The sequence below is a fragment of the Pseudomonas sp. MF6776 genome, assembly GCF_016613125.1.
Taxonomy (GTDB): Bacteria; Pseudomonadota; Gammaproteobacteria; order Pseudomonadales; family Pseudomonadaceae; genus Aquipseudomonas; species Aquipseudomonas iridis.
In genome coordinates, this window is record NZ_JAENSQ010000026.1 from 1 (window position 1) to 57,671 (window position 57,671).

The window sequence follows — 57,671 nt, forward strand, 5'->3', positions numbered from 1 at the left end:
TGAGTCAGCTGCCGGTAATGCGTAGTCATCTGCGCTTGAATCCTTCGGTGTGAGAGCCTGGATTCTACCGGTGGCTGGCTCTCTGCCTCTCGTTTCAAGCGTTGCGCTTATTCTATGAATTCAGGCCATCAAACGTGGGAATGGCAGTGAAGAGCACGGTATAACGGACGCAGCGGGTTTCACACATGCTGTGAGCTCGCATCTTGCGGAAACTATCGAACTGTTCGCGGAGTGATTGGAATTGGGAACGGATACCTCTACTGCGGATGGCGACAAGAAGAACCTTGGTTCACACACGCTAACCTGCCCAACAGACGAAGCAGTTAAACAGTTTAAATACATGCGGCGTGCTGCTGCGTTCTTCATCGGAGGAGCAGGCGATAAGGAAAGTTACTATGGTTTTGGGCCGAAGAACAATGTGGCTCGTGCGCAAAAGTCCTTTGATAACTCAGTCATTCAAGCCAATTATGCCCCTGGCGTGAAGTCTTACCATCTTGGATATAATCAAGTTATTGGTGAGGAAAATATTAAAACGAATGTGCTTCAAGAGCTTTGTAAAAGTGACGCTGTTTACATTGTTGGGCACAGTCTAGGAGGGTGGAACGGCGCCCACCTGTCAAACCATTTGAGTGGTTTGGGTTATTCCGTAAAGATGCTGATTACCCTCGATCCAGTCGGGGAGGGGGCCCTGGTTGGCGGTATTTCTAATATCTATTCCGATACGCCGCAGCCTCGGGCGGGATTGTGGATAAATATTCTGGCTCAATCTTCAGATTCCAATATGTCTGACTGGATCGCTGGGATCGGTGAACAATGGCGCCTTGAAAGTGGGCCGAACGTGAACAGTATCATGGACGTTAATCATGAAGCTGCAGGCGTCATGTATACCACGGCATTGGCGGATGGGAAATCAGCTTTGAGTTATATGATCAATTCGGTAAATCAGCATTTCAGGGGCGAAATGTGATGGTGTTCAGAATAGTCTTTTTGCTGCTTGTGATGGCGTCTGCAGGATGTACATTCAAACAAGCCAAGCCTCCCGCGAATCTTCAGTTCTCCAAGATTGAGCGTGTTGCGAATACTGCTCTGTATGAACTGCATTTTACTTCGGATGTCGATATTTTAGGGCCGTATAAATCGTTGATTGGAGTGGGTCTGCTTTGTGCGTTAGAAGATGATCCTGACTTTAGTGACGGTCATCAGATGAAGAAGTTTATGAGCGGTTCGGTTACTGATGATAAGTCTGGAACTCATCTTGATTTTGTGTCGCACGTCGTTTTCAGTGAATCGGTAGCCAATGGGAACAGTCAAAGAAATTTGTCTCCCGAAGAAATAAAAAAATTGTTGGCGAATAGAAAGTTTGTGGTTTGTAAGTTTTTTGCCAGTGCGACAATGATCGATACTTATTTTTCCAATGCTATGTATGTCCCAGTGGAAGAGATACTCAAGGCAGTGGATAAGCATTGAGCAACTAAACAAAAAAATAAATGTCTGGAGTTCGCTTGATTACAGGCAGGGTGTCATTGATAGATGCCATGCGCGTGTAAGCAAGGAGTTGTCAGTTGCGTGCATTATTCGCTGGGTTTTAGTCACTGTGTTGTTTTATTTTTGGAGTGGTAATGGCTAGGTTGCTATTAGTGGTTTTGTTCGCCTTGTGTTCCTCATGTATGCAGTTGAATGTGCCTTCACCAAGGATAGAATTCACTTCTATCGAATACGATTCGGGGCATTACAATCTGCGCTTTAGATCTGATAGAGATCTGGTCAATTTGTACGATGCGCATGGGATAAGCGGTCAAGTCGGTACGTGGCTAATATGTTCGCTTGATGGTGATAACGATTTTTCAATTCTGCATCATATTCGTTACACTGCAAAGGGTGTTGTTGATGAAGTTCGTACTGTTGAAGGTGATCGCCGTTATGAATTTAACGTGAACCTTAGATTCAAGGAGGACGTAAGTCACGGCTCTAGCTCCTTGTCCATTAGAAAGGAAGTGTTGCTTTCAATGCTGAAGGCACAAGATTACATACCTTGTCGGACTACCACTACCGCTACCTTCTATAAAGCCTATTATTCAAAGATTATGTATATTCCAACCTCTCGAATTATGAAAGAGGTGCAGCATCAAATTACAGCGCCGGAATATGTAATTTTGCCGCCTGGACTTCGCCCATTGTCATGGCTGACTTTTGAACAGATATGCATTACAGATAAGCGTTACCACGGCGGAGACATTATTGTTCATGGTGGAGTGTGCAGCAGTATGCCCTACAGCAGCATATTGAGTTCTTTTGCACCCCGGAATGGAAAATTCCGCATTTTCGATACCCGCACCCAACAGCCCAAGGCGGACGTCAGGTACATGATCAAACGCCTGGATGGTCGCGAAGAGGAAGGCCTGAGTGACGCTCGGGGCGATACTCATATGTTTGGCTCGAATCACCCTGAAAATTTTAAGCTGTTTTTGTTTGAGGATGGCTTGGGGGCGTCGGCGATACAATAATTCCCATAATATGGGATGTGAAATTACATATTGAGATTTTACTGCTGAGAGGTCTATAGTCCGTCGCACTCACTGCCAAAAACAAAACAGGTGAAGCGATGCTGGCGCAATTGATCGCGCTCGATTGGGGGACGACCTCATTACGTGCTTACAAACTCGCGGCGGGCGGTGTGGTGCTGGAGCAGCGCTCGCTGTCGTCCGGGATCATGCAACTGCCGAAGACCCCGCGAGTCATCAACGGTCGCGAATGTGCCGACGGTTTTGAACTGGCCTTTGGTGAGGCCTGTGGCGACTGGCTCGATGCGCAGCCGGATCTGCCGGTGATCGCTTGCGGCATGGTCGGCAGTGCGCAAGGCTGGCGCGAAGCCGCCTACTGCGACACGCCGGCGAACGTCGCCAATCTCGGAAACTCCCTACAAACAGTTATCAGTCTTCGCGGCGCGCGAGTGCATATCGTGCCGGGCGTGATTCAGCGTTCGCGACTACCGAACGTGATGCGCGGCGAAGAGACCCAAGTGCTGGGCGTTCTGCAGAACCTCCCGGTCGAGGCGGGCGGTGATCTGTTGATCGGCCTACCGGGCAGTCACTCGAAATGGGTCGAAGTGGTCGATGGCTGCATCACCCATTTCGATACCTTCATGACCGGCGAAGTGTTCGCGGTGCTCAGCGAACACAGCATCCTCGGCCGCACCCAACAGCAAGGCGCCGCTTTCGATGGCCAGGCATTTGACCGCGGTGTGCAGGTTGCGCTGTCGGCGGACGGTGAACTCGGCGTGCTCTCGACATTGTTCAGTGCCCGGACCCTGGGCCTGACTGGCGAACTCAGTCCGACGGCGCAAGCGGATTACTTGTCCGGCCTGATGATTGGTCATGAACTGGCGGCACTTGCCGCCGCTCAGCGCCGTCGCCGTGACAATCCAAATCTTCCCTCGATCATCCTCATCGGCAATGCGCAACTGTGCACACGTTATAGCCGTGCCCTCGACGCCTGTGGGTTCGCCAACGTGACGCTGGCCGAGCAGGCCACCGAGCGTGGCCTGTGGCAACTGGCGCTGGCCGCCGGACTGATCGATTCCTCATCCCGTTAACCCCGACTGGAGGCCTGACATGCTCAAGCAAGCATTGGCGCAAAACGGTCTGATCGCGATTCTGCGTGGCCTGCATCCGCAGGAAGCTGCTGCTGTGGGAGAAGTCCTGTATGCGGCCGGATTTCGCGTCATCGAAGTACCGCTCAATTCCCCTTCGCCGTACGAAAGTATCGCCATCCTGCGTAAGGCCTTGCCACCCGATTGCCTGATCGGTGCCGGTACGGTGTTGACCCCGGAACAGGTCGAATTGGTGAAGGAGGCCGGCGGCCAGGTCATCGTCATGCCCCACAGCGATGCCAAGGTCTTGCGTGCGGCAAAAGCGGCGGGGCTTTACCTGTCGCCAGGCGTTGCCACGCCGACCGAAGCCTTCGCGGCGCTGGAGGAGGGCGCGGACATTCTCAAGCTGTTTCCGGCCGAGCAGATGGGGCCGGCGGTCGTCAAAGCCTGGCTGGCGGTGTTGCCCATCGGGACGATTCTGGCGCCCGTCGGTGGCATCACCCCGGACAACATGCAGGTGTTCATCGATGCTGGCGTCAAGGGTTTCGGTCTCGGCTCGGGGCTGTTCAAACCGGGGATGAGCGTTGAGCAAGTAGCGGCGAATGCCAAGGCCTATGTGGCTGCCTGGAAAGCCCTTCGCTAAGACTTTTTGCGCTGCGAGCGCTACCTCTACAAGAGAGACAACAAGATGAAAATCACCAAACTCACCACCTTCATCGTTCCGCCGCGCTGGTGCTTCCTCAAGATCGAAACCGACGAAGGCGTGACCGGTTGGGGCGAGCCTGTGGTTGAAGGTCGCGCACACACGGTGGCGGCGGCTGTTGAGGAATTGTCCGACTACCTGATCGGCAAAGACCCACGCAACATCGAGGACATCTGGACGGTGTTGTATCGCGGCGGCTTCTACCGTGGCGGCGCGATCCACATGAGTGCGCTGGCCGGTATCGATCAAGCGCTGTGGGACATCAAAGGCAAGGCTCTTGGTGTGTCGGTCAGTGATCTGCTCGGTGGTCAGGTGCGCGACAAGATTCGCGTGTATTCGTGGGTCGGCGGCGACCGTCCGGCTGACACCGCGCGTGCAGCGAAAGAGGCCGTGAGCCGTGGATTCACCGCGGTAAAAATGAACGGCACGGAAGAGCTGCAGTTTCTCGATACCTTCGAAAAAGTCGATCTTGCCCTGGCCAACGTCGCCGCCGTGCGTGATGCGGTCGGGCCGAACGTCGGCATCGGTGTCGACTTCCATGGTCGGGTGCACAAGCCGATGGCCAAGGTGCTGATGAAGGAACTCGACCCCTACAAACTGATGTTCATCGAAGAGCCGGTGCTCAGCGAGAACTACGAAGCGCTGAAAGAACTGGCACCGCTGACCAGCACGCCAATTGCACTGGGCGAGCGGCTGTTCTCGCGTTGGGACTTTAAACGCGTGCTGAGCGAAGGCTACGTCGACATCATCCAGCCGGATGCCTCCCACGCCGGCGGCATTACCGAAACCCGCAAGATCGCCAACATGGCCGAAGCCTATGACGTGGCGCTGGCGCTGCATTGCCCGCTGGGGCCGATCGCGCTGGCGGCGTGTCTGCAACTGGATGCGGTTTGCTACAACGCGTTTATCCAGGAGCAAAGCCTGGGCATTCATTACAACGAGAGCAACGATTTGCTCGACTATGTAAAAGATCCGCGGGTGTTCGATTACGACAAAGGCTTCGTGAAGATTCCGAGCGGGCCGGGGTTGGGTATCGAGATCAACGAGGAATATGTGATCGAACGCGCGGCCGTCGGTCACCGCTGGCGCAACCCGATCTGGCGCCATGCCGATGGCAGTTTTGCCGAGTGGTGAGTCGCTGAATCACGTGTGCCCCCTGTGGGAGCGAGCCTGCTCGCGAATGCTATGTCACATCCGGCATCGATGTGACTGATCCGACGCCTTCGCGAGCAGGCTCGCTCCCACAGATTTGATCTCCATGGATGGGAGATTTGCATCATGACCTCAAATAAACATAAGAAGAGGCATCTCTCATGCAACCGCAAACCCTCACCGGGCAGGCGTCTTTAGTCGCGCCTAGCCGAAAGCGTTTTTTCATCATGGTGTTGCTGTTTATCACCGTGGTCATCAACTATCTCGACCGCAGCAACCTGTCGATTGCCGCCCCGGCCCTGACCAGCGAGCTGGGCATCGATCCGATTCACGTTGGCCTGATCTTCTCCGCATTCGGCTGGACCTACGCTGCGATGCAAATCCCCGGTGGCTGGCTGGTGGATCGCGTGCCGCCACGCATTCTTTACAGCGTCGCGTTGCTGTTGTGGTCGATCGCGACCGTGATGCTTGGTTTCGCCGCCAGTTTCATCGCGCTGTTCGTCCTGCGCATGGCAGTCGGCGCGCTGGAAGCCCCGGCCTATCCAATCAACAGTCGCGTGGTGACAACATGGTTTCCCGAGCGTGAACGCGCCACGGCGATTGGTTTTTACACGTCCGGACAATTTGTCGGGCTGGCCTTCCTCACGCCGGTTCTCGCGTGGCTGCAACACGAATTCGGCTGGCACATGGTGTTTGTCGCGACAGGTGCGGTGGGCATTATCTGGGCGGCAATCTGGTACGCGGTGTATCGCGAGCCACGGGATTTCAAAGGTGCCAACGATGCAGAAATCGAGCTGATCCGCGAGGGCGGCGGGCTGGTGGATATCCAGGCCGACAGCGCCAAGGTCAAAGCCAAATTCAGCTGGACCGATCTCGGCATTGTTCTCACTAAACGCAAACTGTGGGGCATCTACCTCGGCCAGTTCTGCCTGAACTCGACACTGTGGTTTTTCCTGACGTGGTTCCCGACCTACCTGGTGAAATATCGCGGAATGGACTTCATCAAGTCTGGCTTGCTGGCCTCGTTACCGTTTCTCGCCGCGTTCGTAGGCGTGTTGTGCTCGGGGTTCTTTTCCGACTTCTTGATCCGTCGCGGTTACACCATTGGTTTTGCGCGCAAGTTGCCGATCATAGGCGGACTACTGATTTCCACTTCGATCATCGGCGCCAACTTCGTCGAGTCGACGCCGCTGGTGATTGCCTTTCTGGCGCTGGCGTTTTTCGGCAATGGACTGGCCTCGATCACCTGGTCGCTGGTGTCGACACTGGCGCCGGCACGCCTGCTCGGCTTGACCGGTGGAGTGTTCAACTTCATCGGCAACCTGTCGGCGATTGCAACACCGATCGTGATCGGTTTCCTCGCCAGCGGGGATTCCTTCGCCCCGGCGATCACCTATATCGCGGTTCTGGCGTTGATCGGTGCATTGTCCTACGTGCTGCTGGTGGGCAAGGTTGAACGTATCGAGTTGTAGTGCTTAGCGTCGGGCGACCATAATGCCGCCCGTTCCCTCGCTCAACGGTAAAGGCTGGATATGCAGGAAGACGCCCCGGAAAAAATCAAGGACGCCGCACCCACCGGCACCCAGACGCTGCTTCGCGGACTGGGTGTGGTGCAGGCCGTGGCCAGTGGCGCGCGTGATCTCAAGGAGATTGCCCGGCTGATCGGCACCACGCGCAGCACCACCCATCGTCTGGCCAGTTGTCTGGTGGATGAGCGCTACCTGCGCGTGGTGCCGCAAGTCGGTTATCTGCTGGGACCGAAGCTGATCGAGCTGGGCTTTCAGGCACGTGAAGAGTTGCCGCTGGTGACGGTGGCCGGACCTTATCTGGATGAGCTGTCGGCACTGACCGGGGACACCGTTCACCTGGGGATTCGTGAAGGCGATGAAGTGCTGTATCTGCTGAAGAACCCCGGGCGCAACGGACCGGAAATGCGTTCGCGGGTAGGCCATCGTATGCCGCTGGCACGCACCGGGATCGGCAAGGCGTTGATGCTCGATGATTCGCCGCAGGATTGGCAGCGTCTGTACGACATCAGCCTGCCGGCGGGTGGGAAAAGTCAGTTCTGGCCGCAGCATCCCCAGCAGTCGTGGGAACAGCTTGAACAACGCATGACCGATTACGTGGCCGGTGGCTACGCGTTCGATCTGGAAGACAACGAACCGTCGATCCGCTGTGTGGCGGCGCCGATTCGGGATGCGAGCAAGGGCATTGTGGCGGCAATCAGCATCGCCAGCACCGTGCCCTATATGCCGCTGGAGAAAATGGCCGAGCTGATTCCCCTGATCAAAGGGGTCACAGCCCGGCTATCGGCGGAGCTGGGTTTAAAGGTGTGATTAAACCTTGAGCGTTGCCATGTCGATCACGAAACGGTACTTCACGTCGCCGGCGATCATGCGGGCGTAAGCCTCGTTGATCTGGCGGATGTCGAGCATTTCGATGTCGCAGGTGATGTTGTGCTCGGCGCAGAAATCCAGCACTTCCTGGGTTTCGGCAATGCCACCGATCAACGAGCCGGCGAGTACGCGGCGGCTCATTACCAGTTTGCCGGCGTGTACCGGTGGATCAATCGGCTCGATAAGGCCGACCAAAATGTGCACGCCGTCAAAGCGCAGGGTATCGAGGTACGGGTTGAGGTCGTGCTGCACCGGAATGGTGTCCAGCAGGAAGTCGAAGTAACCCGCGGCAGCCTTCATCTGCTCGGCGTCGGTGGAGACGATCACATGATCGGCGCCCTGACGACGACCTTCTTCAGCTTTGCTCGCCGAACGGGTGAACAGGGTTACTTCCGCGCCCATCGCCTTGGCAAACTTGATGCCCATGTGGCCCAGGCCACCCATGCCGAGAATCCCGACCTTGTCGCCAGCCTTGACGCCGTAATGCTTGAGCGGCGAGTAAGTGGTAATGCCGGCGCAGAGAATTGGCGCGGCGCTGGCCAGGGCGAGTTTTTCCGGGATGCGGACGACGAAGTGCTCGCTGACGACGATGCTGTCGGAGTAGCCGCCCATGGTGTTGCTGCCGTCGACCCGGTCCGGGGTGGCGTACGTCATGGTCGGGCCTTCGAGGCAATACTGCTCGAGGTTCGACTGGCAGGCTTCGCAACTGCGGCAGGAGTCGACCATGCAGCCAACGCCGACCAGATCGCCTACTTTGTGTTTGGTGACATTCGCACCGATTGCGGTGACTTTTCCGACGATCTCGTGGCCGGGCATCAACGGGTAAACAGCGATGCCCCATTCGTTGCGTGCCTGGTGGATGTCGGAGTGGCAGACGCCGCAGTAGAGAATTTCGATGGCGACGTCGTCGACGCGAGGGCTGCGGCGTTCGAATTTCATCGGGGCGAGGGGCGTGGTGGCCGATTGGGCGGCATAGCCGATAGCGGTATACATGTGAAACCTCGCAAAAGCAGTGACAAGTGAGGCGGCGCATTTTGGGCGCCGCGCGACTGTCCGGCCATGGCGATTCCTCCGGGTCTCATGCCTAATCCTCCGGCATGCGGGTTTGTTCAGTCGCATTGGCAAAAGGATCTGCGATGATGCTTTCATGCCTTTTTCCGTTACTTTTTTCTGAAGAACCTCGATGCAATTAACTCGTCACCTTGATGCCAATGCCACCCTGGTTTCGCTGATTGAACCGCTGGCACTGCGCGACGGTTATTCCCCTACCGGGCTGCCGGGCGTGCAGGTGCTGCGCGCCAGTTGCGATGTTGCCCGTGGCCCGCACATCTATGAACCGAGCCTGATGATCATCGCCCAGGGCAGCAAACTGGCGTTTCTCGGGCCGCGCACCATGGAATATGGCGCCGGGCATTATCTGATTCAGGCGCTGCCGGTGCCTTTCGAGTGTGAAACCTTTGCCTTGCCGGATGCGCCGCTGCTGGGTGTGTCGGTGGCGATCGACCGGGTTTTGCTCGGCGAGCTGGTGCTGGCGATGGGGCTGGCGCCGGGGCGGCATTTTCCGGCGCAGACACCGGAGTCGATGACGTCGGTGGTGCTCGACGATGACATGCGCGGCTGTGTCGAACGGTTGCTCCGTTGTCTGCACGATCCGCTGGAGTGTCAGATTCTGGGGCCGGCGCGCATTCGCGAATTGCTGTTCGTCGCGTTGCGCGGACCGCAGGCCGATGTGTTGCGCGCGCTGGTTGAGCAGCAGGGGCAGTTCGCCCGGGTGGCGGCGTCGATCAGTCATTTGCACGCGCATTACACCGAACCGTTGAATGTCGAAACATTGGCCAGTTGCGCGAACATGAGCGTGTCGACCTTTCATGAGCATTTCAAGCGCAGCACGTTGTTGTCACCGGTCCAGTATTTGAAACGCTTGCGGCTGCTCAAGGCGCAGACATTATTGGTGGCTGAGGGATTGGGTGTGGCGCAGGTGGCGCATCGGGTGGGGTATCAGAGTACTTCGCAGTTCAGTCGTGAATATAAGCGCTACTTTGAGCGCAGCCCCGGGGATGAACGCGCTGCCTGAGGATTTACACAAACCCTGTGGGAGCTGGCTTGCCAGCGATTGCGGTGGTTCAGGCTGCCAGGATGTTGTCTGACACGGCCCCATCGCTGGCAAGCCAGCTCCCACAGGGTTTGATGTGATGCACTGAATGGAGGGCAACAAAAAGGCCCCCGTTCGGGAGCCTTGTTGTTCAGCGGTTCGGCTTACATGTTCGGGTAAGTCGGGCCGCCAGCGCCTTCCGGCGTCACCCAGGTGATGTTCTGCGAAGGGTCCTTGATGTCACAGGTCTTGCAGTGCACGCAGTTCTGGGCGTTGATCTGGAAGCGTTTCTCGCCGTCTTCCTTGGTGATTACCTCGTACACGCCGGCCGGGCAGTAGCGCTGCGCCGGCTCGTCGTACAGCGGCAGGTTTTTGCTGATCGGAATGCTCGGGTCGGTCAGCTTCAAGTGGCAAGGCTGTTCTTCTTCATGGTTGGTACCGGAGATGAACACCGAGCTGAGTTTGTCGAAGCTGAGTTTGCCGTCGGGTTTCGGGTAGTCGATCTTCTTGCAGTCGGCCGCGAGCTTGAGGCAGGCGTAATCCGGCTTGTTATCGTGCAGGGTGAACGGCAGTTTGCCAGCGAAGATGTTCTGATCCAGCCAGTTGAAACCACCGCCGAGGATCGCACCGAACTTGTGGATCGCCGGGCCGAAGTTACGGCTGGCGAACAGTTCGTCGTAGAGCCAGCTCTTCTTGAAGGCGTCGACGTAAGTGGTCAGCTCTTCAGTGCCGTCCTTTTCAGCGAACAGCGCGTCAGCCACCGATTCAGCGGCGAGCATGCCGGATTTCATCGCGGTGTGGCTGCCTTTGATCTTGGCGAAGTTCAGGGTGCCGAGGTCGCAACCGATCAGCGCGCCGCCCTTGAAAACCATCTTCGGCAGCGAGTTCAGGCCACCTTTGCAGATTGCGCGGGCGCCGTAGCTGATGCGCTTGCCGCCTTCCAGATACTGAGCCAGCACCGGGTGATGTTTGAGGCGCTGGAACTCGTCGAACGGCGACAGGTAGGTGTTGCTGTACGACAGATCAACGATCAGGCCGACCACTACCTGATTGTTTTCCAGGTGATAGAGGAACGAGCCGCCGGTGTTCTCGGTGCCCATGATCTCCAGTGGCCAACCGGCGGTGTGAACCACCAGGCCTGGCTGGTGTTTGGCCGGATCGATTTCCCAGATTTCTTTCAGACCGATGCCGTAATGCTGGGCGTCGGCATCGCTGTCGAGGTTGAAACGCTTGATCAGTTGCTTGCCGATGTGGCCACGGCAACCTTCGGCGAACAGCGTGTATTTGCCACGCAACTCCATGCCCGGGGTATACAGGCCTTCTTTCGGATTGCCTTCGCGATCGACACCGAGGTCGCCGGTGATGATCCCGCGAACCACGCCTTGCTCGTCGATCAGCGCTTCCTGAGCAGCGAAGCCCGGGTAGATTTCCACGCCGAGGTTCTCTGCCTGCTGGGCGAGCCAGCGGCACAGGTTGCCCAGGGAGATAATGTAGTTGCCTTCGTTGTGCATGGTCTTGGGCACAAAGAAGTCAGGAATTTTCTGCGCGCTTTCGGCGTTTTTCAGCACGAAAATGTCGTCGCGGGTAACCGGCGTGTTCAGCGGGGCGCCGAGTTCTTTCCAGTCCGGGAACAGTTCGTTCAGTGCGCGGGGTTCGAATACGGCACCGGAAAGGATGTGTGCGCCGACTTCGGAGCCTTTTTCGACCACGCAGACGCTGATTTCCTTACCGGCTTCGGCGGCCTTCTGCTTCAAGCGGCAGGCGGCGGACAGGCCAGCGGGGCCGGCACCGACGATGACCACGTCGAATTCCATGTATTCGCGTTCCACAGGCTATCTCCTACTCAAGGCTCAACAGTTTTTTTTCTAATATGGAGGTTTGATGTCGCTTCCGCTACGCCTTTACGTTAACGTCAAGGGGATAAAGGAGAAGCCACCTTTCTCTCTAGGGGGCGCATTATATCTACACCACTCCTAGCGTCCAATACAAACGTTTGTTTGAATCGGCTCCAGGCCAGATAAATCAAAGAAGCGCGGCTTATGAATGGTCATTTTGCTGTATTGACCGGAATAGGCGTTCCGGTCAAGATACGGGCGGTTTTGCGCTCGCCGTAGGCAGACTGGCGGTTTCAAGAGCACCTCTAAAGACAGGGCGTAGGCAGTACAAGGTGATGCGCAGCGCAGGTGCGGCGCGCAGTTTACACACCGTGAAGAGGCATGACTCGTCGGTCACCACTGACGAACGGTCACAGCACTTCGCAGCGTGGAATCACCGCGTATACAGGCCGGCGTTTTTAGAGGTGCCCTTGTAGCCCGATGAGCATCAACCGCCAGGTTCGCCTAGGCGACTTTCTTTTCACCGGAGAGTAACGAGGAATCCATGAAGGTTCTTGTAGCTGTCAAACGCGTTGTGGATTACAACGTCAAGGTTCGCGTCAAGGCGGACAATTCCGGCGTAGACCTCGCCAACGTCAAGATGTCGATGAACCCGTTCTGCGAAATCGCAGTGGAAGAAGCCGTACGCCTGAAAGAGAAAGGTGTTGCGACTGAAATCGTCGTCGTCTCCATCGGCCCGACCACCGCTCAGGAGCAGCTGCGTACCGCACTGGCTCTGGGTGCCGACCGTGCCATCCTCGTCGAATCCGCTGAAGATCTGACCTCGCTCGCCGTGGCCAAGCTGCTCAAGGCTGTGGTCGACAAGGAACAGCCTCAGCTGGTGATCCTTGGCAAACAAGCCATCGACAGCGACAACAACCAGACCGGCCAGATGCTCGCTGCACTGAGCGGTTATGGTCAGGGCACGTTCGCCTCGAAAGTCGAAGTCTCCGGTGACAGCGTTGCCGTGACCCGCGAAATCGACGGCGGCGCGCAGACTGTTTCGCTGAAACTGCCGGCGATCGTCACCACCGACCTGCGTTTGAACGAGCCGCGCTACGCGTCCCTGCCAAACATCATGAAAGCCAAGAAGAAGCCTCTCGAAGTGCTGACTCCGGACGCTTTGGGCGTTTCCACCGCCTCCACCAACAAGACCCTGAAAGTCGAAGCGCCGGCTGCACGCAGCGCAGGCATCAAGGTCAAGTCGGTGGCTGAACTGGTCGAGAAACTGAAAAACGAAGCGAAGGTAATCTAATCATGACTATCTTGGTAATCGCCGAACACGACAACAAAGTGCTGGCTCCGGCCACACTGAACACCGTGGCTGCTGCTGCCAAAATCGGCGGCGACATCCACGTTCTGGTTGCTGGTCAAGGCGCTGGCGCCGTGGCTGAAGCCGCTGCGAAAATCGCTGGTGTGAGCAAAGTACTGAATGCTGATAACGCCGCTTACGCGCATCAGTTGCCGGAAAACGTTGCTCCGCTGGTCGCAGAACTGGGCGCTGGCTACAGCCACATCCTGGCTGCCGCCACCTCCAACGGCAAAAACATCCTGCCACGCGTTGCTGCGCAGCTGGACGTTGATCAGATCTCCGAAATCATCTCGGTAGAAAGCGCTGACACCTTCAAGCGTCCGATCTACGCCGGTAACGCCATCGCTACCGTGCAATCGACTGCTGCGATCAAAGTGATCACCGTGCGTGCCACCGGTTTCGATCCGGTTGCTGCTGAAGGTGGTTCGGCTGCTGTTGAAGCTGTTGGCGCTGCACACGACGCCGGTACTTCGAGCTTCGTGGGTGAAGAGCTGGCGAAGTCTGATCGTCCTGAGTTGACCGCTGCCAAGATCGTCGTTTCCGGCGGCCGCGGCATGCAGAACGGCGACAACTTCAAGCACCTGTACGCCCTGGCCGACAAGCTGGGCGCTGCTGTAGGTGCTTCGCGCGCCGCCGTCGACGCAGGTTTCGTACCGAACGACATGCAGGTCGGTCAGACCGGCAAAATCGTTGCGCCACAGCTGTACATCGCCGTCGGTATCTCCGGCGCGATCCAGCATCTGGCCGGTATGAAAGACTCCAAAGTGATCGTTGCGATCAACAAGGACGAAGAAGCGCCGATCTTTCAGGTAGCTGATTACGGTCTGGTAGCAGATCTGTTTGAAGCAATCCCTGAGCTGGAGAAGCTGGTCTAATCCAGCGGCTTCACTTATAAAGAGCCCGACCTTTTGGTCGGGCTTTTTTTTGTCTCGGGTTTGAGTGGGAGCGTTTGGCTATGGATCTGCGCTGCGGATTGTTGTTGGGATTGGCGCTGTTGCCAGGATTGGCCTTGGCCGCGGGCAAGTGCGAGCGCCTCATCGTCACCGGCAGCCCGGATGCTCCGCCGTATCTGTGGCAGGATCCGCAAAACCCCAAGCAGTTGATCGGTGCCAGCGCAGACCTGTTGCAGCAAGTGGCCAAGGACTTGGGCATCAAGGTCGAGTTGCTCTACGCCGGCAAGCGCTCGCAGGCCCTCGATGAGGTGCGCAGTGGGCGCATGGACATGCTGGCCGATGCGTCGCTGACGCTCAATGAGCTGGAGAACCTCGACTACATCCATCCGCCGCTGCTGGAAAACGACTATCTGGTGTGGACCCGCAAAGGCTCTACGCTGACCTACGGGGAAGCCAGCGACCTGCACGGTCATACCGGTGGCGTGTCGGAAAAGTCTCGAATGACCCAGGCATTCGGCACTTTCGCCGCTCAGCAATTGACCCTGACCCGGACAGCAAACCTCACCCAGGCCTTTCAGAAACTTCTGCTGGGTGAAGTGGAATATGTACTCGCCGGACGCTACTCGGGCATGGCCGCCGCGCAGGCGTTGGGCATGGCCGATGACCTGCTGGCGTTTGAACAACCAATCGACCGACCCGGTCTGTTCCTCGCGGTTTCCCACAACTCGGCGTGCAACGATCCGTGGTTGCGCGGACAGCTGGCCAAAAAGATGACAGAATTGCCCGCGTCCGGACTGACGGAAGCCGCGCTGCAACGCAATATCGAGCGCTGGAAGGCGCAGCAGCAACAGCCGCAACAGCCTGTCAGTGCCCCAAAACAGTAGGGATTCTTAGTGAGTATTCGACCTCTTTTCGCGGCTGTGGCCGTTCTGGCCATGGCCGGTTGCGCGACCGATCCGGCACCCATTGAACAAATGCGTTTGACCGAGCAGGCCATTGCCCAGGCCAAGGCCGTCGGTGCCACTGGCGATGACGTGCCTGAAATGAAACTGGCCGAAACCAAGTACAACCGGGCCAAAGGGAACATGGCAGACGAATCGTTTCGGAACGCGCGCATGCGTTCCGAACAGGCTGAACTCGACGCACGTCTGGCAGAAGCCAAAGTGCTGACCCAGAAAAGCGAAGAACAGTTGAATGTGCTTAACACCCGCATCGTCCGTCTGCGCAAGCAACTGGGAGATGCCCAATGAGCCTCAAATCCAAGGTCCTCGGTGGTCTGATTCTCGTCGGTTGCGCGAGCCTGTTCGGCTGCGCCGGTCAGCACAGTGAATCCGCTTTGCAAGAGGCTGGCGCCGACTTCCAGAAGGTCAAGGAAGATTCCAACGTGCTGCGCATTGCGCCGAAAGACGTGATCCGCGCCGGAGAGTCTCTGGCCCGTGCCGATCGCCTGTCCACTTACTGGGGCAGCGGTTCGGACGTGGTGCACTACGCCTACCTGAGCCAGCGTTATAGCGCGATTGCCCGCGAGCACACCAATCAAGTGCTCAACGAAGAGCGTGCAGCCAAGCTCGAACTGGATCGTCAGCGCCTGCAACTGGCCCTGCGTGAATCAAAACTGCTGAGCGTGCAGCAGCAGGGCAAGTGGCTCGAAGAGCAGATTGTTGCGCTGGCCACCACGCAGACTGATCGTGGTCTGGTGATGACCTTGGGTGACGTGTTGTTCGACACCGGTGAAGCGGAGCTGAAAAACTCGGCCAACCGCGTTGTTCTGAAGATTGTGCAGTTCCTGCAGTTGAATCCGAAGCGCGTAGTGCGTATCGAGGGCTACACCGACAGCACCGGCGGCAAACAGGAAAACCTCAAACTGTCCCGCGACCGCGCGCAGTCGGTGGCCGATGTGCTGATGGACCTGGGCATCGACGACAAACGTATTCAGGTCGAAGGTTACGGTGACGAATACCCGGTGGACGCCAACGCTTCCGAGCGTGGGCGAGCGCAGAACCGTCGTGTGGAAATTGTGTTCTCCGACGAAAAAGGCCAGCTCGGCGCCGCCCGTTGAGGGTTGCGTCTCTGGAAAGCCCGGACTGTCATGCAGTGCCGGGCTTTTTTACGCCTGTCCAATAGCGCGCAAATCGGTACAGTTGTGGCAGACAACGCACTGTATGGTCGTCTATGGTGACAACTGTCCCAGTACACTTCTAAACTGTTCCGGTATTGTTTCACACAAGAATAAAATGCCCGTGAAATCGAGTGCTGCGTCATGACCAATCTCTTGCTCTACCAACGTATTGCTCAGCAACTGGCCGAGGACATCCGCCGTGGTGTCTATCAACCAGGGGAGCGCGTGCCTTCGGTACGCAAGATGAGTTCGCAGCTCAACGTCAGCCATGCGACGGTGTTGCAGGCTTACGCCAATCTCGAAGATCAGGGCCTGATTCGCGCCAGACCGCAGTCTGGTTATTACGTGCACCAGACGCCCGCGCTGACGGCACCGACGCCGGATATCGCCCGGGTCGAGCGGCCAGGGCTGGTCACGCGCAGCAGCATCATTCAGCAGGTTCTGGTCGAGTCGCGCCGCGAAGGCGTTTTTCCGTTGGGCGCCGCAGTGCCGAGCGTGGACTATTTACCGGTGCGGGCGCTGCACCAGCAACTGGCCAAAGTCACTCGCTTCCACAGCCCGCGAGCGTTCAGCTACATGTTCAGCCCCGGCTTCGAACCACTGCGCCGGCAAGTGGCGATCCGCATGCGCGACGCGGGCGTGGTGGTCGACCCGTCTGAAGTGGTGATCACCCACGGTTGTGTCGATGCGTTGCAGATGTCGCTGCGCGTGCTGACCCGCCCGGGCGATCTGATCGCCGCCGAGTCGCCGACCTATTACGGGCTGCTGCAACTGGCCGACCTGCTGGGCCTGAAAGTCATAGAGATCCCCAGCGATCCCGCCACTGGCATGAGCCTCGAAGCGCTGCAACTGGCCGCCAATCAGTGGTCGATCAAGGCGTTGGTGTTGACCACGCGCCTGAGCAATCCCCTGGGCGGCACCATGCCTGAAGAGCGGCAGAAACAACTGCTGCGCCTGGCGTCGGATTTCGATATCCAGATCGTCGAAGACGACATCTATGGCGAGTTGATGTTTGAACAGGGCCGCACCAAGGCCCTCAAGGCGTATGACCGACTTGACCGAGTGATCTATTGCTCGAGCTTCTCCAAGACCTTGTCGCCCGGTGTGCGGATCGGCTGGATGATTGCCGGTAAGTACCAGCAGGAAATCCAGCGCTTGCAGACCTTCAGCACCCATTCGGCGTGCAGCGTGACGCAGATGGCGATTGCCGCCTATCTTGAAAACGGCGGCTATGACCGGCATTTACGGTACATCCGTCAGGAATACCGGAAAAACCTCAGCGCCTTCCAGTTGGCGGTGCAGCAGCACTTCCCCGAAGGCACGCAAATGACCCGGCCCACGGGCGGTTTTATCCTCTGGGTGAGTCTGCCGGGGCGGGTCAATACTCAGGAATTGCACGTGCGCGCGTTGCAGCAGGGCATCAGTATCGCGCCCGGCCTGATCTTCAGTAATACAGAGCAATTCAACCACTGTATCCGCCTGAACTGCGGCATTCCGTGGAACCGCGAGGCGGAGCGGGCGTTGATGACCCTTGGAATGTTGGCAACCCAACTGTGTCAGGAAACGGCGGTCGGTTTCTGAACGAAGGTACGGACAGACTTGTCTTGTGACGCTCAACAAGCGAGCATATGGCCCTCTGCCGTTAGTGTCGTTGGGTTCATGAAAGCGATTTTTTCTGCCGCCGGGATTGTCCTTTGCTTGCTGATGATCAGTCATTCGCCGGGTGTCATGGCGGCTGCGGTCCAGGAAAAACCGGCCGCGGCGGCGACCCAGAAGAAAGCGCTGGCGAGCCAAACAAATACGCCGGCTAATGTGCAGAAGAAGAAAGCTGCGCCGGTAAAGAAGCGTCCACCAGTGGCTTCCAAGTCGAAATCTGCCAGCGAAGTGGCGAAAACCAAACTGCCGTCAGCCAGACTCGACTTGAGCTTGCCCAAGGACATGGTTGAAGAGTTGAAACCAATCGGCACAGTCAATCTGCCCAAGCGCGAACCGATCCTGCCGCAAATGTTTGGCGAGAAGAACAGCGGGTTCCAGCTCAATGGCCGTTTACTCAGCAACGAAATGCAGTTGCAACTGCGCAATGACGAGCGTCGTGAAGTAGACGGCGCAGCCCTGGATTTTGAATTCAAGCAGTAAATCCAATGCATCTGTGAGCCCTGAACCAGACGCTTTGTCGGAGACTGGTCAGTCACATTCACTTATCCGTAAAAACCCCGGCGCAGGGAATTTTAAACAGCCGTTTTAGCGGTTACCCTGTCCGCGTCCCTTTCACACATCGCCCCTCGCGAGGATTTGTTCGTCATGAAATGCCGTGAAGGCTGTGGCGCCTGCTGCATTGCCCCCTCCATCAGCTCGGCGATTCCCGGCATGCCTGATGGCAAACCTGCCGGCGAACGTTGCGTGCAACTCTCGGTCGAAAACCTGTGCAGCATTTTCGGCCGCCCGGAGCGCCCGGCTGTCTGTTCGGGCTTTGCCGCCGATGTCGAAGTCTGTGGCGATAGCCAGGAAGAGGCGATCAAGTTGATCGGCTGGTGGGAGCAAATGACGGCGGCCTGATGTGTCAAACGAACGGAACTTCAACAATAAGGAAAAAGACTATGGGTTCGCTGCATCGTATTGCTGTGTTGTGTGGTTTGACCGCCGTACTGGCCACGTCGCTGGCGCAGGCTGAAGACTGGAAAGTCGCCAGGAACGAGGACGGCATCAAAGTTTCCCTGAGCGAAATCCCGGGTTCGGACTACAAGTCCTATCAGGGCGTAGCTTTGATGAAGACCACTGTCGCCAAGTTGCGCGCGCTTCAGGACGATGTGACGGGCGCTTGTGCATGGATTTACGAATGCAAAACCCAGAAGCTGCTCAAGCACGAAGGTGATCAGAGTTGGACTTATACCCAGTTCAATACGCCATGGCCTGTGACTCCGCGTGATTCGGCAACGCATGTCACCACCGTCGAAGGCGCCGATGGCAGTCTGACTCGCACTCTTGAAGGTGTGCCGAAGTACATTCCGGAAGAAAAAGGGTTTGTCCGCGTGGCCCAGGTCAAGGGTTTCTGGAAGTTCGTGCCCAAAGGCGATCAGGTTGAAGTGACCTATCAAGTGCACACCGAGCCAGGCGGCAGTGTCCCGGCGATGGTTGCCAACAAGTTCGTCGTCGATGCTCCGTTCAACACCCTTAAAGCTCTTAAAGAGCGCGCCGAGAAGTAATTCCCGTCTTAATGAAACGCCCCGATCGATTCGGGGCGTTTTGTTTTGCGGTTTATATTTTGTTTCCAGATATGCGTTGAACGAAATTTTCACAACGCGTTCAAGACAATCCGCCCGCGCTATTTCCAGGCTGTCCCGTGGTCATTACTTCAAATGAATGTGTCTGGTGACAGGGCAGTAATCAATGGCAATGGTGCCGGTGATCGTGCAACATTTGCGCACTGCGCACGCCCCGGGGTCTGGAATGACCAATAGAGGGCATGGCGCCGCTGTATTTTTTGCAACTTCAACTTCCAATGGGTCCTAAAACGACATGGCAAACCCGGACGCCCTGAATCAGCAGCGATCTTCCAGTCGCCTGCTGCAACCGACCGTCAAATCGCATCTGGCCTACACGCTGCTCTGTGCGCTGGTCATGATGGTGATGTTTTCCGTGCTGCGCCTCGCGCTGCTGGTCTACAACCGCGAGATGATCCTCGACACCCCGGCTGCGACGTTCCTCGAAGCGTTCGCCAACGGCTTGCGTTTCGACCTGCGCCTGGTGGTTTACCTGAGCATTCCGCTGGTACTGGCGCTGTTCAGTGCCCGCGCCATGGCGGCGCGCGGCTTCTTCCGGCTGTGGCTGACCGTTGCGTCGAGCATCGCGCTGTTCCTCGGTCTGATGGAAATGGACTTCTATCGTGAGTTCCACCAGCGCCTCAACGGTCTGGTGTTCCAGTACGTGAAGGAAGACCCGAAAACCGTGATGAGCATGCTCTGGTACGGTTTCCCGGTGGTGCGCTATCTGTTGGCGTGGGCTATCGGCACGGTGATTCTGACGCTGGCGTTCAAAGGCGCCGACCGTGCCACGCGTCCGCGCGGGCCTTTCAGCGGTGGCACTGTCAGCTCCCGTCAGGTGGCGCCGTGGTACACCCGTCTTGCGGTGTTCGTGGTTTGTCTGCTGATTTGCGTGGTCGCTGCACGCGGCACCCTGCGTCAAGGCCCGCCAATGCGCTGGGGTGACGTGTACACCACCGACTCCAACTTCGCCAACCAGCTCGGCCTTAACGGCACGCTGTCGTTGATCGCTGCCGCCAAGTCACGCATGGGCGAGGACCGCGACAACATCTGGAAAGCCACGCTGCCGCAAGAGCAAGCGCAGCAAATCGTCCGCGACATGCTGGTCATGCCACAAGACAAACTGGTCGATGCCGACATCGCTGCCGTGCGCCGTGACTACACGCCGCCTGCCGACAAGACACTACCGATCAAAAACGTTGTCGTGATCCTGATGGAAAGCATGGCCGGTCACTCGGTCGGCGCATTGGGTGCACCGGGTAACATCACGCCGTATCTGGACAAGCTGTCGAAGGAAGGTCTGCTGTTTGATCGCTTCTTCTCCAACGGCACGCACACCCACCAGGGCATGTTCGCGACCATGGCTTGCTTCCCGAACCTGCCGGGTTTCGAATACCTGATGCAGACCCCGGAAGGCAGCCATAAGCTGTCTGGCCTGCCGCAGTTGCTCAGTGCCCGTGACTACGACGATGTCTACGTCTACAACGGCGACTTTGCCTGGGACAACCAGTCGGGCTTCTTCAGCAACCAAGGCATGACCAACTTCGTTGGCCGTAACGACTTCGTCAACCCGGTGTTCTCCGATCCGACGTGGGGCGTGTCCGATCAGGACATGTTCGACCGTGGCCTGCAGGAGCTCAAGGCGCGGGAAAACGGCAAGCCGTTCTACGCGCTGCTGCAAACCCTGTCCAACCACACGCCGTACGCCTTGCCGACGCCATTGCCGGTTGAGCGCGTGACCGATCGGGGCTCGCTGAACGAGCACTTGACCGCCATGCGTTACTCCGACTGGGCGCTAGGCCAGTTCATGGAGAAGGCGCGCAAAGAGCCGTACTTCAAGGAAACCCTGTTCGTCATCGTCGGTGACCATGGTTTCGGCAACGAGCGCCAGATCACCGAAATGGATCTGGGTCGCTTCAACGTGCCGATGCTGATGATCGCACCAGGCATCCAGGAGAAGTTTGGTACGCTCGACCACACCGTGGGTACGCAGATCGACATCGTGCCGACCATCATGGGTCGCCTCGGTGGCGAAGTGCGTCATCAATGCTGGGGTCGGGACTTGCTCGATCTGCCGGAAGGCGATACCGGTTTCGGTGTGATCAAGCCTTCGGGCAGCGAGCAGACCACTGCGATCGTTACCGCTGACCAGATCCTCGTGCTGCCGAGAGACAAGGATATGGGGCCGAAGATCTGGAATTATCAGTTGGGCGCCAATCCAGGTGCTCAGGTAGTGCCGAATGCACCGCGCACTGCCGAGTTGAAACTCAAGCTCGAAGCGTTCCTGCAAACAGCGACCAAGAGCCTGATGGACAACACTGCCGGTGTAATCCACGGCAAGCCGGACTGATCCAGCTGCAAAGATCCGCACAATAAAAAAGAGGCCCTGAAAAGGGCCTCTTTTTTTATGCCTGGATCGTTATATCCGACCGAGTAACAGCAGCACCAGCAGCACGACCAACACCACGCCGATAATGCCCGATGGACCATAACCCCAACTTCTGGAGTGCGGGAAGACCGGCAGACCACCGATCAGCAACAGGATCAGGATAATGATAAGAATTGTGCCCATGGTGATTTCCTTGTTGATAGCGTTCGAGAAGTCTTGGTATTCCAGGGCGACTGGAGATTAACTAATTCCAGACGGCTTACAAATTCCGACCGGTATGAATGAAAGAAAATTCAATGTTTTTTTAAGGTATTTGGATTGCTTGCTTATTTCCTTTTAAAGGCATCGATCTTTTGATCTTTACGCCACGGTTTGCCCTCACCATTCAGCAATCTGATAGAGCGTGGGTGGGCACCGTTCCTTCGCTACACTCGGCGAATCTTTCCCGGAACAACAAGGCTGTCTGCTATGCAAAATCGCATGATGATCACTGGCGCGGGCTCAGGCCTGGGTCGCGAAATCGCGCTGCGCTGGGCGCGTGAAGGCTGGCAACTGGCCTTGTCCGATGTCAGCGAACCCGGTCTGCAGGAAACCTTGAAACAGGTCCGTGAGGTTGGCGGCGACGGTTTTATCCAGCGCTGCGATGTGCGTGATTACAGCCAGCTCACCGCGTTCGCCCAGGCTTGCGAAGAGAAACTTGGCGGTATCGATATCATCGTCAACAACGCCGGTGTCGCTTCCGGCGGGTTCTTCAGCGAACTGTCGCTGGAAGACTGGGACTGGCAGATAGCGATCAACCTGATGGGCGTGGTCAAGGGCTGCAAGGCGTTCCTGCCATTGCTTGAGCAAAGCAAAGGCAAGATCATCAACATCGCCTCCATGGCGGCGCTGATGCAAGGCCCGGCCATGAGCAACTACAACGTCGCCAAGGCGGGGGTGGTGGCATTGTCGGAAAGCCTGTTGATCGAACTGGCACAACAGGAAGTCGGCGTGCATGTGGTCTGCCCGTCGTTCTTCCAGACCAACTTGCTCGACTCGTTCCGTGGCCCGACCCCGGCGATGAAAGCGCAGGTCGGCAAGTTGCTGGAAAGTTCGCCGATCAGTGCAGCGGACATCGCCGAGTACATCTATCAGCAAGTAGCGGCCGGCGAATTCATGATCTTGCCCCACGAACAAGGGCGCATGGCGTGGGCGATCAAACAGAAGAATCCGCAACTGCTCTACAACGAGATGACCTCCATGGCCGATAAAATGCGCGCCAAGGCCAAACAAAACAACGGTTGATCTTGTCCGTAGCACTTCCCGTCGTTAGGGTGGCCGCAATGGTCACCCTGTCGAGACGCGATATGCTCAATTACTTGTGGTTCTTCCTCGCGGCATTATTTGAAATCGCCGGTTGTTTCGCCTTCTTCATGTGGCTGCGTCAGGGCAAAAGTGCGCTGTGGGTAATCCCGGCGCTGCTCAGCCTGACGTTGTTTGCGCTGTTGTTGACGCGCGTTGAAGCGGCCTACGCCGGGCGTGCCTATGCCGCTTACGGCGGGATCTACATCGTGGCGTCCATTGGTTGGCTGGCCGTGGTCGAGCGGGTTCGGCCATTGGGGTCGGACTGGATCGGCGTGGCACTGTGCGTGATCGGTGCCAGTGTGATTCTGTTCGGGCCGCGCTTTTCTGCTGCTTGAGATGAGGGCTGTTTAACAATTTGCGGGAAACGTCTGAAGGGCGGCGCGCTGAAGGGTTGTAGGGCATTACTGATTTGCCCGCGATGCATTGAACCGGCGCCGTAAGCCGCGCATCTTCATTGCTTGCTAACCCTGAAGGACGAATCTCATGCTTGTACTCAGCCGTGTCGTTGGTGAGTTGATTTCAATTGGTGACGACATCACCGTGCGCGTTCTGTCAGTGAACGGTGCAAGTGTGCGCTTTGGCGTCGAGGCACCCAAGAAGGTCAATGTGCATCGCGCGGAAGTCTACGAGCGGATCCAGCGCAAACAGGCCCTGGAAAAGGCCCGTTGAGGTTTCAGTCAAACAGATGCTTGGGCACGTCATGCTTGAGCATCAACTGGCACTGCTCGCTGTCGGGATCAAAAACAATCAATGCCTGGCCCTTGGTCAGCGCCTGACGCACACGCAGAACACGGGTTTCCAGCGGAGTGTCGTCGCCGTTGTCGGTACCGTCGCGGGTGACGAAATCTTCGATCAGGCGGGTGAGGGTGTCGACTTCAAGAGCGTCGTAAGGGATGAGCATGGGCACCTCGGCTAAATCAATGTCGCGATGCTACGGCGATTGATCTTCGCCTGCCAGTTTTGTGTTGTCTTGGCCGGCCCCATCGCCGGCCAGCCAGCTCTCACAGGGATTGATGCTGTACGCAAAAGTTGTGTTCCACCCAAATAACGGTGGGAGCTGGCTGGCCAGCGATGGGGTCAGTCATCGCACTACAACATCTGGATCAATTGTCTGAACGCTGCCCCACCAGACTGTCCACTGGTGGCACCCGCGTATCGCTTTCCATCTGCGTGTCGTGCTCGATCTGATGACTGAAGCGGTCCAGCGAAGCATTCGCCGGCGCCGCGTCGCTGGCAAATACCGGCGGGCTCAGGATATACGCTCCGAGCAAGCGGCTCAGCGCTGCCAGGCTGTCGATGTGCGTACGCTCATAGCCGTGAGTCGCATCGCAGCCAAAGGCGAGCAGAGCTGTGCGGATGTCGTGGCCGGCGGTCACCGCCGAATGCGCGTCGCTGAAGTAATAACGGAACAGATCACGGCGCACCGGCAACTCGTTTTCACCGGCCAGGCGCAGCAGGTGCCGCGACAGGTGATAGTCGTACGGCCCGCCGGAATCCTGCATCGCCACACTCACGGCGTGTTCGCTGGAGTGCTGCCCCGGCGCGACCGGTGCGATGTCGATGCCGACAAACTCACTGACGTCCCATGGTAAGGCCGCCGCTGCACCGCTGCCGGTTTCCTCGGTGATGGTGAACAGCGGATGACAGTCGATCATCAGTTCCTGACCGCTGTCGACGATGGCTTTGAGTGCCGCCAGCAGCGCTGCGACGCCAGCCTTGTCATCAAGGTGGCGGGCGCTGATGTGGCCGCTTTCGGTGAATTCCGGCAATGGATCGAACGCCACCACGTCGCCGACATTGATGCCCAGCGACTCGCAATCGGCCCGGGTTGCGCAGTAGGCGTCCAGGCGCAGTTCGACGTGATCCCAACTGATCGGCATCTCGTCAACGGCGGTATTGAACGCATGCCCGGAGGCCATCAGCGGTAACACGCTGCCGCGAATCACACCGTTGTCGGTGAACAGGCTGACGCGACTGCCCTCGGCAAAACGGCTCGACCAGCAGCCGACCGGTGCGAGCGTCAACCGACCGTTATCTTTGACCGCACGGACCGCGGCACCGATGGTGTCCAGGTGCGCGGAAACGGCGCGGTCGGGGCTGTTCTTTTTACCTTTGAGCGTCGCGCGAATGGTGCCGCGTCGGGTCATCTCGAACGGAATGCCGAGTTCTTCCAGACGTTCGGCAACATAGCGCACGATGGTGTCGGTAAACCCGGTGGGGCTGGGAATGGCGAGCATTTCCAGCAGTACTTTTTGCAGATAGTTGAGATCCGGTTCGGGGGTTTGGAGGGTCATGGAAACTCCTGATGGGTTGAGCACATCGATGGTTTCGATGAGGAGGGAGAGTTTGCGTCGCTTGTCAGGCCCTCATCGCTGGCAAGCCAGCTCCCACAGGGGAATGCGGTCACATGTGGGAGCTGGCTTGCCAGCGATGGCGTCAGACCAGACAAAGCAGATTCAGGAAACAACCGGCTGACTGTGCGGAAACAACAAATCCACAAAGCGTTCAGCCGTGGGTTGCGGCTCATGGTTGGCGAGACCGGCCCGTTCGTTGGCTTCTATAAACACGTAGTCCGGCTGATCCGCCGCCGGCACCATCAGATCGAGGCCGACCATCGGAATGTCCAGCGCCCGCGCCGCCCGCACTGCTGCGTCGACCAGCGTTGGATGCAGAATCGCCGTGACGTCTTCCAGTGTGCCGCCGGTGTGCAGATTTGCCGTGCGTCTTACGAACAAATGCTCGCCGGCCGGCAAGATGCTGCTGTAGTCGTAACCCGCCGCATGCAGCGTGCGCTGGGTTTCATGGTCCAGCGGGATTTTGCTTTCGCCGCCTGTGGCCGCTTGCCGGCGTCGGCTCTGGGCTTCAATCAGCGCACCAATCGAATGCTGACCGTCACCGATCACTTCGGCCGGTCGACGAATGGCTGCCGCCACCACTTCAAAACCGATCACCAGAATCCGCAGATCCAGACCTTCGTGAAAGCTCTCCAACAGCACACGGCTGTCAAACTGCTTCGCTGTTTCGATGGCCTGCTGCACCTCTTCGATGCTCTGCAAATCCACGGCCACCCCCTGACCCTGTTCACCGTCGAGCGGTTTGACCACCACCCGCTGATGCTCATCAAGAAACTCCAGATTGTCGTCAGCGTTGCCTGCCAGCTGCTGCGACGGCAGTTTCAGCCCGGCGGCCTTCAGCACTTTGTGGGTCAGGCTTTTGTCCTGGCACAGGCTCATGCTGATCGCGCTGGTCAGGTCGCTCAGCGATTCGCGGCAGCGTACGCGGCGCCCGCCGTGACTGAGAGTGAACAGCCCGGCGTCGGCGTCATCCACTTGCACATCGATGCCACGCCGATGAGCTTCTTCGACGATGATCCGCGCATACGGATTGAACTGCGCTTCAGGACCCGGGCCGAGAAACAGCGGTTGATTGATGCCGTTCTTGCGCTTGATTGCAAAGGTCGACAGGTTGCGGAAACCGAGTTTGGCGTAGAGGCTTTTCGCTTGGCGGTTGTCGTGCAGTACCGACAGATCCAGGTAGCTCAAGCCGCGACTCATGAAGTGCTCGACCAAGTGTCGCACCAGCACTTCGCCGACTCCGGGCCGCGAGCACTGTGGATCAACTGCCAGGCACCAGAGACTGCTGCCGTTTTCCGGATCGTTGAACGCCTTGCAATGATTCAGGCCCATGACGCTGCCGATCACCGCGCCGCTGTCCTCGTCCTCGGCCAGCCAGTACACCGGGCCGCCCTCATGACGCGGGGTCAGCAGCGCGGCGTCGATCGGCAACATGCCGCGCGCCTGGTACAGCTGATTGATCGCCCGCCAGTCCGCTTCGCTTTGCGCACGACGAATGCGAAAGCCACGAAACACGCGAGTGGCGGGGCGATAGTCGCTGAACCACAGGCGCAGCGTGTCGGACGGGTCGAGGAATAACTGCGTCGGTTCGAGGCCAAGAATCTGCTGCGGCGCGGCGACGTACAGGGCGATATCACGCTCGCCCGGCTGCTCGTTGAGCAGTTCCTGGGCCAATGACGCAGGGTCGGGAAACGTGTGACCGATCAGCAACCGGCCCCAGCCGCAATGCACGGCAATCGGGGCGGTGTTGAGTTCGCTGCCGTCTTCAGCCAGACGCGCCTGTAATCGTTCATACGACGGTGTCTGGCCGCGTAGCAGGCGTTGGTTAATGGCTGTGGCGTGAGGTTTCATCAATCAGATTCCTTGTTCACTGAGCCACAGGTTCAGGGCTGCCAGTTGCCACAGCTTCGAGCCGCGCAATGGGGTCAGTTGGCCTTGCGGATCAGTCAGCAATTTGTCGAGCATGGCCGGGTTGAACAGGCCGCGATCCTGACTTGGATCGAGCAGCAGTTCGCGCACCCAGCTCAACGTGTCACCTTGCAAATGCTTGAGGCCAGGCACCGGGAAATAGCCTTTCTTGCGGTCGATCACTTCACTTGGAATGACTCGTCGCGCAGCTTCCTTCAGTACTTGCTTGCCGCCATCGGGCAGCTTGAACTTGCCTGGCACACGGGCCGAGAGTTCAACCAGTCGATAGTCGAGGAACGGCGTGCGCGCCTCCAGACCCCAGGCCATGGTCATGTTGTCGACACGTTTGACCGGGTCATCGACCAGCATCACCGTGCTGTCCAGGCGCAGGGCTTTGTCCACGGCGGCGTCAGCACCGGGCTGGGCGAAATGTTCTTTGACGAAGTCGCCGGCAGCGTCATTGGCGGTCAGCCATTTCGGTTGCACAGTGGCTGCGTAGTCGTCGTAGCTACGGTCGAAAAATGCATTGCGATACGCCGCATACGGGTCGGCTGCGCCATCCACCTGCGGATACCAGTGGTAACCGGCGAACAACTCATCGGCACCCTGACCGCTCTGCACAACCTTGCAATGCTTGGCCACTTCGCGGGACAGCAGATAGAACGCGATGCAGTCATGACTGACCATCGGTTCGCTCATCGCGCGGAACGCGGCGGGCAGTTGTTCGATGATCTCTTTCTCGTCGATGCGCAGTTGGTGATGCTGGGTGCCGTAGTGCTTGGCGATCAGATCGGAATACTGGAACTCGTCGCCGCGCTCGCCACCGGCATCCTGAAAACCGATAGAGAAGGTCGACAGGTTTTCCACACCGACTTCACGCAGCAGGCCTACGAGCATGCTCGAATCGACGCCGCCGGACAGCAACACACCGACATCCACCGCCGCACGTTGACGAATTGCCACGGCTTCGCGGGTGCTGTCGAGCACGCGGTCGACCCAGTCTTCGAGGTTGAGGTTTTTCTCGTCCTCGTGTGGGCCATAAGGCAGGGTCCACCAGGTTTTCTGCTCGGTGGTGCCGTCGGCTTCAACACGCATCCAGGTCGCTGGCGGCAGTTTCTCGATGCCGGCCAGCAGGGTGCGTGGCGCGGGCACCACGGCGTGGAAATTCAGATAGTGGTTGAGCGCTACCGGATCGAGGATCGGGTTGATGTCGCCACCCTTGAGCAGCGCCGGCAGTGCAGAGGCGAAACGCAAGCGCTGGCCGGTGCGCGACAGGTACAGCGGCTTCACGCCGAGACGGTCACGGGCGATGAACAGACGCTGCGCATCGCGCTCCCAAATGGCGAACGCAAACATGCCGTTGAGTTTGGGCAGCAGTGCTTCGCCCCAAGCGTGATAACCCTTGAGCAATACTTCGGTGTCGCCACCGGAATAGAAGGCATAACCCAGTGCTTCGAGTTCAGCGCGCAGTTCCGGAAAGTTGTAGATCGCGCCGTTGAAGGCCAAGGACAAACCCAGTTGACTGTCGATCATCGGCTGCGCCGAGCCGTCCGACAGGTCCATGATTTTCAGGCGACGATGGCCCAGGGCAATCGGCCCTTGGGCATGGAAACCCCACGCGTCAGGGCCGCGAGGGGCCAGGTGATGGGTGATTCTCTCAATGGCTGCAAGGTCTGCAGGTTGATGATCAAAACGTAACTCGCCAGCTAATCCACACATAAAATCCTTACCGGTTTTTCCGTTGGGGAGGGGGTCAAACGCTACCTCGCCAAAGGGCGGGTACTCAGAAACTGACCCGCCCCGGTATGTGGAGTTTTAGAACGATAAGTTATAAGCATCCCGTTGAGACAAACGGCAGCCACCGCTCGGGCCTGGCGCGTGTGCGATCCTGCTCAGGTCATGGTTTGTGTTCGACGAGTCGCCCGACCTGTGCGGTGGACGCTTATTTAGCCAACTCCCAACCTCGGTACATGACGTACGGGCGATAAGCGCTTTTATTGAATGGGTGGACCACTCGCCAACCCAGGAGGCTTGGCTTCACTTCATAGGCGCTGTCCTTGATCCAGATAAAGTACCTGCTGTTGAAGAGCAGGATCTGCGCTCCGTCTTCATAAGGTTGCCCTGAAGTCTTCAGTCGGCTTGCCACAACGTCTCGTTGCTGGTAACCGGCCAGATCGCGTTTCCATAGAAAAAGGCGTGTGTTTTCACGGTTGCCTACCAGCTCGAACGCGTTGAAGTAATCCGGTAACCGGGTTTGAGCATCGGAGTTTTCTTCGTCTTCGGCAGAAGAGGACGTGGGCTGCTGATTTCGCAACTCCTTCAGCTCCAGCAATTGCAGCAGTCCCTTCTTTTTTTCTTCAACTGTCCATTCTTCTATCCCGGTAAACAATTCGCTTAGCAGAGCATCCACAGGGGACGACCGCAGGCGCATGCGAAAGGAATAAGTGAGTTGTTCGGACACCGGCGGGCGTGGGTGCAAATGACTATTTGCACGCCGATTGGCATGGGTTGGCAGATTGACTTCATTGACGGGAACGGCAATTCGTTTGGTATCGGTTATAAATGTATTCAGGTTCAGGGTGGCAATATGGGCGAACAGGTTTTCGGCCTTCAACTTTGTCAGCGTTACATATTCCCTGCCGGACAAATCGATGGTCTCTACGCTCCGTTCTTTCCTGTCAACTGTGCCGGTATTCTTTGCTTTCTGTAATTCCTTTAGTTCAGCCAGGCAGGCCGCTTGGTCAACAAGGTTCATCCGGGATGCTAAAAATTTTGGCAGAGGTGTGTCGTTTTGCAGTAGGTATTCAAACTTCTGACGAAAATCATCCGGGCTGTTGTACACATAAAAGCCCGGGCCCCTGTCATTGGGGACATATAATATGTACTGGTTTTTCGTCGGGTCGTCTTTGCTCACTATCAGCATGACTGTGTTGGTGTCGTACTTGCCTAAAAGTTGAACGCTGTAAAACAGGATGCGTACTTTTTCAGGGGCGCTACCATTGGCAGTGTCGACTTTTTTATCTGTCAGGTTCTTTAGCGTCGACCAGGTTTCTTCATCGATATCCTTGCTGAAGAATTTGGTGTATGCCGCCAATTTCATGTTGAGCGTGGCCAGTTGCACGGCATCTGCTCGGGCTTGCGCAGTATTGAACTTTTCCTCGATCATTTTCTGGTATTCGTTGCCTAGATCAAGGCTGCGGCTCAGCGCAGAAAATTCCTGGGCGGTGATTTTCTCCTTGGAAATATCGTCATCAGACGCGTCCTGAGGATTGAGCACGATTTCGCTATCACTTGAGTAGTAATCGGCGGCGGCTTCGGTGTCCGTGAAGTTCAACATCGCAGCCTGCAGCAAGGTAATACTGTAATCCGCATCATCCGTGGAAGCTTTCGGTTTGAGCTTGATTTTGTGTTTGGAGGTGACCCAGGCCGGGTATTTAGTTCGCATCATCATGTTGAGCTTTCGCTTGCAGAAGACGCTGGGTGTCTCGAGTGTTGAAAGTGATTGGTCGACAGCGTTCTGAAGAACAAACGCCTCCTCCAGTGCCGCACGATATTCATCAATCTTGCTTTTGTGCGAAGGTCCAAAGTTTTCCAGAGATGTGGCCAGGAAGTTTGCTAAAGGCGTTGTCATGTCCTGAACGGTGATTTTTTCGAAAGCGTTGTTGACGACTTCATGGGCGTGATTGTTATTTGTCGAGTTGTCTGTCGGTGATGTCATGTAGGAAAGCTCATCTATTGGGTGTGGAGCTAGCCTACGGATGTTTCGTGGATAAATATAACTTCAATATTGAATGGTTTTAGGGTGTGTTTGTGCAAGACTTTGAAAGCTTGATATAGATATGTAGTGCACGAGTGTTGTTGTTTTATGCTGCATATGATGTATCTGCGATATATCGTTATTGTCGGGTTGTAATTTGGTTTCAAGTCGATAGGTTTATTGGCTCCAACCAGCAATAAAGGATTATTGCCATGAAAACCGAAACGGAAAACTCCGGCCCGCAGCCGCCTGTTCAGAGCAAAGTTATAGGTGTCTTGCTCGAAGCCACCGGTGATCTGGACAGCGCCGAAGCATTGCAAAAAAGCCTGCCTGACCTATTGCTCAAAGGCTCGGCCACTGCATTGGTCGCACTCGATCAAACCGCCCGCGACCTTTACACCGTTCAGCTCAAGGTCGAAAAGGATTTGCGCCAGCTCAAACCCTTGCATGGTTTCTGTATCAGCGAATTGACCAGCGCACTGAGCAGCAGGTGGCCGGCGGTTTTTGATGTTGAAAAAGATCTGTTTAGTCTGCCGGGGGGCGAATGCGGTTGCTCGCCGACATCGACCGACGACGCGGGTATCGAGACCTACCCGCATATCACTCAGACCTTGCTGCAAGCTGCGATGCAGAGCTTCACCAAGGACGAAGAGACTGACGATTATCCTCCCGGCAGCCAGGTGCGAGTGGTAAGTGCGCCCTCGGGGGTGGCCGGTTTGACGCCGGCGGCGTTTGCAAAATTCTGCCGTGAGCTGGATCTGGGTAAACGTTACCAGGAGCATTTTCAAAAAGTGTTCGGCCTCGTCGACAGCGCAGGCAAGGTGATGGCAACCAGTCCCATGACCCGCGACATCGCTACGATGAAAAAACACCTGTTGCAAATGGACACGCATCTGGCCGTGCTCAGGCAACACATCACCTCGGCAACCTTGCAAACGGTGCAAAGGCTGATTACCGCTGACGGTGTGATATCTGCGAAAACCCTGCATTACAAGAATCGTCCGCTGATCATGCAAGGCATCGAGATACTCGACAGTTGCATCTGGGGCGTCGTGGTGTTTTCCGAGCGTTCGTTCGAGTTGTATCCGGACGAATGGTGCCTGGTGTACATGGCAAACGAGCCCGAGCGCCCGTTGTACGAGTACGCGAGTTTTACCGCGTTCAAGCAGTACCTCACGCAAAAAATGAGCGAGAAAAGCTATCAGCAATACCTGGCCAACAGCCTTGACGAAGATGACAAGGCGGACTTCTTCAAGACGTTGGCCAAGACCGCCGATCTGGGGCACATCAGGCAGTTGTCGATCAGCCTCCCGCTGTTCGAATTCATGGTGCAAAGCCATGTAGGCAAGTTTCAGATCGACGCGCGCAAACTCGCCGTGCCGACGGCTGATATTGACGAAGACGTGCGCAAAAAACGCCTGCTCGATTTTCTCGAACTGGGTGTGACGGTGGCCACGGCTGCGGGTTTTTTCGTTCCCGTTGTCGGGCAGTTGATGATGGGCGTTGCGGTCGGGCAACTGCTGGCGCAGGTGTACGAGGGGGTCGAGGACTGGCAACGGGGCGATCATCAGGCTGCGCTGGCGCACCTGCTCAGCGTCGCGGAAAACATTGCGCTGATGGGCGTCTTTGTCGGGGGGCAGAAGGTGTTGGGGACATTGGCACGAAAATTACGGCGAGCCCATCCGGAGTTTTTCGGCCAGTTCACCGCCATTCTCGATCCGAAGGGTCAGCCGCGATTGTGGAAACCTGCTCTTGAGGCTTACGAGCATCAACTGCCCGCAGGGTTCACGGTGGCGGAGGACGCCGTGGAGCTGTATCAGATTCGCGACAAAAGCGTTGGTCGTGTCGATCACCAGGTACTGTCCGGGGTATTCGACCCGGCCACGAAGCGCTGGCAACTCGAACACCCTGTACGCGCCCAGGCATATGCCCCGTTGCTGGACCAACACCTTGAGGGAGGCTGGCGACTTCCGGCTGAAGATCCCGAACAATGGAACAGCGCACCCTACACCCTCAAACACATCGATCCACGGCTGAGTGAATTCGTCGACAAGGATCTGGACGTGATGCGGCGACTTGGCGGCTGCACCCATGACGAGTTGAACCGCGCCTATATCGATAATCTTGCGTTGTCCCCCCGGTTGCGCGACACCGTGGAACGCATGCGGATCGAGCGGCAACTGGATCAACTGATCCGCGAACTGGAGAACGGCGAGACTCATTCCGGCCAGCCCTTGCCAGAACAACTGCACGACTTGCCGAAACTGCGCAGCTGGCCCACAGATCGTTACATCGAAGTCACCGATGCCGAAGGTGTTGTCAGCGCGACCTATCCGTCCAACGCTCCCCATGACGCTGCGCTGAGTGTGGTGGTCAGCCAGGCACAGCTGCAGGAAGGGCGGCTGCTTGAGACTGTGATCAAGGGGCTGCATCCGAGAGAGGTCGAAACATTGCTCGGAGCCAAGGTCAGCGTCGGGCGCGAGCGAGAGGCATTGGCGCGCAAGCTGGGGGCGAGTTTCAAGGCTGATCGTCGTAGGGTTTTCGACCGCATGTATCAACGCTATGACCAGAGTGATGCTGACGAAGTGGGGAAGTTGCGTCGCGTATTTGCAGACATCCCGGCGCGTTATGCCCAGCGTCTGATTGATCAGGCGTCGAGTGTCGACCGTGTACATTTGCGAACGACCGGGCGGGTGTCTCTGCGCCTGGGAAGAAAAGTCCGCAGTGGCATGGCCGCGGTGCGAGTAGATCGCGCGCTGAGCGGATTCCATGTGCCGCAGGTCGCTAATCCCGACAGTGAAAAACTGGCCATCCAGTTGTTGCCTCGATTGAGTGGCTGGGATGCGGGGCTGCGTCTGACGGTGCGTGACAGGAGATTGACCGGGCCGGTTCTGGAAGCGATCGGCGATGAGTCGGCGCCACTTTTGAATACGTGCACGCTGGTCAAGTCCAGCGCGGGCTATGAAGCGTTCGCCGGCGACGGCAAATCCCTCGGTCGTGTTGCGATAGGCCCCGACAGCCTCTATGCCGCTATCCTCAAGGCACTGCCACCGCGCCAGCGCCTGGGGGCCGGGTTTCCTGACCCTGTAGCCGCCGACAGTGCGCGGCTGCGCGCAAAATTGCTCGATGTCGGGCTGGATGAACGTGAGACCTGCGCGCAGATATTGGCCGACGGCAAGCTTGCGCCGAGGATCATTGAACCTGCCTGCCTTCAGGGCGATCCTGCGCCAGCGACGACGGCTCATCCGCGTGCGTTGCTGCGCAAGGTCAGAAAGCTCTACCCGCTATTCTCTGAGGCGCAGGCCCATACATTTCTCGAGCAACTGGGCGACGACCTGCTGACCCGGGCGACCCGAGTGCGGGCGCTGCGTCGTGACCTGGAGCAACTGCGCGATGTGCTGGAGCTCTGGAGCAATGATCAGGCGGACATTAAGGCGCTGGGCGGCGAGCCGCTTGAGGTGCAGCGCAGCCGTTGGTATACCGCCGAATTGATCGAAGACAGTTTTCGGCGGATCTTTCAGGCGACCGATGAAAGTGGGATATCCCGTTATGTGTTGGGTCTTGACGGGCTTCGTGTTGGGCGATTGCCCGAATTACCCGCCGAGTTGAACTTCGATCATATAAAGAAGCTGTCGCTGCAAAACATGGATCAGGGTGACAACATTACTTCGTTCCTCAAGTCCTTCACCCATGTCGAGTCGCTGGAGCTGGACAGTAACAATCTCTCCCGTTTGCCTGAAGTGCTTTCGCACATGCCCAATCTCCGGCGCTTGAGCCTGGCCAACAACCAGATCAAGTTGACTGAGTACACCTTGGCGAAGTTGAGCTACCTGCGAGATCTGCAAAGCTTGAACCTCAATGGCAACCCGCTGGGGGCAACGCCGAACGTGAGCAATATGTTCGACCTGCATTGCCTGACCCTGCGCGAGACTGGCGCCACCGAATTACCCCTTGGCCTGGCGCGCCTGCCGTCGCTGGAGTGGGTGGATCTGCGTGATAACGCAATCAAGGTTTTGCCCAATTGGTTGTTCAGCACATCGCGACGTTTTAGCAGGGCACTGGATCTGCGAGGTAACCCCCTGTCGTTGAGCAGCCGCACGCATTTGCAGGACTACCGAAATAAGATAGGCATCGGCATGGGTTTTCTGGAGAACGATATAGCGCGTCTGGACGAGCAGCAGGCGCGAGCATTGTGGTTCAACGAGGGCGCGGGTGAAGAATGGGCGCGACGTGACCGGATCTGGTCTGCATTCAATGATGACCCGCGGGCCGAGGGCTTGTTTCATTTAATGGCAGAACTGGGCAATACAGCCGACTCGCAGCGGGTCAATGAAGATATGCAGCGTCGGGTCTGGGAGGTGCTGGAGGCCGCTGAATCCGATGAGGCTCTCGGTGAACAGGTCCTGAGTCTGGCCGCCAACCCGATCAATTGCACTGACAGTGCTGCGGTGAACTTCAGCAATCTCGAAGTTGCCGTGGAGGTGAGTCGCGTGAAGCGGCTGGCGAAGGGGGGGAACAGCGTAAAACCTTTACTTGCTCTTGGCCGGGGCCTGTTTCGGCTGGACAAACTGGATCAGATTGCCCGTGAACATGCGCTCACCCACACGGCTGCCGATCCGCTGGAGGTAACCCTGGCATATCGTATCGGGCTTGCTGAAGAACTGGAGCTCCCGGGCCAGCCGGGGCACATGCTGTTCAGCGGATTGGGCCAGGTAACTGAAGCGGATCTGAGCGTGGCGAAGGACAGGGTGATTACCGCGGAACTGTCTTCGGAATGGCTGACTTTCATGGTGCGCCAGCCGTTCTGGTGCGACTACCTCAAGCGAACAATTCCCCGACAATTCGCCCGCATCGATGAGGTTTTCATGCCGGCCATGGAAAAGCTGTTCGAAAGGGAGAGCAAGCCTTCCTCCGCCGACTACCTGACCCAGATGGACGCGATCAAGCTCAAGCGCGAGCAGGCCGAAGAAGCGTTGCTCAAGCGCCTGACCATCGACGCGATACGCCTGGTGGATCTGGGCATCTGTGCGATGCCCGAGGTGTAACGGTCATTTGCCGCGAATCAGTTGGCGTAACGCAAAACGATTGGGATGACAGGCCTCGGCCACGCTGCGTGGCACCGGCAACGGCTCATTGTCCAGCCACGCGGCGAGCAGCTCACCCGACAGCGGCGCGGTGATCAGCCCGCGCGAGCCGTGGCCGCTGTTGACATACAGACCGTCGAGCCACGGGCAGGCGATGTCCGGCACTTGCCGGGCATCCTTGCTCAGCGCGGCATACGCCTGAGTGAAGGCTTCACGGTCGGCGAGCGGGCCGACAATCGGCAAATAATCCGGACTGGTGCAACGAAAGGCTGCGCGCCCCTCAAGGTCTTCAGCATTGAGTTCGTTGATGGCCAGACGGGCAACCAGATCGCTGGAGATCTCTTCAAGCATCGCCAGATTGCCCAGGTGTTCGGCGGTGGTCGGGGTCAGGTCATCGCTATTGAAATCGAAGCTGGCGCCGAGGGTATGTTCGCCCAGCCGCGCGGGCGCAACGTAGCCTTCGGCGCACACCACGGTGGACAGCGCCTGACTTTGTCCGGTCTGCGCCAAACGGGTGATCTGCCCGCGAATGCGCTTGAGCGGTAACTCGGCGCTTTGGGCGAAACGCTTGATCTCGGCAGCGCCGGCCAGCACCACGACCGGCGCGCTGGCGAGCAAATGGTCACCGTCGAAGGCTTGCCACTGGTCATCGACCCTGCGCAGTTCGACAGCTTCCTGATGGCTGAGCAATTTGATCTTCGGGTGCGTCGCTTGTGCCTGGCACAACGCGGGCGGATGCACCCAACCCCCTTCGGGATAGTACAAGCCGCCATGGGCCAGACCGACACCGGCGCGGGTTTGCGCCTCGGGCTGTTCGAGCCACTGCAACAGATCTTCGGGGAACGCAGCGGCCAATTGCGCGTGGCGTTCGGCTTCCTTGGTGTTGAACGCCAGTTGCAGCACGCCGCAATCGTCCCAGTCGGTGCCGCGTTGCAGTGTTTCAAGCAGGCGTCGGGTGTAGCCGAAACCGCTGACGATCAGTTGCGACAGCGCGGTGCCATGGGCAGACAGTTTCAAATACAGCACGCCCTGCGGATTGCCCGACGCTTCTTGCGCAACGCCAGCATGACGCTCCAGCAAACTCACTTGCCAGCCGCGTGACGCGAGGCTGGCCGCCGTGGCGCAGCCGGCCAGACCTGCGCCGATCACCAAGGCTCGCCGCTCACCGGTCAATGGCCTCGGGCGCGCAAACCAGGGTTTCTCGGCAGCGGGCGGCGCAACGCCTTCGGGCCAGCCGAGGAACTCACCACGCAGGATTTCCCATTTGTGGCCGATGCCCGGCGTGCGCTTCATCTTGAACCCGGCGGCATTGAGCAAGCGCCGCACCCAACCGGTGCTGGTGAAGGTGCTGATGGTCGAGCCGGGCGCCGCCAGACGTGCCAGTTCGGCGAACAGTTCGGCCGTCCACATGTCGGGGTTTCTTGCCGGAGCGAAGCCGTCGAGGAACCACGCATCGACCTGGGCATCGAGCTGCGGCAATTGCTCAAGGGCATCGCCGATCAGCAGTGTCAGTGTGACGCGACCATCGGCCAGCGTGATGCGCTGGAAGCCTTGATGAATGGCCACGTAATGCTTCAATAACTGCTCGGCCAGCGGCTTGAGTTCCGGCCACAGGGCCAGAGCACGGTGCAGATCCGCCGGGCTCAGCGGGTACTTTTCGACACTGACAAAATGCAGCTGTGCACCTGCCACGGCATGCTGTTCGAACACTTGCCAGGCGCAGAGAAAATTCAACCCGGTGCCGAACCCGGTTTCTCCGATAACCAGTCGTCCACCTGCCGGCAGTGCCGCAAAACGCTCAGCCAGACGGTTCTGCTCAAGGAACACATAACGGGTTTCATCGAGCCCCGACTGATCGGAAAAGTACACGTCATCGAAGACACGTGAACGCGGGCGTCCGTTTTCATCCCAGTCGAGTTGGGCGTGGGGCGATACAGGTTTCATGGCAGGCTCGGCAACGACAAGGCGGCCATTCTAGCCGATCAGGCGCAGGGCGCTTGATCCATGGCAATTAGCGTCTTGACGGAATCACGGAAGATCGCGGTCCTCCATAATCAGGAGGTCTGTGTGGCGTGGGAATTTGTGCCCTGTATCCGTGCCCAATCCGCTAGTCTTGCTGAATTCTGGAAGGAGCCGTCCAATGTTTGAATCCGCTGAAATCGGTCATGCCATCGACAAAGACACCTACGAGGCTGCCGTCCCTGCGCTGCGTGAAGCACTGCTCGAAGCCCAGTTCGAATTGCAGCAGCAAAAGCGTTTCCCGGTAATCGTGTTGATTAACGGCATCGAAGGCGCGGGCAAGGGCGAGACGGTCAAGTTGCTCAACGAGTGGATGGACCCGCGACTGATCGAGGTGCGCACCTTCGACCAGCAGACGGATGAAGAGCTGGCGCGACCACCGGCGTGGCGCTACTGGCGGATGCTGCCGGCCAAGGGGCGGATGGGGATTTTCTTCGGCAACTGGTACAGCCAGATGCTCCAGGGCCGTGTGCATGGTTTGTTCAAGGACCCGCGGCTGGATCAGGCGATCGCCGGCGCCGAGCGTCTGGAAAAGATGCTTTGCGATGAAGGCGCGCTGATCTTCAAGTTCTGGTTTCACCTGTCCAAAAAACAGATGAAGGCGCGGCTCAAGGCCCTCGCCGACGATCCGCTGCACAGCTGGCGCATCAGCCCGCTGGACTGGCAGCAATCGCAGACCTACGACAAGTTCGTCAAATACGGCGAGCGCGTGCTGCGCCGCACCAGCCGCGACTACGCGCCGTGGCACGTCATCGAAGGCGCGGATGCCAACTATCGCAGTCTGGCGGTGGGCAAGATTCTCCTTGAAGGTTTGCAAGCTGCTCTGAAGCGTCCGGACGTTCATCCTCACGAAGTCAGCGCCGCGCCGCTGGGCACTGCGGTCGATCAATTGAACCTGCTCGACAGCCTGGACCTCAGCCAACACCTGGAAAAGAAAGACTACGAAGAACAATTGATCACCGAGCAGGCACGGCTGTCCGGGCTGATGCGTGACAAGCGCATGCGTCGGCACGCCTTGGTGGCGGTGTTCGAAGGTAACGATGCGGCGGGCAAGGGCGGGGCGATTCGCCGGGTAGCGGCGGCACTCGATCCGCGCCAATACGGCATCGTGCCGATTGCCGCGCCGACCGAAGAGGAACGCGCGCAACCGTATCTTTGGCGTTTCTGGCGGCATCTGCCGGCGCGGGGCAAGTTCACCGTATTCGATCGTTCGTGGTACGGCCGGGTTTTGGTGGAGCGCATCGAGGGTTTCTGCCCGCCGGCCGACTGGTTGCGCGCCTACAGCGAGATCAACGACTTTGAAGAGCAGCTCGCCGATGCTGGCGTGATCGTGGTCAAGTTCTGGTTGGCGATCGACAAGGACACACAAATGAAGCGTTTCCAGGAGCGTGAAGAGATTCCCTTCAAACGCTTCAAGATCACCGAAGACGACTGGCGCAACCGCGACAAGTGGGACGCCTATCGCACCGCAGTGGGCGACATGGTTGATCGCACCAGCACCGAAATCTCGCCGTGGACGCTGGTCGAGGCCAATGACAAGCGCTGGGCGCGGGTCAAAGTGTTGCGCACGATCAACCTTGCTTTGGAAGAAGCCTTCGAGAAATCCGACAAGAAGGCCAAAAAGCACAAGGACTGAAACGATGGGCACGCATACGCGGGGTGAATGATTGTCGCGGTCGGTAATGGGGTGGACTTATGCTCAGGTCCACTCTCAACCGATAACAACAATGAGGTATGCCATGCGTGAAGTGGTGATCGTCGACAGCGTACGGACCGGCCTGGCCAAATCCTTTCGCGGCAAGTTCAACCAGACCCGTCCCGATGACATGGCGGCTCATTGCGTCAACGCGCTGCTGACACGCAATGACATCGACCCGACCAGTGTCGAGGATTGCATCGTCGGTGCCGGCTCCAACGAGGGCGCGCAGGGCTACAACATCGGTCGCAACGTCGCGGTGCTCTCGCGTCTGGGCACCGGCACCGCCGGCATGACCCTCAATCGTTTCTGCTCTTCGGGCTTGCAGGCTATTGCGATTGCCGCCAACCAGATCGCCTCGGGCTGCAGCGACATCATCGTCGCGGGCGGCGTCGAATCGATCAGCCTGACGATGAAAAGCGTTAACACCGATCACCTGATCAACCCGCTGCTCAAGCAACAAACGCCTGGTATCTATTACACGATGGGCCAGACCGCCGAAGTGGTTGCACGTCGTTATGGCGTCAGCCGTGAGGCGCAGGATCGCTACGCGCTGCAAAGTCAGTTGCGTACGGCTCAGGCCCAGGCGGCCGGTTTTTTCGACGATGAAATCGTGCCGATGGCGGTGAAGTATCGCGTCGAGGACAAAAACAGCGGCGAAGTGCAGATCCTCGATGGCGTCGTCGAGCGCGACGACTGCAACCGTCCGGACACTACTTATGAAAGCCTTGCCGGGCTGAAACCAGTGTTCGCCGACGATGGTTCGGTGACGGCTGGCAACTCCTCTCAACTGTCCGACGGCGCGTCGATGACGCTGGTGATGAGCCTGGAAAAGGCGCTGCAACTGGGGCTCAAGCCGAAGGCGTTTTTCCGCGGTTTCACCGTGGCCGGTTGCGAGCCGGACGAGATGGGCATCGGCCCGGTTTTCTCGGTGCCGAAACTGCTCAAGGCCAAGGGCTTGCAGGTGGCTGACATCGACTTGTGGGAGTTGAACGAGGCGTTTGCTTCACAGTGCCTGTACAGCCGTGATCGGCTGGAGATCGATAACGACAAATACAACGTCAATGGCGGCTCGATTTCCATCGGCCACCCGTTCGGCATGACCGGGTCGCGGCAGGTCGGGCATCTGGTGCGGGAGTTGCAGCGGCGTAACTTGCGTTACGGCATCGTCACCATGTGCGTGGGCGGCGGGATGGGAGCGACGGGGTTGTTTGAGGCGGTGCTTTAAACGCAGAAAAATGTGTTGAATGATCTACCGCTTTCGCGAGCAGGTTCGCTCCCACATTGGAATGCAGTTCCCTGTGGGAGCGAGCCTGCTCGCGAATGAATTCACCAAGGATCAGCGGTTGGAATCCTGAAGTTGCATCCGCGCGATGTAGGCCTTTATCTCCTGCTCAGCCTTCTCATGGCTGTCAAACGGCCCCTCAAGGGTATTTTCCCGGGTGCTGAAAAACAGTTCACCATTGACCCGACACACTCGGTCACTGCGAAAGTGCGTGGCGGGGGCGGGGTCTTGGGCGCGCATGCCTAACATGATCGGTCTCCCTGCTGATGCAACGCTTGGGCTGGATCGAATGAGCTTATGTCTGAACCACTTGGCCCGCCTGATCAGCCGATCAACGGCGTTGCGTCAACTTGATGCAGCGACCTGTACAGTTTCATTTGCGGCCCGGCTCTAACTGTCCCTGTGTTGCATCAGGCGCGAGGCCTAGAATGAGCGCTCCAGTCAGCAGGCTTTGGGGTTCGCATGCACATTTCATCTGGGCGCTGGGCCTACGGTTTGTTCCTGGCGCTGCTGACGGCGTTTCTGTGGGGCATCCTGCCGATCAAACTCAAACAGGTGTTGCTGGTGATGGACCCGGTCACGGTGACCTGGTTTCGTCTGCTGGTGTCCGGCGGCTGCCTGTTCATTTACCTGGCCGCGGTCAAGCGCCTGCCAAGCCGCAAAGTGCTCGGGCCCAAGGGCGGCTGGCTGGTGCTGATGGCGGTGCTCGGGCTGGTCGGCAACTACGTGCTGTACCTGATGGGGCTTAACCTGCTCAGCCCCGGCACCGCGCAACTGGTGGTGCAGATGGGCCCGATCATGTTGCTGATCGCCAGTCTGTTTGTGTTCAAGGAGCGTTTCAGCATCGGGCAGGGCATTGGCCTGGCGGTGTTGCTGATCGGTTTTGTGCTGTTTTTCAATCAGCGGCTCGCGGAGTTGCTGACCTCATTATCGGATTACACCGCGGGCGTATTGCTGGTGCTGTTGGCATCGACCGTGTGGACGTTCTACGCCTTGGGCCAGAAGCAATTGCTGTCGGTGTGGAATTCGTTGCAGGTGATGATGGTGATTTACCTGTTTTGCGCGTTGTTGCTGACACCCTGGGTGCATCCACTCGAAGCGCTTGAGTTGAGCCCGGTGCAGGGCTGGCTGCTGCTGGCGTGCTGCATGAACACGCTGATTGCCTACGGCGCGTTTGCCGAAGCGCTGGCGCATTGGGAGGCTTCGCGGGTCAGTGCGACGCTGGCGATCACGCCGTTGGTGACGTTCGTGGCGGTGGCGATTGCGGCCGGGATCTGGCCGGAATACGTGCATGCCGAGCAGATCAATGCGCTTGGGTATGGCGGGGCGGTGCTGGTGGTGCTGGGTTCGGCGCTGGTGGCGTTGGGGCCTTCGTTGATTGCCGGGCTCAAGGCGCGGCGGCTGCGGATGGCTTGAAGGTCAAAAGATCGCAGCCTGCGGCAGCTCCTACAGTTGGAATGCGTTCCCCTGTAGCAGCTGCCGCAGGCTGCGATCTTTTTGCTTCTAGCCCTTGGCGCCAGCCTCGATCATGTTCTCCGGCCGCACCCAGGCATCAAACTCTTCATCAGTCAGATAGCCCAACTCCAGCGCCGCTTCGCGCAAGGTCAGACCTTCGCTATAAGCCTTCTTGGCGATTTCTGCGGACTTGTCATAACCGATGTGCGGGTTCAACGCCGTCACCAGCATCAGACCGCGCTCCAGATGCTGGGCCATGACCTGCGCATCCGGCTCGAGTCCTGCGATGCAGTGCTGCTGGAAGTTGCTGCAACCGTCACTGAGCAAGCGGATCGATTGCAGCAGGTTGTGGATGATCACCGGTTTGTACACGTTCAACTGCAAGTGGCCCTGGCTCGCGGCAATGCCGATCGTCACGTCATTGCCCAGCACCTGGCAGGCGAGCATCGACAGCGCTTCGCACTGGGTCGGATTGACCTTGCCCGGCATGATCGAGCTGCCCGGCTCGTTGGCCGGCAAGCGCACTTCAGCGAAACCTGCGCGGGGGCCCGAGCCGAGCAAGCGCAGGTCGTTGGCGATTTTCATCAGGGCCACGGCGAGGGTTTTCAACGCGCCGGACAGACTGGTCAGCGGTTCATGACCGGCCAGCGCGGCAAATTTGTTCGGCGCGGTGATGAAGGGCAGGCCGGACAACGCAGCGAGCTCTGCCGCAATGGCCTCGCCAAAACCGTGCGGCGAATTCAGCCCGGTACCGACGGCGGTACCGCCCTGCGCCAGTTCACACACCGCCGGCAGTGCCGCGCGGATCGCTCGCTCGGCGTAATCCAGTTGCGCTATGAAGCCCGACAATTCCTGACCGAAGGTAATCGGCGTCGCGTCCATCATGTGCGTGCGGCCGGTTTTCACCAGTTTCATGTGCCGTGCTGCCAGTTCAGCCAAGCCACCTGACAGCTCGGCAATCGAGGGCAGCAACTGCTCTTGCACGGCTTTGACCGTGGCGATGCTCATGGCAGTGGGGAAGCAGTCGTTGGAGCTTTGCGAGCGATTGACGTGATCGTTCGGGTGGACCGGGGTCTTGCCGCCGCGTGGATTGCCGGCCAGTTCGTTGGCACGACCGGCGATCACTTCGTTGACGTTCATGTTGCTTTGAGTGCCGCTGCCGGTCTGCCAGACCACCAGCGGGAACTGGTCGTCGTGCTGGCCGTCGAGGACTTCGTCGGCAGACTGCTCGATCAGGCGGGCAATGTCGGCGGGCAGGTCACCGTTGCGGTCGTTGACCCGCGCGGCGGCTTTCTTGATCAGGGCCAGGGCGTGCAGTACCGGCAGCGGCATGCGTTCCTGGCCAATGGCGAAGTTGATCAGCGAGCGTTGCGTCTGAGCACCCCAGTATGCGTCGTCCGGGACCTCGATCTGGCCCAGGCTGTCGGTTTCGATACGGCTCATCGTGCACACTCCTGTTGGTCTGTTTGCGCAGTTTAGGCCGGTGTCGGCCCTGGTGGTTCCCTCGAATCGATTGTTGACCGGTAAAACCCCGCCAATCAAGCGCGGCAAGGCTTTGGGGGTTGAGCCGCGATGAATGTTAGGCGCAGAATGGGCGCCCTTGGGGTTTTACCTCGCCTAGCTGAAAAGGAAACTCGATGACTCGTCTTCGTGCCATCTGTACCGCAGTAGCCCTGGTTTGCGCCAGCGGCCAGGCCCTCGCCGATACCGCCAGCCACAACGCCAGTGCCGAAGCTTTCCTGACTCTGGCGCACGCTGACAAACTGGGCACCCCGGTGTACATGCAAGTACAGCAAATGTTTGCCCAGCGTTTTGAGCAGACCAAAGCCCCGGAAGCCAAGAAAGCCGTGCTGGAAACCTATCAGGCCAAGGCTAACGCTGCGCTGGACCAGGCCATCGGCTGGAACAAGCTCAAGCCGGACATGGTCAAGCTCTACACCACCAACTTCAGCGAGTCCGAACTCAAGGACCTCGTCGCTTTCTACAAGTCGCCACTGGGCAAGAAAGTCCTGGAAAAAATGCCGCAGCTGACTCAGCAATCGGCCCAGATGACGCAGGCCAAGCTGGAAAGCGCCGTGCCGGTAGTCAACAAGCTGCTGGAAGACATGACCAAAGAGCTGGCCCCTGCAGCTCCTGCGGCCAAGAAGAAGTAAGCGGAGTTCGTGATGACCATGCAACAACGCATCGAATCCACGCTGGCGCTACTTCAGCCTGAGCATCTGCAAGTGCTGGATGAAAGCCATATGCACAGTCGTGGGTTACAGACTCACTACAAGGCCGTGGTAGTCAGCGCGCAGTTCGAAGGGCTGAGCCGGGTCAAGCGCCACCAGAAAGTCTACGGCACGCTCGGCGAGCTGATGGGCGAGTTCCATGCGTTGGCGCTGCACACCTACACCCCGCAGGAATGGGCAGAGACTGGCGCCGCCCCCGCGTCGCCAACCTGTGCCGGAGGAAAGCAGCGATAAGCTTCAAGCGGTAAGCTGCAAGGCAATGGCGGACAGGTTTTGGCTTGTCGCTGGAAGCTCGCCGCTCGAAGCTGCTTTTTTGCTAGAATCCGCAACGCGCCGCTCACCCGGCGCGTTTTTTTTCGCATCCGGTTCACCCTTTACGAGGGTAGCCACCTGGAGAAATACCCATGACACAACCGATTGTCGTGGCGGCACTGTATAAGTTCGTCACCCTCGAAGATTACGTCAACCTGCGCGAGCCGCTGCTGCAAGCGATGGTCGACAACGGCATCAAAGGCACCTTGCTGATTGCCGAAGAAGGCATCAACGGCACGGTTTCCGGCACTCGCGAAGGCATCGATGGCCTGCTCGCCTGGCTGAAGAACGACCCGCGCATGATCGACATCGACCACAAAGAGTCGTACTGCGACGAGCAGCCGTTCTACCGCACCAAGGTCAAACTGAAGAAAGAGATCGTCACCCTCGGTGTTGACGGCGTCGACCCGAACAAAAAGGTCGGCACCTACGTTGATCCGCAAGACTGGAACGCGTTGATCAGCGACCCTGAAGTGCTGTTGATCGACACGCGCAACGATTACGAAGTGTCGATCGGCACATTCGAAGGCGCCATCGATCCGAAAACCACCAGTTTTCGCGAATTCCCCGACTACATCAAAGCGCACTTCGACCCGGCCGTGCACAAGAAGGTCGCAATGTTCTGCACCGGTGGCATCCGCTGCGAAAAGGCATCGAGCTACATGCTGGGCGAAGGCTTTGAAGAGGTTTACCACCTAAAGGGCGGCATTCTGAAGTACCTCGAAGAGGTGCCGCAGGAAGAAACCAAGTGGCAGGGCGACTGCTTTGTGTTCGACAACCGGGTGACTGTGCGCCACGACCTCACCGAAGGCGACTACGATCAATGTCATGCTTGCCGCACACCGGTCAGCGTTGAAGATCGCACCTCCGAGCACTACGTCGCTGGCATCAGTTGCCCGCATTGCTGGAACACGCTGAGCGAGAAGACTCGCCGCAGCGCCATCGACCGGCAGAAGCAGATCGAACTGGCCAAGGCCCGCAACCAGCCGCACCCGATCGGCTTTAACTACAAGCAAGCATCCACCGAGGCTTAACCATGTCTGCGCGCCTGCTCTATGTGATGGATCCGATGTGTTCCTGGTGCTGGGGATTTGCTCCGGTGGCCAAGGCACTGGTCGAGCAAGCGCAGGCAGCCGGGGTCGAGCTGCATCTGGTGGTGGGCGGATTGCGCACCGGCAGCGGTTCGGCGCTGGAGCCGACCACCCGCCGCTACATTCTTGAACACTGGCAAGCGGTCACCGAGGCCACGGGTCAGCCGTTCAAGCTTGACGGTGCGTTGCCCGAGGGTTTTGTCTACGACACCGAGCCGGCCTGCCGTGCGATTGTCACTGCACGCAGCTTGGCGCCGGATTGTGCGTGGAAACTGGTCGGACTTATCCAGCAGGCGTTTTACGCTGAAGGTCGCGATGTCACTCAGGCCAGCGTACTGGTCGAGTTGGCGGAGCAGGCGGGCGTGCCGCGCATCGAGTTCGCTGCGTTGTTCGACCATGCCGATCAACACAAAGCCACTCAGGCCGATTTCAGCTGGGTGCAGGATCTCGGCATCGCCGGTTTCCCCACGCTGCTCGCCGAACGCAACGGCCAGCTGGCATTGCTGACCAACGGTTATCAACCGCTCAGTGAGCTGTCGCCATTGCTGGGCCGATGGCTGGAGCGCGCAGCCTGTGCCTGACCGGGCCGATGACACGCCAGCCGCAAAGCGTATCGACCGGCTGAGCTGGGCAGAAGTCCGGCGACTGGCACTCACTCACAAAAAATCCCTGTGGATCGCCAACGGCGTCGCCGTTCTGGCCACGCTGTGCAGCGTGCCGATTCCGTTGCTGCTGCCATTGCTGGTGGACGAAGTCCTGCTTGGCCACGGCGATGCGGCGCTGAAGGTGATGAATCACCTGTTACCGACGATGTGGCAGCAAGCGGCGGGCTATATCGGCCTGATGCTGGTGGTCACCTTGACCCTGCGTTGCGGCGCGTTGGGCTTTGGCGTGTTGCAGTCGCGGCTGTTTGCGCGTTTGGCCAATGACATCGTCTATCGCATCCGCGTGCGCTTGATCGAACGGCTGAAGCGTATTTCCCTCGCCGAATATGAAAGTCTGGGCAGCGGCACGGTGACCACCCATCTGGTCACCGATCTCGACACCCTCGACAAGTTTGTCGGTGAAACCCTCAGCCGGTTTCTGGTGGCGATGCTGACGCTGGTCGGCACCGCGAGCATCCTGATGTGGATGCACTGGAAACTGGCGCTGCTGATTCTGCTGTTCAACCCTTTGGTGATCTACGCCACGGTGCAGTTGGGCAAACGCGTCAAACACCTGAAGAAACTCGAGAACGACAGCACCGCGCGTTTCACCCAGGCGCTGAGCGAAACCCTCGACTCGATTCAGGAAGTGCGGGCGGGCAACCGTCAGGGTTTCTTCCTCGGCCGGCTCGGTTTGCGGGCGCAGGAGGTGCGTAACTACGCGATCAACTCGCAATGGAAAACCGACGCCTCCAACCGTGCCAGTGGCCTGCTGTTCCAGTTCGGTATCGACATCTTTCGCGCCGCGGCGATGCTCACCGTGCTGTTCTCCGACCTGTCGATCGGCCAGATGCTCGCGGTGTTCAGTTACCTGTGGTTCATGATCGGCCCGGTGGAGCAACTGCTCAACCTGCAATACGCCTATTACGCGGCGGGCGGGGCGCTGGCGCGGATCAACGAACTGCTGGCGCGGGCCGATGAGCCGCAGTATCCGGGCGGCGTCGATCCGTTCAAGGGCCGCGATACCGTGGGCATCGAGGTGCAAGGCCTGAGCTTCGGTTACGGCGATGAACCGGTGCTGGATCAGTTGAACCTGTCCATCGCGCCCGGTGAGAAAGTCGCGATTGTCGGCGCCAGTGGCGGTGGTAAAAGCACCCTGGTGCAATTGCTTCTGGGGCTGTACACGCCGCTGGCCGGGACGATTCGCTTCGGCGGTTCGACCCAGCAGGAAATCGGTCTGGAGACGGTTCGGGAAAACGTCGCGGTGGTGTTGCAGCATCCGGCGCTGTTCAATGACACCGTACGCGCCAACTTGACGATGGGCCGCACGCGCAGCGACGAAGCCTGCTGGCAGGCGCTGGAAATCGCTCAGCTCGAACCCGCGATCCGCGCCTTGCCGGATGGACTCGACAGCATCGTTGGCCGTTCCGGCGTGCGCTTGTCTGGTGGCCAGCGCCAGCGCCTGGCAATTGCACGGATGATCCTCGCCGAGCCAAAAGTGGTGATCCTCGACGAGGCCACTTCGGCCCTCGACGCCGCCACCGAATACAACCTGCATCAAGCCATGGCGCGTTTCCTACATGGCCGCACCACGCTGATCATCGCGCACCGGTTATCGGCAGTGAAGCAGGCTGATCGGGTGCTGGTATTCGACGGCGGACAAGTGGCCGAAGATGGCGATCACCAGCAGTTGATTGCCGACGGCGGGCTGTACGCCAAATTGTATGGTCATTTGCAGCAGATTCAGCGCCCCTGAGTTTCTTGCCCTTTTTTGCCCTCAGTGTGTGAATATCATTGAGTAAACCTGCTCGGAAAGCCTCTAAAGATCAGTCGGTTGCACGATCAGCGTTGCAGACGGGCGAGCTGTCCCTTTGGCATATCAAAAATTAGCCTAGGCTGAGCTGTCAGGAGCAGGATTTTCCGGTTGTTCATCTGGCAGTACTTGCGCAAGGGATCTCATGGAGCAAAAGCGGACTTTCGGAACGCCACGATTGTTGGGCATCGTCTGGCCATTTATTGCCGTCGTGTTGTTTCAAGCGTTATTGGGGGGCGTGAGCCTTTACGTGCTGTCGGCCGTTCGCGGCTACGTTGCGGGGGAAAGTCTCTGGTCCAAGGGCCAGAAAGATGCCATCTACTACCTCAATCTGTACGCAGACAGTCGCGACGAAAAGATATTCCTCAAATACCAGACCGCGATTGGCGTCCCCCAGGGCGGTCATCAGCTGCGTCTGGCGCTGGACCGCCAACCGCCGGACCTGGCCGCTGCGCGCGAAGGCATCCTCAAGGGTGGCAACCATCCGGACGACGTCTCCAGCGTGATCTGGCTGTACCTCAACTTCCGTCATTTCAGTTACCTGGAGACTGCCATCGACCGCTGGACGGTGGGTGACGCTTATCTGATCGAGCTGGATGATCTCGCGCGCGAGATGCACCGCAGTATTTCCGAGAATACCGCCAGCAGTGCCGATATCCTGCGCTGGAAGGCGCAGATCTTTGCGATCAATGATGCCGTGACTCCGGCGGCGAAAGCCTTCAGTGATGCCTTGGGCGAAGGCTCGCGGATGATCCTGCGACTGTTGCTGGCGATCAACCTGGCCACGGCACTGGGGCTGATCGTGCTGGCCTTGTTGCGCACCCAGAAATTGCTCAAGCAGCGCCACGCCTTTGCCGAGGCGCTGCAATTGGAAAAGGATCGCGCGCAGGTCACCCTGCAATCGATCGGCGATGGCGTCATCACCACCGACGTGACGGGGGCCATCGATTACATGAACCCCGCCGCCGAAGCCATGACCCACTGGAAAGCCGAACAGGCCGCCGGTCTGCCGCTGGCGGCGCTGTTCAATTTGCTTGATGACAACGCCCAGGCCGAAGGTCTGACGCTGATCGAACACATTCTCAGCGGTCAACTCGGTGGCGGCAGCGAACACTCAAAGCTGATCCAGCGCCTGGACGGCAGCACGTTGTCGGTGACGCTGGTGGGCGCGCCGATCCGCAATGCGGGCAAGGTCAGCGGCACGGTGCTGGTGCTGCACGACATGACCCAGGAACGCCAATACATCGCCAATCTCTCCTGGCAGGCCACCCACGATGCACTGACGGGGCTGGCCAACCGCCGCGAGTTCGAATATCGCCTGGAGCAGGCGCTGCACACCCTTACGCGGCAAGCGGGGCGGCACGCATTGATGTTCCTCGATCTGGACCAGTTCAAACTGGTCAACGACACCTGCGGCCATGCGGCGGGCGATGAACTGTTGCGACACATCTGCACGCTGCTGCAATCAGGCCTGCGCGAGGGCGATACGCTGGCGCGGCTTGGCGGTGACGAGTTCGGTATTCTGCTGCAGAACTGCTCGCCGGAGGCGGCGGAGAAAATTGCCGAGGTACTGCGTCATACCGTGCAGAACCTGCATTTTGTATGGAAAGGGCGACCATTCCAGACCACGGTCAGTATCGGCCTGGTGCATATCACGCAAATCCCGACGACCCTCGAAACCTCGCTGCGAGCAGCAGATATGGCCTGCTACATGGCCAAGGAAAAGGGCCGCAACCGGGTGCAGGTCTATCACGCCGACGACTCCGAACTGTCGCTGCGCTTCGGTGAAATGGCTTGGGTGCAGCGTTTGCACATGGCGCTGGAAGAGGACCGTTTTTGCCTCTTTGCCCAGGAAATCTCCCCCCTCAAACCAAGTGAGGGCAAGGGCGGGCACATTGAGATTCTCCTGCGTCTGCATGATGAAGCCGGGCGAATGATTCTGCCCGACAGTTTCATTCCTGCTGCAGAACGTTATGGCTTGATGAGTCAGCTGGATCGCTGGGTAGTGCAAAACGTGTTCAAGGTGATTGCTCAATGTATTGCGCAAGAACATGAAGGCCCATTAGCGATGTGTGCGATTAATCTGTCAGGCATTACTATAGGAGATGACGCGTTTTTGAACTTTCTGCGCGAGCAGTTTGTTAACTATTCAATACCGCCTGAAATGATTTGTTTTGAAATTACTGAAACCAGTGCAATTTCAAACTTGGGCAGTGCAATTAGATTTATTAATGAACTCAAAGGCTTAGGTTGCTACTTCTCTCTGGATGATTTTTGTGCCGGAATGTCTTCATTCGCTTATCTGAAACATTTGCCTGTAGACTTCCTGAAGATCGACGGGAGTTTCGTAAAGGATATGCTGGACGACCCGATTAACCGCGCAATGGTCGAAGTGATCAATCACATCGGGCATGTCATGGGTAAGCAGACAATTGCCGAGTTTGTTGAAACAACTCAGATCGAGCAGGCATTGCTTGAAATTGGTGTGGATTACGCACAAGGTTATGTTATTGAGCGTCCGCAATTGTTTACCTGTAACAGTTTGCAAAGTCGGCCCGCCAGACCGCAACCACTGTTATTCAAAGCGCCTGGCACGTTCCGTTGAAATCTCTCGCCGATCCTTACAATCACAAATCAAAAGGAGCCGAACAGTGATCGACACATTCAACCGAACCGGACCACTCATGGAAGCCGCAAGTTATCCAGGCTGGGCACAGCAGCTGATAGATGATTGCAGCGAGAGCAAGCGCCGGGTTGTCGAACATGAACTTTACCTGCGCATGCGTGATAACAAACTCAGCGCCAAAACCATGCGCCAGTACCTGATCGGGGGCTGGCCGGTCGTTGAGCAGTTCGCCTTGTACATGGCGCAGAACCTGACCAAGACCAGATTCGCCCGTCACCCCGGCGAAGACATGGCGCGGCGCTGGCTGATGCGCAACATTCGCGTCGAACTCAATCACGCCGATTATTGGGTGCACTGGAGTCGCGCGCACGGTGTAAGCCTTGAAGATCTTCAGGCCCAGCATGTGCCGCCTGAACTGCATGCCTTGAGTCATTGGTGCTGGCATACCAGTTCCGCCGATTCACTGATTGTGGCCATCGCCGCAACCAACTACGCCATCGAAGGCGCGACCGGGGAGTGGTCGGCGCTGGTCTGTTCCAATGGCGTGTACGCTGCGGCATTCCCTGAAGAGGATCGCAAGCGTGCGATGAAATGGCTGAAGATGCACGCCCAGTACGACGATGCTCACCCATGGGAGGCGCTGGAAATCATCTGCACCCTGGCGGGCATGAGCCCGAGCGAGGCCTTGCAGATCGAATTGCGTCAGGCCATCTGCAAGAGCTACGACTACATGTACCTGTTCCTGGAGCGGTGCATGCAGTTGGAAACGTCCGAACGCTTGCTGGTAAGCCGTGAGCGCAGGGCCGTGCTCGAAAACTGATTACCGGCTTCGCCAAAAGCTAATGTGGGAGCGAGCCTGCTCGCGAAGAGGGCGTGTCAGTCAGCACTCGGTTGACTGACACAGCGCTTTCGCGAGCAGGCTCGCTCCCACACTGTTTTGTGCTGTCTGGAAGGATTCAGCCCGCCATTGCCAACCGATTACGCCCCTCACGCTTGGCCACGTACAGCGCACTGTCCGCGCGGCGCAACAGGCTTTCTGCCGATTCACCCGGTAGCAGGGTGGAGCAACCCAGGCTGACCGTCAGCTCGATCAGTTGACCATCGGCGTAATACTCTGCCGCTTGCGCCGCATAACGCAGACGCTCGCCAACCATCGCTGCCGCTTCCCGGCTGGTGTTGGACAGCATGATCAGAAACTCTTCCCCGCCATAACGAAAGACCATGTCGACGTTGCGCAACTGGCTCTTGATCGACGCAGCTACGGCTTTAAGCACGTCATCTCCTGCGCTGTGGCCGTGACTGTCGTTGACGCGCTTGAAGTGGTCGATATCCAGCATCAACACCGACAGCGGCTGCACATGCCGTCGAGACATCTCGATCTCGCGTTGCAGCGTCTGCTCCATTGCGATGCGATTGCCGGCGCCGGTCAGCGGATCACGCAACGCGCTCTGGGTGGCTGCTCGGTACAGCAGGGCATTGCGCATCGGGTATAGCAGCGACGACAGTAGCGATTCGAGATTGCCCTGATCCTGCTCGTTGAAGCGGTGATTGCGGCGGAACACCACTTCGCCCATGTGCTCGCCTTCGTGGCTCAGGCTGTAGCTGACGGAATGGTGGCCGCGTGCGCCGAACTCCAGGCGCAAGTCGCTGCCCTTGTGCTCGTAGCTCAAGGCGTCAAGCGGCACAAGGCGTTGAACCTCGCGGAAAAACAGACCGAGTATGCGTTGCGGTTCGAGACTGGTTTGCAATTGCAGGCTCATTTGCTGGCGCAATTGCGTCAGGCTGGTCGGGCGTTCCAGAAGTGGAGGAAGCTGACCGAAGCCCAGGCGTTGCAATTTGGCACTGTCAAAGTCAATTGCATTGGTCTGGGAGGGTGATTTCATGTGGCGTGAGCCCCTAAGCAGTAAGTCTGTCTTACAGGCTGGGTGAGAGCGGCTATGGGCTGCGCGTCGTACTGATCCATCAGTCCCGTAGGACATTTGGCGTAAGTTTAGTCTGCCTGATGACGATTAGTAAGCTATCGAACCAGGCCTCGCCCCACTGCCTTCACACGGCATGCTTTGTGGGAAATTAGAGCGAAAGTCGTGCCATTCAGTTCGGTTTTATTTAAACCCATATGAATCAATGGCTTGTGAAATCGCGAGGAGGGGAGGTGCTGGATATTTGACTTTATTGTGACGGCCGATAGCGGCAAATGACTGCCGCGGCAGTAATCCGCCGCGGCTACAAATGCGACGTATGGCATTACTGTGCGTTGAATGCCTGGCCGTTGATACCGGTGCTGTCGGGGCCCATCAAGTAGAGGTAGACCGGCATGATGTCCTCCGGGGTCGGATTGTTCAGCGGGTTTTCTCCGGGATAGGCCTGTGCTCGCATGCTGGTGCGGGTGCCGCCCGGGTTGATGCTGTTGGAGCGCACCGGCGCCACGCCGTCGACCTCATCCGCCAGGGTTTGCATCAGGCCTTCGGTGGCAAATTTCGACACACCGTACGCGCCCCAGTAAGCACGGCCCTTGCGACCAACGCTGCTGGAGGTAAACACCACCGACGCATCCTGCGACAGCTTGAGCAGCGGCAGCAGCGTGCTGGTCAGCATGAACATGGCGTTGACGTTGACCTGCATGACACGCATGAAGTTTTCCCCGGACAACTGCTCGATCGGCGTGCGCGGGCCGATGATCGAGGCGTTGTGCAGGAGGCCGTCGAGGTGGCCGAACTCGTTCTCGATCATCGCTGCCAGTTCATCGTATTGATGGGGCAGGGCGGTTTCGAGGTTGAAGGGGATGACTGCTGGTTGCGGATGGCCGGCCGCTTCGATTTCGTCGTAGACCTGCGTCAGATTGGCTTCGGTCTTGCCCAGCAGCAGCACGGTGGCGCCATGGGCGGCATAGGTTTTCGCGGCGGCCGCGCCAATGCCACGACCGGCACCGGTGACCAGAATGACCCGATCCTTGAGCAATTCGGGGCGAGCGGAATAATCAAACATAAAAACCTCACAATCCGTTAATAGCTAAAAGATCGCCGCCTGCGGCAGCTCCTGCATGAGTTGGATAACTCCCCTGTAGGAGCTGCCACAGGCGGCGATCTTTTGACTTTGATCAGCAGCTGCAGAGCGCGCTATCCAGCACCTTGCGCAACTCCAGCGGATGATCCACCACCACATCCGCGCCCCAATGCCGCGGGTTGTCGTCCGGATGGATGTAGCCGTAGGTTACCGCGGCCGTTTTGGTCCCGGCATCGCGCCCCGACTCGATATCGCGCAGATCATCGCCCACAAACAGAACGGTCGATGGATCCAGATCAAGCATCTTGCACGCGAGAATCAGCGGCTCCGGATCCGGCTTGCTGTTCTTCACGTGATCCGGGCAGATCAGCAGCGCCGAGCGCTCGGCCAACCCCAGTTGCTGCATGATCGGCTCGGCGAAACGCACAGGCTTGTTGGTGACCACGCCCCAGATCAGGTTGGCCTGTTCGATGTCGGCCAGCAGTTCGCTCATGCCGTCGAACAGTTTGCTGTGCACCGCGCAACCGACGAGGTAGCGCTCAAGGAACTCCAGACGCAGTTCCTCAAAGCCCGGCGACTCCGGGTCCATCGAGAACGTCACCGCGACCATGGCTTTGGCGCCACCGGAAATCTCGTCGCGGATGTGCTTGTCGTTGATCGGCGGCAAGCCGCGATCCGCGCGCATCGCCTGGCAGATGGCAATGAAGTCCGGCGCGGTGTCGAGCAGAGTGCCGTCCATGTCGAAAAGAACTGCTCTGATGGCCATCGGCTTATTCCTCGCGCAGGGTCTGGATCATGTAGTTGACGTCAACGTCGTTGGCCAGTTTGTAGTGCTTGGTCAGCGGGTTGTAGGTCAGGCCGATGATGTCCTTGACGGTCAGGCCGGCCAGGCGGCTCCAGGCACCCAGCTCGGACGGACGAATGAATTTCTTGAAGTCGTGGGTGCCGCGCGGCAGCAGCTTCATGATGTATTCGGCGCCGATGATCGCGAACAGGTACGCCTTCGGGTTGCGGTTGATGGTCGAAAAGAACACCTGGCCGCCCGGCTTGACCATGCGGTAGCAAGCGGCGATGACCGACGATGGATCAGGCACGTGTTCGAGCATTTCCAGGCAGGTCACGACGTCGAACTGCTCGGGCGTTTCCTCGGCCAGGTCTTCGGCGGTGATCTGGCGGTACTCGACGCTGACGCCGGACTCCAGTTGATGCAACTGCGCGACCGCCAACGGCGCCTCGCCCATGTCGATGCCCATGACGGTGGCACCGCGCTGGGCCATGGCTTCACTGAGGATGCCGCCGCCGCAACCGACGTCGAGGACTTTCTTGCCGGCCAGATTGACCCGTTCGTCAATCCAGTTGACCCGCAGCGGGTTGATGTCGTGCAGCGGTTTGAACTCGCTTTCACGGTCCCACCAGCGATGGGCCAGGGCTTCGAATTTGGCGATTTCGGAGTGGTCGACGTTGCTCATGGTTCAATCCTCTAAAACTTGAAAAAGGCTGTAGCCCCGCGGGTTGGCTGCGAGGTGTTTACGATTCGGTGTGGCCGCTGATGCGCTGGCCCCAAGCCCGGGCGGTGGCGCCCAGTTGCTGTTCATCCATGCGCGTCAGGCGGCGGTCGTCGAGCAGTTGTTTGCCGGCGACCCACAGGTGTTTCACGCAATCGCGCCCGGTGGCATATATAAGCTGCGAAACCGGGTCATAGATCGGCTGCTGCGCCAGGCCGGACAGGTCGAAGGCGACGATGTCCGCGGCTTTGCCGATTTCCAGCGAGCCAACCTGCGCCTCGATTCCCAGTGCCCGAGCACCGTTGAGCGTGGCCATGCGCAACGCACGATGGGCGTCGAGCGCAGTGGCAGAACCGGCGACAGCTTTGGCCAGTAGCGCTGCGGTACGGGTTTCGCCAAGCAGGTCGAGGTCATTGTTGCTCGCCGCACCATCGGTGCCGACCGCGACATTCACACCAGCCTGCCACAAACGCTCGACCGGGCAGAAGCCGCTGGCCAGTTTGAGGTTCGATTCCGGGCAGTGGATCACGCTGGTGTTGCTTTCTACCAGCAACGCCAGGTCGTCATCGCTGATCTGCGTCATGTGCACAGCCTGGAAGCGCGGCCCGAGCAGGCCCAGTCGGCCTAGGCGGGCCAGCGGCCGTTCACCGCGTTGCTCGACCGCTTGCTGCACTTCGAACGCCGTTTCGTGGACGTGCATGTGAATCGACGCATCCAGCTCCTCGGCGATCACGCGGATTTTCTCGAGATTTTCGTCGCCGACGGTGTAGGGTGCATGAGGGCCGAAGGTGATCTTGATGCGCTCGTGATGCTTCAGATCGCCGAACAGCTCGACACCTTGGCGAATGGCCTCATCGGCGCTGGAGGCGCCGGGAATCGGGAAGTCGAGGATCGGAATGGCGATCTGCGCGCGAATGCCACTGTCATGCACGCGTTCGCTGGCGACTTTGGGGAAAAAATACATGTCCGAAAAGCAGGTGATGCCGCCCTTGATCTGCTCGGCGATGGCCAGATCGGTACCGTCACGAACGAAGTCTTCATCGACCCATTTGGCTTCGGCCGGCCAGATGTGGTTTTCCAGCCAGGTCATCAGCGGCAGATCATCGGCCAGGCCACGGAACAGCGTCATTGCCGCATGGCCGTGAGCGTTGATCAGACCGGGGCTGAGCAGGACGCCGGGCAATTCGCGCACTTCAGCGGCGTTACACTTCAGTGCGTCGCTGCGCGGGCCGATAAACACGATGCGACCGTCGCGGATGCCCAGGCCATGCTCCTTGAGCACAACGCCTGCGGGTTCGACGGGTACCAGCCAGGTTGGCAGCAATAATAAGTCGAGCGCAAGGACAGGTTTCGGCATCGAGGGTCGGTTCCAGTGCTTTTGTAAAGGATGGCGAAGTATACCCGAGCGTCTTCGCGGGGGGATCGCTATAATCGGCGGCTTTTGTTCATGAGTGCGGGGTGTGGGATGCGCGATCGACTGTTGGCTGCGGAGAAAGTAAAGGCCATCGATTGGCGAGATGGCGCGCTCCACCTGCTGGATCAGCGTATTTTGCCGTTCGAGGAAACCTGGATCGCTTACACCAGCGCTGCCGGCGTGGCCGAGGCGATCCGTTCGATGGTGGTGCGGGGCGCACCGGCGATCGGCATCAGTGCGGCTTATGGCATCGTCCTCGCGGCGCGTACGCGGGTGGCCGAAGGTGGCGACTGGTACGCCGCGCTGGAAGAGGATTTTGCCCTGCTGGCCGATTCCCGGCCGACGGCGGTC

50 protein-coding genes and 1 pseudogene (1 of these 51 running past the window's edge) are annotated in these 57,671 nt (G+C 58.4%); 35 read left to right on the forward strand and 16 right to left on the reverse strand.

Annotated features, from left to right (window positions below; all coding sequences use genetic code 11):
• Window positions 1–127 precede the first annotated feature (127 nt).
• From JJD74_RS31555 to JJD74_RS23525, 9 genes and pseudogenes are all read left to right on the forward strand, one after another.
• A pseudogene (locus tag JJD74_RS31555) lies at window positions 128–235 on the forward strand (PAAR domain-containing protein); the annotation flags it as partial.
• A 6-nt stretch (window positions 236–241) separates the two neighbouring features.
• Window positions 242–967, forward strand: coding sequence for a hypothetical protein (locus JJD74_RS23490; protein WP_047302701.1), 726 nt, complete (start codon window positions 242–244; stop codon window positions 965–967).
• The gene (locus tag JJD74_RS23495) at window positions 964–1,467 is read left to right on the forward strand and encodes a hypothetical protein (RefSeq protein ID WP_155418750.1); all 504 of its coding nucleotides are present in this window, start codon (window positions 964–966) and stop codon (window positions 1,465–1,467) included. The genes JJD74_RS23490 and JJD74_RS23495 overlap by 4 nt, the downstream gene beginning before the upstream one ends.
• A 152-nt stretch (window positions 1,468–1,619) precedes the next feature.
• Complete coding sequence (locus JJD74_RS23500) at window positions 1,620–2,504, forward strand: hypothetical protein (RefSeq protein ID WP_200616936.1); 885 nt, start codon at window positions 1,620–1,622, stop codon at window positions 2,502–2,504.
• Window positions 2,505–2,602: 98 nt separating this feature from the next.
• On the forward strand, window positions 2,603–3,592 hold the full coding sequence (locus JJD74_RS23505; protein ID WP_200616937.1) for a 2-dehydro-3-deoxygalactonokinase: 990 nt from the start codon (window positions 2,603–2,605) through the stop codon (window positions 3,590–3,592).
• Between the two features lie 19 nt (window positions 3,593–3,611).
• Window positions 3,612–4,232 carry a 2-dehydro-3-deoxy-6-phosphogalactonate aldolase gene (locus tag JJD74_RS23510; protein ID WP_200616938.1) on the forward strand — a complete coding sequence of 207 codons (621 nt, stop codon included), beginning with the start codon at window positions 3,612–3,614 and terminating at the stop codon, window positions 4,230–4,232.
• Window positions 4,233–4,277: 45 nt separating this feature from the next.
• Entirely contained in the window at window positions 4,278–5,426 is a 1,149-nt protein-coding gene (dgoD, locus tag JJD74_RS23515; protein ID WP_200616939.1) for a galactonate dehydratase, read from the forward strand.
• Between the two features lie 179 nt (window positions 5,427–5,605).
• Window positions 5,606–6,916: an MFS transporter gene (locus JJD74_RS23520; RefSeq protein ID WP_042560404.1), complete on the forward strand. Its 1,311-nt coding sequence runs from the start codon at window positions 5,606–5,608 to the stop codon at window positions 6,914–6,916.
• Between the two features lie 60 nt (window positions 6,917–6,976).
• The gene (locus JJD74_RS23525) at window positions 6,977–7,780 is read left to right on the forward strand and encodes an IclR family transcriptional regulator (protein WP_200616940.1); all 804 of its coding nucleotides are present in this window, start codon (window positions 6,977–6,979) and stop codon (window positions 7,778–7,780) included.
• Here JJD74_RS23525 and JJD74_RS23530 read toward each other — a convergent pair whose 3' ends face one another.
• Window positions 7,781–8,833, reverse strand: coding sequence for an NAD(P)-dependent alcohol dehydrogenase (locus JJD74_RS23530; RefSeq protein ID WP_200616941.1), 1,053 nt, complete (start codon window positions 8,831–8,833; stop codon window positions 7,781–7,783).
• Between the two features lie 190 nt (window positions 8,834–9,023).
• Here JJD74_RS23530 and JJD74_RS23535 point away from each other — a divergent pair, with 190 nt between their 5' ends.
• Window positions 9,024–9,914: an AraC family transcriptional regulator gene (locus JJD74_RS23535; protein WP_200616942.1), complete on the forward strand. Its 891-nt coding sequence runs from the start codon at window positions 9,024–9,026 to the stop codon at window positions 9,912–9,914.
• Between the two features lie 182 nt (window positions 9,915–10,096).
• On the opposite strand, the gene JJD74_RS23540 is transcribed toward JJD74_RS23535, so the two are convergent.
• The gene (locus JJD74_RS23540; protein WP_042560400.1) at window positions 10,097–11,761 is read right to left on the reverse strand and encodes an electron transfer flavoprotein-ubiquinone oxidoreductase; all 1,665 of its coding nucleotides are present in this window, start codon (window positions 11,759–11,761) and stop codon (window positions 10,097–10,099) included.
• A 550-nt stretch (window positions 11,762–12,311) separates the two neighbouring features.
• Between JJD74_RS23540 and JJD74_RS23545 the strand changes: the two genes are divergently transcribed.
• The 10 genes from JJD74_RS23545 to JJD74_RS23590 all read left to right on the forward strand — a co-directional run bounded on the left by JJD74_RS23545 (window position 12,312) and on the right by JJD74_RS23590 (window position 21,740).
• Window positions 12,312–13,061 (forward strand): electron transfer flavoprotein subunit beta/FixA family protein, encoded by a 750-nt coding sequence (locus JJD74_RS23545; protein WP_007908338.1) that lies wholly within the window; start codon window positions 12,312–12,314, stop codon window positions 13,059–13,061.
• 2 nt (window positions 13,062–13,063) lie between these two features.
• Window positions 13,064–13,993, forward strand: coding sequence for an electron transfer flavoprotein subunit alpha/FixB family protein (locus JJD74_RS23550; protein WP_042560399.1), 930 nt, complete (start codon window positions 13,064–13,066; stop codon window positions 13,991–13,993).
• 80 nt (window positions 13,994–14,073) lie between these two features.
• Window positions 14,074–14,895, forward strand: a complete 822-nt coding sequence (locus JJD74_RS23555) for a substrate-binding periplasmic protein (RefSeq protein WP_200616943.1) — start codon at window positions 14,074–14,076, stop codon at window positions 14,893–14,895.
• Window positions 14,896–14,904: 9 nt separating this feature from the next.
• Window positions 14,905–15,261: a DUF4398 domain-containing protein gene (locus tag JJD74_RS23560; protein WP_042560397.1), complete on the forward strand. Its 357-nt coding sequence runs from the start codon at window positions 14,905–14,907 to the stop codon at window positions 15,259–15,261.
• Window positions 15,258–16,070 carry an OmpA family protein gene (locus JJD74_RS23565; RefSeq protein ID WP_042560396.1) on the forward strand — a complete coding sequence of 271 codons (813 nt, stop codon included), beginning with the start codon at window positions 15,258–15,260 and terminating at the stop codon, window positions 16,068–16,070. Before JJD74_RS23560 ends, JJD74_RS23565 begins: the two co-directional genes overlap by 4 nt.
• A gap of 201 nt (window positions 16,071–16,271) precedes the next feature.
• On the forward strand, window positions 16,272–17,711 hold the full coding sequence (locus JJD74_RS23570) for an aminotransferase-like domain-containing protein (protein WP_042560395.1): 1,440 nt from the start codon (window positions 16,272–16,274) through the stop codon (window positions 17,709–17,711).
• 78 nt (window positions 17,712–17,789) lie between these two features.
• Window positions 17,790–18,266, forward strand: coding sequence for a hypothetical protein (locus JJD74_RS23575; RefSeq protein WP_042560394.1), 477 nt, complete (start codon window positions 17,790–17,792; stop codon window positions 18,264–18,266).
• Between the two features lie 165 nt (window positions 18,267–18,431).
• The gene (locus tag JJD74_RS23580) at window positions 18,432–18,686 is read left to right on the forward strand and encodes a YkgJ family cysteine cluster protein (RefSeq protein WP_042560393.1); all 255 of its coding nucleotides are present in this window, start codon (window positions 18,432–18,434) and stop codon (window positions 18,684–18,686) included.
• Window positions 18,687–18,727: 41 nt separating this feature from the next.
• Window positions 18,728–19,333: an START domain-containing protein gene (locus JJD74_RS23585; RefSeq protein ID WP_115146244.1), complete on the forward strand. Its 606-nt coding sequence runs from the start codon at window positions 18,728–18,730 to the stop codon at window positions 19,331–19,333.
• Between the two features lie 313 nt (window positions 19,334–19,646).
• On the forward strand, window positions 19,647–21,740 hold the full coding sequence (locus JJD74_RS23590) for an LTA synthase family protein (RefSeq protein ID WP_042560391.1): 2,094 nt from the start codon (window positions 19,647–19,649) through the stop codon (window positions 21,738–21,740).
• Between the two features lie 69 nt (window positions 21,741–21,809).
• Here JJD74_RS23590 and JJD74_RS23595 read toward each other — a convergent pair whose 3' ends face one another.
• On the reverse strand, window positions 21,810–21,968 hold the full coding sequence (locus JJD74_RS23595) for a DUF3309 family protein (protein WP_181818456.1): 159 nt from the start codon (window positions 21,966–21,968) through the stop codon (window positions 21,810–21,812).
• 279 nt (window positions 21,969–22,247) lie between these two features.
• Here JJD74_RS23595 and JJD74_RS23600 point away from each other — a divergent pair, with 279 nt between their 5' ends.
• The 3 genes from JJD74_RS23600 (at window position 22,248) to csrA (ending at window position 23,792) form a co-directional block, all read left to right on the forward strand.
• Window positions 22,248–23,063 (forward strand): SDR family oxidoreductase, encoded by an 816-nt coding sequence (locus tag JJD74_RS23600; RefSeq protein ID WP_042560390.1) that lies wholly within the window; start codon window positions 22,248–22,250, stop codon window positions 23,061–23,063.
• Window positions 23,064–23,125: 62 nt separating this feature from the next.
• The gene (locus JJD74_RS23605) at window positions 23,126–23,458 is read left to right on the forward strand and encodes a YnfA family protein (RefSeq protein WP_003226957.1); all 333 of its coding nucleotides are present in this window, start codon (window positions 23,126–23,128) and stop codon (window positions 23,456–23,458) included.
• Between the two features lie 148 nt (window positions 23,459–23,606).
• Entirely contained in the window at window positions 23,607–23,792 is a 186-nt protein-coding gene (csrA, locus tag JJD74_RS23610) for a carbon storage regulator CsrA (RefSeq protein WP_047302530.1), read from the forward strand.
• A 4-nt stretch (window positions 23,793–23,796) separates the two neighbouring features.
• On the opposite strand, the gene JJD74_RS23615 is transcribed toward csrA, so the two are convergent.
• The 5 genes from JJD74_RS23615 to JJD74_RS23635 all read right to left on the reverse strand — a co-directional run bounded on the left by JJD74_RS23615 (window position 23,797) and on the right by JJD74_RS23635 (window position 31,103).
• Complete coding sequence (locus tag JJD74_RS23615) at window positions 23,797–24,024, reverse strand: YheU family protein (protein ID WP_003236706.1); 228 nt, start codon at window positions 24,022–24,024, stop codon at window positions 23,797–23,799.
• Between the two features lie 202 nt (window positions 24,025–24,226).
• Window positions 24,227–25,417: an osmoprotectant NAGGN system M42 family peptidase gene (locus JJD74_RS23620; RefSeq protein ID WP_042560387.1), complete on the reverse strand. Its 1,191-nt coding sequence runs from the start codon at window positions 25,415–25,417 to the stop codon at window positions 24,227–24,229.
• Between the two features lie 162 nt (window positions 25,418–25,579).
• Window positions 25,580–27,328, reverse strand: a complete 1,749-nt coding sequence (gene ngg / locus JJD74_RS23625) for an N-acetylglutaminylglutamine synthetase (RefSeq protein ID WP_200616944.1) — start codon at window positions 27,326–27,328, stop codon at window positions 25,580–25,582.
• A gap of 3 nt (window positions 27,329–27,331) precedes the next feature.
• Entirely contained in the window at window positions 27,332–29,104 is a 1,773-nt protein-coding gene (locus tag JJD74_RS23630) for an N-acetylglutaminylglutamine amidotransferase (RefSeq protein ID WP_042560385.1), read from the reverse strand.
• Between the two features lie 223 nt (window positions 29,105–29,327).
• A complete protein-coding gene (locus JJD74_RS23635; RefSeq protein WP_200616945.1) occupies window positions 29,328–31,103 on the reverse strand; it encodes a dermonecrotic toxin domain-containing protein in 1,776 nt (591 codons plus the stop codon).
• A gap of 251 nt (window positions 31,104–31,354) precedes the next feature.
• Between JJD74_RS23635 and JJD74_RS23640 the strand changes: the two genes are divergently transcribed.
• On the forward strand, window positions 31,355–36,187 hold the full coding sequence (locus tag JJD74_RS23640) for an NEL-type E3 ubiquitin ligase domain-containing protein (RefSeq protein ID WP_200616946.1): 4,833 nt from the start codon (window positions 31,355–31,357) through the stop codon (window positions 36,185–36,187).
• A gap of 3 nt (window positions 36,188–36,190) precedes the next feature.
• Here JJD74_RS23640 and mnmC read toward each other — a convergent pair whose 3' ends face one another.
• Window positions 36,191–38,170, reverse strand: a complete 1,980-nt coding sequence (gene mnmC, locus JJD74_RS23645; protein WP_200616947.1) for a bifunctional tRNA (5-methylaminomethyl-2-thiouridine)(34)-methyltransferase MnmD/FAD-dependent 5-carboxymethylaminomethyl-2-thiouridine(34) oxidoreductase MnmC — start codon at window positions 38,168–38,170, stop codon at window positions 36,191–36,193.
• 196 nt (window positions 38,171–38,366) lie between these two features.
• Between mnmC and pap the strand changes: the two genes are divergently transcribed.
• The gene (gene pap, locus JJD74_RS23650) at window positions 38,367–39,881 is read left to right on the forward strand and encodes a polyphosphate:AMP phosphotransferase (RefSeq protein WP_042560381.1); all 1,515 of its coding nucleotides are present in this window, start codon (window positions 38,367–38,369) and stop codon (window positions 39,879–39,881) included.
• Window positions 39,882–39,984: 103 nt separating this feature from the next.
• Window positions 39,985–41,169 (forward strand): thiolase family protein, encoded by a 1,185-nt coding sequence (locus tag JJD74_RS23655; protein WP_200616948.1) that lies wholly within the window; start codon window positions 39,985–39,987, stop codon window positions 41,167–41,169.
• A gap of 111 nt (window positions 41,170–41,280) precedes the next feature.
• On the opposite strand, the gene JJD74_RS23660 is transcribed toward JJD74_RS23655, so the two are convergent.
• Window positions 41,281–41,475 (reverse strand): DUF6316 family protein, encoded by a 195-nt coding sequence (locus JJD74_RS23660; RefSeq protein WP_042560379.1) that lies wholly within the window; start codon window positions 41,473–41,475, stop codon window positions 41,281–41,283.
• Between the two features lie 213 nt (window positions 41,476–41,688).
• Between JJD74_RS23660 and JJD74_RS23665 the strand changes: the two genes are divergently transcribed.
• A complete protein-coding gene (locus JJD74_RS23665; RefSeq protein WP_047302466.1) occupies window positions 41,689–42,642 on the forward strand; it encodes a DMT family transporter in 954 nt (317 codons plus the stop codon).
• An 87-nt stretch (window positions 42,643–42,729) separates the two neighbouring features.
• Here JJD74_RS23665 and JJD74_RS23670 read toward each other — a convergent pair whose 3' ends face one another.
• Window positions 42,730–44,124, reverse strand: coding sequence for a class II fumarate hydratase (locus tag JJD74_RS23670; protein ID WP_200616949.1), 1,395 nt, complete (start codon window positions 44,122–44,124; stop codon window positions 42,730–42,732).
• A gap of 194 nt (window positions 44,125–44,318) precedes the next feature.
• On the opposite strand from JJD74_RS23670, the gene JJD74_RS23675 reads away from it, so the two are divergent.
• The 7 genes from JJD74_RS23675 (at window position 44,319) to JJD74_RS23705 (ending at window position 52,218) form a co-directional block, all read left to right on the forward strand.
• Window positions 44,319–44,834, forward strand: a complete 516-nt coding sequence (locus JJD74_RS23675) for a DUF2059 domain-containing protein (RefSeq protein WP_042560377.1) — start codon at window positions 44,319–44,321, stop codon at window positions 44,832–44,834.
• A 12-nt stretch (window positions 44,835–44,846) separates the two neighbouring features.
• Window positions 44,847–45,146 carry a BolA family protein gene (locus JJD74_RS23680; RefSeq protein ID WP_047302463.1) on the forward strand — a complete coding sequence of 100 codons (300 nt, stop codon included), beginning with the start codon at window positions 44,847–44,849 and terminating at the stop codon, window positions 45,144–45,146.
• Between the two features lie 170 nt (window positions 45,147–45,316).
• A complete protein-coding gene (gene trhO / locus JJD74_RS23685; RefSeq protein ID WP_042560375.1) occupies window positions 45,317–46,258 on the forward strand; it encodes an oxygen-dependent tRNA uridine(34) hydroxylase TrhO in 942 nt (313 codons plus the stop codon).
• 35 nt (window positions 46,259–46,293) lie between these two features.
• Complete coding sequence (locus JJD74_RS23690) at window positions 46,294–46,896, forward strand: DsbA family protein (RefSeq protein ID WP_181818512.1); 603 nt, start codon at window positions 46,294–46,296, stop codon at window positions 46,894–46,896.
• Window positions 46,889–48,715, forward strand: coding sequence for an ABC transporter ATP-binding protein (locus JJD74_RS23695; protein WP_200616950.1), 1,827 nt, complete (start codon window positions 46,889–46,891; stop codon window positions 48,713–48,715). Before JJD74_RS23690 ends, JJD74_RS23695 begins: the two co-directional genes overlap by 8 nt.
• Before the next feature lie 202 nt (window positions 48,716–48,917).
• Window positions 48,918–51,377 carry an EAL domain-containing protein gene (locus tag JJD74_RS23700; RefSeq protein WP_200616951.1) on the forward strand — a complete coding sequence of 820 codons (2,460 nt, stop codon included), beginning with the start codon at window positions 48,918–48,920 and terminating at the stop codon, window positions 51,375–51,377.
• A gap of 79 nt (window positions 51,378–51,456) precedes the next feature.
• Complete coding sequence (locus JJD74_RS23705; protein ID WP_215729693.1) at window positions 51,457–52,218, forward strand: TenA family transcriptional regulator; 762 nt, start codon at window positions 51,457–51,459, stop codon at window positions 52,216–52,218.
• A 136-nt stretch (window positions 52,219–52,354) separates the two neighbouring features.
• Here the strand turns inward: JJD74_RS23705 and JJD74_RS23710 are convergent, their stop codons facing one another.
• The 5 genes from JJD74_RS23710 to JJD74_RS23730 form a co-directional block, all read right to left on the reverse strand.
• The gene (locus JJD74_RS23710) at window positions 52,355–53,281 is read right to left on the reverse strand and encodes a GGDEF domain-containing protein (RefSeq protein WP_042560370.1); all 927 of its coding nucleotides are present in this window, start codon (window positions 53,279–53,281) and stop codon (window positions 52,355–52,357) included.
• A gap of 361 nt (window positions 53,282–53,642) precedes the next feature.
• Window positions 53,643–54,383 (reverse strand): YciK family oxidoreductase, encoded by a 741-nt coding sequence (locus JJD74_RS23715; protein WP_200616953.1) that lies wholly within the window; start codon window positions 54,381–54,383, stop codon window positions 53,643–53,645.
• Window positions 54,384–54,495: 112 nt separating this feature from the next.
• Window positions 54,496–55,167, reverse strand: a complete 672-nt coding sequence (mupP, locus tag JJD74_RS23720) for an N-acetylmuramic acid 6-phosphate phosphatase MupP (RefSeq protein WP_042560368.1) — start codon at window positions 55,165–55,167, stop codon at window positions 54,496–54,498.
• Between the two features lie 4 nt (window positions 55,168–55,171).
• On the reverse strand, window positions 55,172–55,870 hold the full coding sequence (ubiG, locus tag JJD74_RS23725; RefSeq protein WP_200616954.1) for a bifunctional 2-polyprenyl-6-hydroxyphenol methylase/3-demethylubiquinol 3-O-methyltransferase UbiG: 699 nt from the start codon (window positions 55,868–55,870) through the stop codon (window positions 55,172–55,174).
• Window positions 55,871–55,928: 58 nt separating this feature from the next.
• Window positions 55,929–57,263, reverse strand: coding sequence for a TRZ/ATZ family hydrolase (locus JJD74_RS23730; protein WP_042560366.1), 1,335 nt, complete (start codon window positions 57,261–57,263; stop codon window positions 55,929–55,931).
• Between the two features lie 108 nt (window positions 57,264–57,371).
• Here JJD74_RS23730 and mtnA point away from each other — a divergent pair, with 108 nt between their 5' ends.
• Window positions 57,372–57,671 carry the 5' portion of an S-methyl-5-thioribose-1-phosphate isomerase gene (gene mtnA, locus JJD74_RS23735; protein WP_047302451.1) on the forward strand. The gene runs 777 nt beyond the window's last position, so only the first 300 of its 1,077 coding nucleotides appear in the window; its start codon is at window positions 57,372–57,374; the stop codon falls past the right edge of the window.

Coding starts and splice junctions, on each gene's coding strand:
- JJD74_RS23500 (WP_200616936.1), top strand. CDS start 1,620: ATGGCTAGGTTGCTATTAGTGGTTTTGTTCGCCTTGTGTTCCTCATGT.
- JJD74_RS23505 (WP_200616937.1), top strand. CDS start 2,603: ATGCTGGCGCAATTGATCGCGCTCGATTGGGGGACGACCTCATTACGT.
- JJD74_RS23510 (WP_200616938.1), top strand. CDS start 3,612: ATGCTCAAGCAAGCATTGGCGCAAAACGGTCTGATCGCGATTCTGCGT.
- dgoD (WP_200616939.1), top strand. CDS start 4,278: ATGAAAATCACCAAACTCACCACCTTCATCGTTCCGCCGCGCTGGTGC.
- JJD74_RS23520 (WP_042560404.1), top strand. CDS start 5,606: ATGCAACCGCAAACCCTCACCGGGCAGGCGTCTTTAGTCGCGCCTAGC.
- JJD74_RS23525 (WP_200616940.1), top strand. CDS start 6,977: ATGCAGGAAGACGCCCCGGAAAAAATCAAGGACGCCGCACCCACCGGC.
- JJD74_RS23530 (WP_200616941.1), bottom strand. CDS start 8,833: ATGTATACCGCTATCGGCTATGCCGCCCAATCGGCCACCACGCCCCTC.
- JJD74_RS23535 (WP_200616942.1), top strand. CDS start 9,024: ATGCAATTAACTCGTCACCTTGATGCCAATGCCACCCTGGTTTCGCTG.
- JJD74_RS23545 (WP_007908338.1), top strand. CDS start 12,312: ATGAAGGTTCTTGTAGCTGTCAAACGCGTTGTGGATTACAACGTCAAG.
- JJD74_RS23550 (WP_042560399.1), top strand. CDS start 13,064: ATGACTATCTTGGTAATCGCCGAACACGACAACAAAGTGCTGGCTCCG.
- JJD74_RS23555 (WP_200616943.1), top strand. CDS start 14,074: ATGGATCTGCGCTGCGGATTGTTGTTGGGATTGGCGCTGTTGCCAGGA.
- JJD74_RS23565 (WP_042560396.1), top strand. CDS start 15,258: ATGAGCCTCAAATCCAAGGTCCTCGGTGGTCTGATTCTCGTCGGTTGC.
- JJD74_RS23570 (WP_042560395.1), top strand. CDS start 16,272: ATGACCAATCTCTTGCTCTACCAACGTATTGCTCAGCAACTGGCCGAG.
- JJD74_RS23575 (WP_042560394.1), top strand. CDS start 17,790: ATGAAAGCGATTTTTTCTGCCGCCGGGATTGTCCTTTGCTTGCTGATG.
- JJD74_RS23580 (WP_042560393.1), top strand. CDS start 18,432: ATGAAATGCCGTGAAGGCTGTGGCGCCTGCTGCATTGCCCCCTCCATC.
- JJD74_RS23585 (WP_115146244.1), top strand. CDS start 18,728: ATGGGTTCGCTGCATCGTATTGCTGTGTTGTGTGGTTTGACCGCCGTA.
- JJD74_RS23590 (WP_042560391.1), top strand. CDS start 19,647: ATGGCAAACCCGGACGCCCTGAATCAGCAGCGATCTTCCAGTCGCCTG.
- JJD74_RS23600 (WP_042560390.1), top strand. CDS start 22,248: ATGCAAAATCGCATGATGATCACTGGCGCGGGCTCAGGCCTGGGTCGC.
- JJD74_RS23605 (WP_003226957.1), top strand. CDS start 23,126: ATGCTCAATTACTTGTGGTTCTTCCTCGCGGCATTATTTGAAATCGCC.
- csrA (WP_047302530.1), top strand. CDS start 23,607: ATGCTTGTACTCAGCCGTGTCGTTGGTGAGTTGATTTCAATTGGTGAC.
- JJD74_RS23615 (WP_003236706.1), bottom strand. CDS start 24,024: ATGCTCATCCCTTACGACGCTCTTGAAGTCGACACCCTCACCCGCCTG.
- JJD74_RS23620 (WP_042560387.1), bottom strand. CDS start 25,417: ATGACCCTCCAAACCCCCGAACCGGATCTCAACTATCTGCAAAAAGTA.
- ngg (WP_200616944.1), bottom strand. CDS start 27,328: ATGAAACCTCACGCCACAGCCATTAACCAACGCCTGCTACGCGGCCAG.
- JJD74_RS23630 (WP_042560385.1), bottom strand. CDS start 29,104: ATGTGTGGATTAGCTGGCGAGTTACGTTTTGATCATCAACCTGCAGAC.
- JJD74_RS23635 (WP_200616945.1), bottom strand. CDS start 31,103: ATGACATCACCGACAGACAACTCGACAAATAACAATCACGCCCATGAA.
- JJD74_RS23640 (WP_200616946.1), top strand. CDS start 31,355: ATGAAAACCGAAACGGAAAACTCCGGCCCGCAGCCGCCTGTTCAGAGC.
- mnmC (WP_200616947.1), bottom strand. CDS start 38,170: ATGAAACCTGTATCGCCCCACGCCCAACTCGACTGGGATGAAAACGGA.
- pap (WP_042560381.1), top strand. CDS start 38,367: ATGTTTGAATCCGCTGAAATCGGTCATGCCATCGACAAAGACACCTAC.
- JJD74_RS23655 (WP_200616948.1), top strand. CDS start 39,985: ATGCGTGAAGTGGTGATCGTCGACAGCGTACGGACCGGCCTGGCCAAA.
- JJD74_RS23660 (WP_042560379.1), bottom strand. CDS start 41,475: ATGTTAGGCATGCGCGCCCAAGACCCCGCCCCCGCCACGCACTTTCGC.
- JJD74_RS23665 (WP_047302466.1), top strand. CDS start 41,689: ATGCACATTTCATCTGGGCGCTGGGCCTACGGTTTGTTCCTGGCGCTG.
- JJD74_RS23670 (WP_200616949.1), bottom strand. CDS start 44,124: ATGAGCCGTATCGAAACCGACAGCCTGGGCCAGATCGAGGTCCCGGAC.
- JJD74_RS23675 (WP_042560377.1), top strand. CDS start 44,319: ATGACTCGTCTTCGTGCCATCTGTACCGCAGTAGCCCTGGTTTGCGCC.
- JJD74_RS23680 (WP_047302463.1), top strand. CDS start 44,847: ATGACCATGCAACAACGCATCGAATCCACGCTGGCGCTACTTCAGCCT.
- trhO (WP_042560375.1), top strand. CDS start 45,317: ATGACACAACCGATTGTCGTGGCGGCACTGTATAAGTTCGTCACCCTC.
- JJD74_RS23690 (WP_181818512.1), top strand. CDS start 46,294: ATGTGTTCCTGGTGCTGGGGATTTGCTCCGGTGGCCAAGGCACTGGTC.
- JJD74_RS23700 (WP_200616951.1), top strand. CDS start 48,918: ATGGAGCAAAAGCGGACTTTCGGAACGCCACGATTGTTGGGCATCGTC.
- JJD74_RS23705 (WP_215729693.1), top strand. CDS start 51,457: ATGGAAGCCGCAAGTTATCCAGGCTGGGCACAGCAGCTGATAGATGAT.
- JJD74_RS23710 (WP_042560370.1), bottom strand. CDS start 53,281: ATGAAATCACCCTCCCAGACCAATGCAATTGACTTTGACAGTGCCAAA.
- JJD74_RS23715 (WP_200616953.1), bottom strand. CDS start 54,383: ATGTTTGATTATTCCGCTCGCCCCGAATTGCTCAAGGATCGGGTCATT.
- mupP (WP_042560368.1), bottom strand. CDS start 55,167: ATGGCCATCAGAGCAGTTCTTTTCGACATGGACGGCACTCTGCTCGAC.
- ubiG (WP_200616954.1), bottom strand. CDS start 55,870: ATGAGCAACGTCGACCACTCCGAAATCGCCAAATTCGAAGCCCTGGCC.
- JJD74_RS23730 (WP_042560366.1), bottom strand. CDS start 57,263: ATGCCGAAACCTGTCCTTGCGCTCGACTTATTATTGCTGCCAACCTGG.